This is a genomic window from Clostridium hominis (genome assembly GCF_014287825.1).
Taxonomy (GTDB): Bacteria; Bacillota; Clostridia; order Clostridiales; family Clostridiaceae; genus Clostridium; species Clostridium hominis.
Map to the genome: position 1 here is coordinate 115,343 of NZ_JACOOO010000004.1, position 57,671 is coordinate 173,013.

Here is a 57,671-nt window from a genome sequence, read left to right on the forward strand (position 1 = left end):
TTCATTATAGATTGTTGAACTGCTGTTAAAACAGAATACTTTATTACTAGTTTTAAAGTTGTTGAGCTTATCCTTATATCTTTAGCCTTAAACTTTATAAAAGACACATTTTTAACTACATATATAAAAGCTAAAAGTGCTGATACCCCTTGAGCTATTATCGTTGCATAAGCAGCTCCTCTTACCCCTAATCCAAAATTAATTACAAAAACTAAATCTAGTACTACATTTATAATTGAAGATATTATAAGAAAATATAAAGGTCTTTTTGAATCTCCAATAGCTCTAAGCAATGCTGTTGCTAGATTGTATATAAATATAAAAGCTAGTCCAAATAAAATTATTATCAAATAATCTTTAGATGAACTAAATAACTCCTTTGGCATATTAAACATATTTAATATTACATCTATCCCTAATATAGATATAACCATTAACATAACTGTTATTCCACCTATGAAAACAACTGAAACTACTATGCTCTCCTTAAACCTTTCTAATTCTTTAGCTCCATAAAACTGTGCAAATAGTATCCCTACACCCATAGCTAGCCCTATTATTATAGAAGTTATAAATGTAATAATTGCAAAAGATGATCCCACCGCAGCTAATGCATCTGCTCCTACAAATCTACCTACTATAATAGTATCAACTAAGTTATATATTTGTTGGAATATATTTCCCAAAATCATAGGTAACGCAAATCGCATAATTAGCTTACTTGGATTACCCTTTGTCATATCAAGCACTTGTATACACTCCCTTAACTGTAAATATTAACCTATTTTTTTATTATATCTTCTTCTATAATAAAATGATACCCCCACTCAATATTAAAATAATACTCTTCCAATTTTACCTTACATTAAATATACTATTTACATATATCCATAAAATCTTTTGCACTATTAGTTAAAAACTTATTTTTGTGATAAATAATACTAAAACTTCTCTTAAGAGACACATCTTTTATTTTAATAACTTTTACTTCTCCTCTTTCAATACTATCTTTAACCAAAAGATAAGGTAATATAGATAATCCTAATCCTGATATTACAGCTCTAACAATAGCTTGAGTGCTTGTACTTTCCCATAAAATATTTATCTCTATACCATTAGTAGCAAATAATCCATCACAAATTTCTCTTCCTGCGCTTCCTTTTTCTCTTAATAATAAGTCTTCATTTTTAATATCCTCTAACTCTATTTCATCCCTTACTGCTAAAGGATGTGATAATCCACATATAAGAACTAATTCATCTTCCTTAAAATGTATACTTTTTAAATATGGACTATGTATAATACCTTCTATTAATGCTAAATCAATATTATTTTTCATAAGATTTTCTTCTATAGTATCTGAATTAGCTATTATAGCTTGTACCTCCATATTGGGATGTAATCTCTTAAACTTTTCAACATACTTAGGTAATAAATAATTTCCTATCGTTATGCTTGCACCTATTCTTATTATCCCTTGTGTATCAAAATTTCTAATTTCAGTCTCCATCTCTTCAAATATCTTTACAATATGGCTAGCATACTCTAAAAAATGCTTTCCAGCTTCAGTTATATATAACCTTTTGGAAAGTCTATCAAACAACTTTACTCCGTAATAATCTTCAAGCTCTGATATAGCTAAACTTATAGATGGTTGTGCTATAAAAAGCTTCTCTCCTGCAGCTGTAGCACTCCCTGTCTCACATACAGCAACAAATATTTTAATATGCCTTAAAGTCATAGTTACCTCCATATATAAGAAATTTATTATGAACTATATATAATTATACTATTTCCCATATAATTCCTCAAACCATATACTTATTAATGAGAGGGGGAGTTAGAAAATGAAAAATAAAAAACAAGTATATCTTAAGCTTTTCACATCAACATTTTATCTAAGTACTTTTACTTTTGGAGGAGGATTTGTAATAATACCTCTTATGAAGAAAAAGTTCGTTGATGATCTAAAATGGATAGAGGAAGAAGAAATGCTTAATCTTACAGCTATAGCTCAATCTTCACCTGGAGCTGTTGCCGTTAATGCTTCTATATTGCTAGGTTATCAAGTAGCCGGGATTACAGGGGCTTTAGTTTCAATTTTAGGAACGGTTCTGCCACCATTAATAATCTTATCTATAATTTCAACATTCTACACAGCTTTTCGTGACAACATAGTTGTAAATGCTGTTTTAAAAGCTATGCAAGCAGGGGTAGCTGCTGTTATTTGTGATGTTGTACTCACAATGGGAGGCAGTATTTCTAAAACTAAAGATACTATATCTATCTTTGTCATGATTTTAGCTTTTATAGCAACTTATGTATTAAAAATAAATGTTATGTATATTATATTAGTTTGTGGTGTTATAGGTGCATTAAGAGTTGTCTTGATCGATAGTAAAAAGAAAGTTGGTGATCGAAGATGACTTTACTACAGCTTTTCATAAGCTTCTTTCAGGTTGGGCTATTTAGTATTGGTGGGGGACTAGCATCAATGCCATTAATACAAAATCAAGTTGTTGACCTTCATCATTGGCTTACATTAACTGAATTCACAGACCTTATAACAATTGCAGAGATGACACCTGGTCCAATAGCAATAAATTCAGCTACCTTCGTTGGCATAAGAATAGCAGGTTTACAAGGTGCTATTATCGCTACCATAGGATGTATTTTACCATCTTGTATAATTGTTTCCACTCTAGCTTGGATATATATGAAATATAAAGATTTGAATGTAATACAAGGCACTTTATCAGGACTTCGTCCAGCCGTTGTAGCTCTTATTGCTTCTGCTGGATTATCAATATTAACTCTTACAATCTTTGGCGAACATGGAATTACATTTAATTTAGAATCTATTAATTTTATATCAGTGTTCTTATTTTCTATATCATTGTTTATTTTGAGAAAATGGAAACCAAATCCCATTGTAGTAATGATGGGTTCAGGAGTTATTGGAGGAATTATATATTTATTAGTATAGGAGGGTTTTTAATGAAATTAAAATTTAATAAAACATTATTTGGATGGTCTATTGCTGATGAGCAAGGTATTATTGTAGCTAAAATTAAAAATAAAGAACTCTTAGGTCCAGCCAAAAATATCATAGATAAAGATGGTAATATAGTTTTTACAACAGATATAATAAATCTTCCTTCAAAAAATGAAGATTGGAACTGCGCAAATTCAATAAAATATATTATTTATCAAAAAGAAGATGAAATTGCAACTGCAACTTTTTCTTACGCTAAAACTCCTGAAAGAACTACTTTACAAAAGTTTGCCTTAAGACCACCTCAAATAGATATTATGGAAGTTGAAACTCCATACGGTCTTCTTAAAATTAAACGACAAAAAGATAATAGCATTTTAATTTATAAAGATGAAAAAAACTTAGGCATGGTCACTTCATTCTTTTCATTTAAAGCTAAATATCTTGAATTTATAGAAGAATACGAACCAACATTTTTAGCAAGTCTTTATATGTTAATAGACTATATGATGCATGAGGATGATTTAATTATTGTTTGATAAATAAAGGCTAAGCGAAGCTCACAGGTGAAAAGTCAAACTTTTCCCCAAAGTTCTTCGCACTTTATTTCAAAAGTTTCTATAAATTATTCATCTTAATTCTTTCTGCCAAGTCATTAACCTTAGCTTCAATAGTTTTTGCTATCTTAACAAGCTCTTCATCTGACTTTCCTGTTGGTAAGGGTTAATTAGTAATAAATTTATCATCTTATATATAGTACCATATATCAACATTGGAAATGTTGAAAATTCTTCTATTTAAAGTGAATAAACAATTTATTCTATGTCTATAATTTTAGATGATTGATGTTATTTTTCTTCGTTAATCCCCCCTAAGCTATTATAGCTTAGAATTATTATATTTCAATATTACCTTAAAGCTCCGCTGTGCTACGGAGCTTTTTGAATTGCAAAAAATACCGCATATTCATTTTGAATAATACGGTATATTAATACATCTTTAAATTATTGTTTAACTTAAAACATTACCTTTTAATATTAAATTCTTGATATTAGATTCATTTATTATCCTTGAGAAACTTGTTGCTTAACTGTAGCAATCTCAGTACTTGTTGCTTGTTGAGCTGGTATGTAGTATCCCTTTTCTTTAGCCACTTTGAAAAGAGCATATTGACGTATCTCATCTTGATCTCTCATAAGTTTAATTGTAGAACGTAACTCTTCATTTTCACATTGAGCAATTATTCCTCCATATCCTGCTAAGCTTGCATTTAATCCAGCAAGATAATCACTTATCATTTCTTTTTCTTGCATATTATTATCCTCCTAACTCAAAAAAGATATTAACTTTTCTTTACTTGCTTTTGCATCTTGCGCATCTTTAGCCAACATATTCTTTAATGTTGGATCAGTGCATTGTTGAGAATAAAACTCTAGCTTTTTCTCAATTGTACAATGAGCTCCAATTAAATGACGTAAGTTTTGTAATTCTAATTGATTTAAGTTTGCCATTATGTTTCCTCCAATCTAATAATTTCACTATTACTATTTTCTAAAACGAATAAATTTATTCACCTAAAGTTGAGATAGTAAGATAATATTCATATGAAATAATCTAATTTATCTTCTAGGATTTCCAAATGAAGGTGGAGTAGGGTTTGGAGCTTACTGTTTTGGCCCAGGTGTTGATAAATCAAAGTATAATTTTGAATCTTCTGTAACTCCAAAATCTTTATTTGATCCACTCTTTTGAACTTTATTTAGTGCTTCTCTAAATAAGTCATTATGAGCCTCTTCTCTATTTAACAGAAAATCTATAGTAGCTCTCACTTATTTATCTTCTATTTGTCTATATAAATATTCATATACTACCTTTGCTCTTTGTTCAGATGCAATATTAGATAGTAAGTCAGCTACTAAATCACCTGTTACAGTTACATAATCTGAAGTCCAAGGAGCCCCTGATGAATTAATAAGAACTAGTGATAGTCCACATTGTACATGCTTTTGTATTTCTCCATTACAAACCTCATTATTATTAACATCATGGCCATTTAATAGGTTAATAGTTTGAGCAACCATTTCCATATGACTTAACTCTTCTGCTCCAATATCTAAAAATAAGTCTTTAATTTCAAGGTCTTTTATTCTAAAACTTTAAGAAATATATTGCATTGCTGCTTTAAGCTCACCATTTCCTCCCTCTAATTGTTCTTGCATTAATACAGCATATTGTGGATTGGGTCTTTCAACTTTAACCTCATGTAATAACTGTTTTTTTGTGTTCAAACCTTAACATTACCTTCAAATATATTTTATCAATTTTATTATTTGAAATTTTAATTATTAATATTCAATCTATAACCATTCAATTTTAAAGTAAAAAATCTTATTAATTACTATCGAAATAAATTCCTTTAATTTTATTAAAAGTACCTTCTATTTATTATTTTTTACTTAATAAACAGAAGGTACTTATTATTTAATCATATTAACTTTTTTATTGTTTAATTAGATTATATAATTGAAGAATTATTATAATATACTGTATCTCTATTAGGAATATATAAACCTTCTTCATAATAAGCCTTGTCAGAAGTTTTATTACACTTATCTTGTACATCCATTAATGCCTCTCCAAATCTTTGGAAGTGTACAACTTCTCTTTGCCTTAAGAAACGTAAAATTTCTTTTATATCCTGATCATCAGTAAGATTAATTAACCATTCGTAAGTTGCCCTTGCTTTTTGTTCAGCAGCCATATCTTCATGAAGATCAGCAACAACATCATCTTTAGCTTGAATATAGGTTGCAGTCCATGGATTTCCTTGTGCATCAGCGTAATATAAAGCTCTACCGTGATCTGTATAATGACCACCTAAATCAGCTGCAACTAATTCTTCTTTAGTAGCGTTAGACATTAATTGATATATCATAGTAGCAATCATCTCAACATGAGCCATCTCTTCTGTAGCAATATCTGTTAATAATGCTTTTGATTTTCCAGTTGGCATTGTATAACGTTGATTTTGATATCTAAGAGCTGCACTTAATTCACCATCTGGTCCCCCGTACTGAGACATCAAAAACTTTGCCATTTTCAAGTCTTTAGATTTTAAATTTATTGGATATTCTAGTGTTTTAATATAATACCACATTAAGTTACACCCCCTTATTTATTTTCCCAAGGCCATGGATTAGATGTCCACTTTTCAGGATTTTCAATTGAAGCAGTACCAAAGTTAGTTAATGGTCCATAGCATTTTTCATATTTACAAACTAAAAAGCCTATCTTTCTAGAAAGTTCATTGTAATCATCTATAGCTTTTTGATTTGTTGGAAAGTTATCTAAATATAAATTTAGTTCAACTGCAGAAAAAATATATTTCATAATTTTATATAACAATTCATTTTCATTCATAATATCACCCCTATAATAATTTATTTTTCACTTTCTACATAAGGTCTATAAAGATCTCTAAAAATTGTTCCTATTTTTAAAGCAGTATGAGCTGGAAGTAAATTTTCATACCTTTGGGGTACTATATATGCCTTAGCATATTTATTATTTCTTATTAAATTATCCTTAGTACTCAATTTTTTAATCCTCCTCTAAAGTTTATTTATTATATACTATGTAGAATTTAATAAATAGGTTACATATTTTTTTGTAATATTTTTAATAAATTCCTTTCTTGATATATAAATAAAATTTAAATGCATATTTTTATCAAAAACGTAAACACTAAATGTGAATTAATCTCAAAAATTGATTATTCACCCTTAAAAGTTATTGATAAATTTATTGACTTATTAAAATCTAATAATGTGGAAGTTAAAGCTCTTGGGAGAGACGAGTATGTGATTAAGCTTTAATTTCTGCAAAAAAGAAAGCTAGATACTTTAATTAGTATCTAGTTTTTTATTTCTTACAATCAACTTTAATTAAATACATATATAATACATAATATAAATATCTATGGTAATAAAGATACATAATTTGAAACTAAAAGATATAAACAATCCTTTCAAGATGAGGCCAGGTGAAAAAATAATAAATCTAGATAGGTCTGTAGAAGTTTTAAAGGAAAATCATATTACTTTTACTCAAGAGCAGTATGAAGAAGCTAAAAGAAACTTGGATAAATAGTTGTAAGTTTATTTTATTTATAATGAATAAACCTTTTATTTAGTGTCTATAATCTAAATAGTATTTTTTATTTACTTTCTTCGTTAATAGTCCCTAAGCTATTTTAGCTTAAAGTTATCAAGCTTCAATACTCTCGAAAAGCTCTGTGTTACAACAGAGCTTTTTAAGTTTTAAAATAAAAACTACCGCATATTCATTTGAATAATACGGTAGTTTCATTAATTTAATATCTAATTTTTCAACACAATAACTTACATACTTATAATTTATTAATTTAAGTTATCTATAGCATATTGTGCTTCTTCTTCTGTAAATTTTTCACCATATTCTGAAATTAGTTGGTCGTATATTGCGCTTGGAGACATCGCCATAGTCTCTTGATATGATTTTGCCTTTTTCAAAGCGTTCTCGTTCCAATTGGCTTGTACATTATCTACAGCATATTGTGCTTCTTCAGCCGTAAACTTTTCTCCATATTCTGATATTAATTGATCATATACACCTGCTTTAGACATATCCATAGTCTTACTGTATGACTCTGCTTTCTTTAATGCATTTTCATTCCAATCTACTTCTAAATTATCTATAGCATATTGAGCAGCTTCAACATTAAACTTCTCTCCATAATCTGATGTCAACTGGTCATATATCCCCGCTTTAGACATGTTCATAGTGCTGGAATATGACTTAGCTTTCTTTAAAGCAGACTTGTATTCACTTGGAACGTTATCATCTACCTTGTCTTCTACCTTTTGGTTTTGATTTAATTCTACACTAGAATTACTAGTTCCACTACTAGTTGCGATAGAATCATTACCACCTGCTCCTCCTATTGCTCCAACTAGTATAAAAAATATTACTATCCAAAACCAAACTCTTTTGTATATTGGTTTTTTATTTTTTGCTCCACAACCTGGACAAAATTTAGCCTTAGCCGCTATTTCTTTCGAGCAACTTTTACATTGTGTCATCTTTGCCATTCGCTAACCCCTCCTCCTTTAAATATTTGCACTACTATATTAGACGATATATGTTCTACTATCAACATTTTCGACAAACCATCTGATATTATTTTATTTTTCGACAATAATTAATGATTTACTTTTAGGGGAGCATTGAGGATATGAACAGAAATACTAACGGTGAATTAATCATAAATGTAGATTCTTCTTCTTTAGAAACTATTGATAAGTTTATTGACTTATTAAAATCTAATGGTGTAGAAGTTAAAGTTCTTGGGAGAGATGAGTATGTAGTTAAACTTTAATTCTCTGCAAAAGAAAGCACCTAGAGTAATCTAGGTGCTTTTTTACATCCTTATCAAAAAAAATTATATTATTTTCTTACAAACCATTTCGTTACTTATAATATTAATATCATTAATAAGTTTTTTAGCTATACTACTCTTTGTTCTTCGAGGTAAGAATATCATTTTTTTAAATAAATATATTTGTATTCTTGTAACAAAAATCCTTATTCTTAATATAGTCATAACTCTCACCTCTTTCTATGTTAATTTGTTTCTAATTCCTCAATAGGCTCTCTATTAAGCTCTGTTGCTCTCAATAATTTTATTGGGATTACTTTATCTTTCATTTCCTTTATTCCTAGTTCTCTATCATCAACTGTTATAAATGGATTCAAGCTAAATAGCTTGCTTACATCATTCTCTAAATTTCCTAAAACATTTAACACTTTTTCATTGTTCGCTTCATTTAACCTCTTTATTTCTTTACTTTCTTCCGCTTCTTTAATTAATTTTAAATATTCACCTCTTACCTTTATCTGCTTCTCTACTTTCTCTAATTCTTTGATTTCTACTTCTAATCTAGCTTTTCTACTAAATTGCTCTGCATATATTTTGTAAGCAAATTCCAGTATAGGTTTAATCGTTAAAATAGTGGTAATACATCCTGCAACATATATTTCCAATGATCCTGATTCAACCCTTGTAAATTTTAATTTCTTCTCATTTTCCCCTATCAACATATTTATATTTGTATATATAGAGTTTATTAATGAAATATTTTCTATTAGTGATGTAACATTGTCATTCTCATTCATTAATCTAATTTTCAAACTACCATCATCTGATCTATCTTTTATTAAACTATTTTGTATTAATTCAACTTGATTTATATTACTAAGTACTAAATTATATTGATTTATTGTTCTTATTATAGTATTGTATGTATCTATCAATAACTGTGAAGTTCTTTCTTCTTCTGTACAAGATGTTAATTCATGAATAAAATCAGTACATAATAAGAAATCATCTATAAATATATTTAATCCAAAGAATATATATTGATCTTTTAACTCCGCTATTATAAAATAAGATTTTCTAAAATTTATTTTTCTTAAACTATTTATATACTCTTTGTACGAATTAGTAGTACTGTTTTTTAACTCTTTAGACTTAGTTAATGCTGGCTCATATCCTCCACTTATATCATTTCTCAAAATAATATCCGTACTACTCCTAATCCATTTACTTATAATATTGGTACTTCTCTTTAGCTCTTCTACTATATCTTTTATTTCTTTTAACTTTTCTTTAACTTCAATACCTTGTTTTTTTACATCTGATAAATTCATAATTACTCCTATTCTCTTTGTATTTCATCAAATATATGCTATAATAGAAGTATGTTTAATAGATATATTTGACGTTTGAACTCGTATTGATTAGCAGTCATATTTCGAGTTCTTTTTCTTTTATTTTACAATAAAATTGGTAAATTTGTCTATAAAATAAAAAAAGCTAGAGCTCCAATTACGGAACCCTAGCCTTTTAACTATTTCACTTTATAATTATCTAATTTACCTTTTCCTAGACAAATATCTAAGACCTTTTGAGCTGTTGTATATCTAGTATCTCCCTTAATTCTATGAGTAGTATAACCACTAAAGCCCATTGGAGTAGAATCTCCTCCTACTGCTATTAGATTTTCTGCAAAGCCTTTCCAGTTCATTTTTATTCTAGCATCAAATATTTGTGCTTGTTCTCCTAAGTAGTCTCTTAAATACTTTGCTGCTCTTTCATCAACGTCGTTTGTATAACAAATTGCATATTTCATTTTACATCTCTCCTCTTTATTTATATTTACATTATTATTTGTATTTGAACTATTTGAAGATAACTTCTCCTTAAAACTATTCCACCTGCTCCAATTATTCATGTTCCAATTAGGGCAAACCTTTGTTTTTCCACTAACCTCATAGTGTGTTCTTACATTTCTGATTGGAATGTTATATTTATCCATTAGATACTTAACTAATTCGACTGTATTACTTTCAGTTTTTTCACTTATTAATAACTGTGGATTAGGACAACACATTTCTATATTTATTGAGTTCTTATTATTAACTTCTGTTCTTGTATTTCCAACAGCCCAGCTTCCGTTATAATCTTCAACACTTTGCCAAATTGATATATCGTCTACAAAGTAGTGTGCCGAAGCCTGTCTGTCTCCATTGTAAAAGTAATCTACGTTATTTTTAGCAGTTCCTTTAGCTCCAACATAATGTAAAACTATATACCTTATATTATTTCCTTTGTAATGATTGTACGAACTTATTTTTCTTTGTATTGGTAGCATATTACCATCTCCTTCTAATTATTTTATTTAATATAAAAAGAGCCTTTCGGCTCTTTGTTAATCTACATATTCTGTTATATTATTTTCATCAAATCTTTGTAATGAATCTTTATTGGTATTAAATATCTCTAATCTTTCCTTTATTGCTTTTGGTAGTGGAACTCCACACTCTGTTAAGTTCTCACAAATTGATCCAGTTTCTTTATATATAAATAAACTCAATGTTAATCCACATAAAACAAATTGTAATCCTAATATCATGTCTAATCCTGTTACGAATACTATTCCTAATAGCTCTGCAATCCATCTAATTAGACCATCAGCCATTATCCTACTCTTATATTTTCTCTTATTTTTCCATGTTTTTAATAGTCCAGTTCCAAAATCTATGAACTTACATAAAAAATAAAATAATAATAATCCTACTACCGAAACTGGTAAAATACTTAACAAATTTCCATTTAACATACTTAATTCTCCTTTGAATATATTTTTGATTTTTTCATAAAATACTTATGAGGTTATTTAAATTCCTCTTTTTATATACGATAGGTTGCTGCTTCTTGTATTAGGCATCAATATAGCAACCTATCAGAGGCTTATTTGCACACCTAATATTATTATAAGATGTAGATTATATACTCCTTTCTACATCTTTTTTTTTTGAATAAATTTATAGAAACAGTACATAACATTACTGTATACTTTTTTATTAATATCTAAGTCTCTGTACAATATTCTTCATTAGCTTTATTTAAAAATTGTAATTTTTTTAATAAAGCTAGGCTATTACAACTTAATAAGTAATGAAAAGAGAGCCTACTTAATAGACTCTCTTTTTTATTTAATTTAATGTATATTACTATTTTTATTTGATAATAATATTATTGTAATTTAAAATTTAATACTATAACTTTAGATGTAGTTTTCAATCTACTTACTACATCTTAATCATCAAATAATAGATACAGGTTTAACTTATACATACTGCTTTAGATTCTGTGTCTATTATTTTTTATACTATTAATTTCTTTATTCTTTGTATTTCATTTTGTTGATATTGACACACTTGCCATAATAGAGAAACCATTGCATAAACATCAATGCCATCTGTTCTGCTGGGTTGTAATATATCCAAAGCTTCATCAGTTAGATCATCAAGTATCAATCCAATATGATTATCTATCGATACAATATTATCATCTAATACATACCCTCTATCTCTTGCTTCTAAATTTAATTTCTCTATGTCTTTCCTTTCATTAATTAAATTATAATGCTTTATCTTATTATTCATTAATATATCAATAACTTTATTATCTTCTAAGCTCTTTATATTTTCTTTAACCTTCTTTTGAGAGTTTACCACAAATACGCTGGCACATATTCTGCTATAAGCACTATCATTGTAATTTCTACATTGTATATCAGAATGTGTTCTTAACCACTTAAGATATCCAGCAGAACCACCGCCTATAGATATTCCTCCATGAGTATTCTTATCAGTCCATACTTTCATACTTCCTGCTCCATAGGCATATATTAACTCTCTCTTAACCTCAAATCTTGAAGTGTATGAAGTTGCCCCATTTGCCCAATACTCTATTACTGGGAATGCATAAGAGCTACTATCTGCCCCTATACCATACATAGCTTGGTGATTATATCTAAATAACTTAAGAGCCTTCCAATTACTATTATTCTCTATTGTTACAATGTCATTAGACATAGATACATTTCCCGCTTTCACTGTGTTAGGAGTATAAATACTTTTACTATTATATGCTCTAATCCAAGTGGTATCTGTCATATACCAACCGCCACCAAAATCTTGGAAGTATATTCCCCTTTGTCCATAAGCTCTAAACCACCCATTGGCATAAATATCCCTAGTATTAAGTCTATCATTTAATGTAGTAGTTCCTGTAACACTTAACTCTCTAGTTACATTTATACTACCTTTCGCATATAGATTACTTTCACAAGTAACTCTACCTATACTACCATTTTCACTTGCACTTAACACAAGTCCATTACTTCCAACAGCATCGAAATATATCTTTGCCCATTTAGGACTTCCTAGTAGATCATTTTTAAATAATATGTTGTCATTTCCAATTACAGTATAGATAGCATTTTTATTAAAGTTACTATCTGTGATAGCTATTTTACTTCCTACAATACTTAATCCATCTGTAGCCGATAACTTAGCTACATTACCAACATTAAGAAGTTTTCTAAGGTATAAGTTACCACTGGTATCCCCCTCTAACATCATATTCCCACTAGCATCCCTTATTCTTATAGCTCCATTATTTACAGTGAATCCATTTTTATCTGTTATTGTTGATACAGTATTAAGTACAGCTCCATTAGCAAATAATGAACTAAGCTCTCCTGTTAAATCTCCTACATCACTAAGGTCATATACTGTTGCACTAGCTAAGTACCAAGTTATAGGTGCTGTTCCTCCATTCAGATAAAAGAATCCTGTACTTGAAAAACTTCCACTTGTTCCACACTGTACCTTATAAACATACTCCTTATAACTTCCAGTCCCTTTATTGTCAGTTATCCATCCTTGCTTATTTCCATCACCTAATGAGTTTGTTGCAAATGCTATTGGTAATCCCTTTGGTACTTTAGCTGTAAACTTATATATAAATATAGCATTAGCTCTAGTTTGATTACCGAAATAAAATCCTCCATGACCAGGATTAGCTCCTGTTCCTGTAGTTTTTATTTCTAATATATGAGTTGAAGTTGTAGGACAATCAGAAGGTTTTGAAATTCTATTAATTGTTACTACCCCATTATTGCTGTTATTATATACTCTTACTCCATTTAATCCATATTTGAAAGTAGGATCTATATAAAGCATCTTCCCTGTACTTGTTATACTAGAAGTTGTAACTGTGTTTATAATAGCTTCTGCTGTTATTTTCTGCTCTGCTGATGTAACTCTATTTTGCAAACTTGTTATATTTCCATTTATAGTAGCAACTGAACTTTCAACCTTTGAAACTTTTGAACTAATCCCATTTACTGTAGTTTCTATACTGGCCACTTTATTGTTAGTGTTTCTAATTTGAGTATTTAAAGATGATATATTATTTTTATTTGTTGTATTATCTGTCTTTAATGAGCTAATATCATTCTTTGATGTATTTAAACTTGCATTTATATTAGTAACATTGGTCTCGGTGGAACTTACCTTTTGTGTTATTCCATCTAAATTAGTATTTAATTCTGCTACCTTATTTTTTGTAGTAGTAATCTCTGCTGTAACTGTATTTAATTTAGTATCTACAGTTGTTATATCCGATTCTATATCTTCAATAGGTACAGAATATCCTGTTTGCTTATCCCCTTCTTCTACTTGTATATCCCAAACATTAACTGTATATTGTGTAGTGGTAGCTCCTCTATTGGGCTGAATATATACATTTCTATTTCCGCTTTGATTAGTTGCAGTAAACTCAACTCTAATTTCGTGTATTTCTTCATCTTGTGGATACAACATACCTCCAGGATAATTGTTGGTATTATACGTTCCATCTAAGTAAACCTTAATATACCCGTGAGTATTATGTCCACCTATTCTATTTATAGTCCCTGATACCTTTCTCATTTTAAAAGATAAAACATATTTCCTGTTTGACTTGAACATATCGGCATTTAATTGCAATCCAGCACTGTTATTATTAGAACTCCAAGTATATTTATTTCTATCTATAATGGGAGTTGTACCGTGTCCTGTTATATATCCTTTTTTAGCTAAGTTTCTACCACCAATTTGTAAGTTATCAAGATTGTTTGTTACTGCAGTTATATTATTATTTGCTGTATTCATTTGTCCTTTCAGAGTAATAATATTACTTTCTGATGATGCTACCTTTTGAGATATCCCATTTAAATTTTGTTCAAAAGTAACTTGTTTACTTTCTACTAGTTGGACCTTCCCACTAAGGCTTGAAATATTACTGTTTGCTGCAGTTATTTGACCTTGTAAGTTAGTAATATTAGTTGTATGACTTCCAACAGTTGAATTTAATCCATTTACAGTTAGTTTTAAACTTGCATATGTATCCTTAAGCTTTTTAGTAGTTCCATCTTCAACTATACTTGTATCACTAATTAATGCTTCTATTTTCCCTTGTTGAGCTGTTATTTGAGTTGTATTAGTTTCAATTCTGTTTTCTACATCTTCTGGAGCTTCTGTAAAAGCTGTATCCTTACTACCTTCTTCTAATTTCAAACTATGAAATGTAATATCAAAATTTGTCTCTCCATAAAAAACAAATTGAGAGTCAGCACCGAGGAACAAGCTCTACGCGGTGATTCTATAGAAGCGCAAAAACAAGCACTTAGTGACTATGCTGAAAAGAATCAATATAGAATAATTGATTACTATATTGATGATGGATTTACTGCTACATCTTTAAATAGACCCAATTTACAAAGATTACTTAATGATATAAAAGAAGGCAAAATAGATTTAGTTATATTTACAAAAATAGATAGATGGTCAAGAGGAGTTAGGAATTATTATAAAATTCAAGATGTACTTGATACTCATAAAGTTCACTGGAAAACCATCTTTGAAAATTATGACACTTCCACTGCTGCTGGTCAACTGCATATAAATATAATGCTTTCTGTAGCTGAAAATGAAGCAGCAGTTACCAGTGAGCGAATTAAGGCTGTATTTAACAATAAAGTTAAAAATAAAGAAGTTATAACAGGTAAAGTTCCTAAAGGATATAAGATAGAAAATAAAAAATTAGTTATTGATAAAGAAACAGTACACATAGTTGAAAATATTTTTTCACATTTTGAAACTCATCAATCTAAAAGAGCTACTATGAATTTTTTAAGAGATGAAATTGGAGTTAATTTATCCTATAAAACTATCTCAAATATGTTAAGCAATTCTTTATACAATGGTGAATATAGAGGCATTGTCTATTACTATCCTTCAATTATAGATAAAAAAAGATTCGATAAAGTACAACTACTTTTAAAAAGAAATATCTCTAGTAATACAGCTAATAGGGTCTATTTATTTTCAAGTTTACTTGTATGTAGCTATTGTAATCATAATATTGGTGGATTTAATACAAAGCATAATGATAAATTTTTCTTTAATTATAGATGTAACTTTAATTACTATAGAAAATTATGCGATAATAATCGTTGTATAAGTGAAAAAAAACTTGAAAAAAGGTTATTGAACAATTTAAATTACAACTAAATGATTATATAGTAGATAATGACTTTAAAAAGAAAAATAAGCCTAAAAAAAGTAATAAGGTTGAAATAGAAAATAAAATAAAGAAACTTAATGACTTATATATAAATGATTTTATAACATTAGAAGAATATAAAGAAAAATATAAATTTTATAAATCTAAAATAATTGAAGATGAAAGTTTAAAAGATGAATTTGATATAGAAGCTTATAAGAAAATGCTTGATATTGATTTTGAAGAAAAGTATATGAAACTAGAGCGAGAAGATAAACGAGCTTTTTGAAGAAGTTTTATAGAAGAAATTAAAATAGACCATGAAGGCAATGTAAAATTAAAATTCCACTAATCATGGCCTTGTATTCTTATATCTCTTTGTTCTTTATCCTTCTCGCTAAATCCTTAACCTTTCTTTCTATTTCTAAAGCACAACTTATTATTTTTTCTTCGTTACCTGTTGGGTCTTCTAACCCCCAATCTTCAGTATGCTTTGCTGCTAGGTATGGACAAACTACGTTACACCCCATTTTTATAGCTATATCAACTTCTGGAATATCACTTAATAATTTTGATTTTTGAGTTTGGTTCATATTAACATTATATAAATCTTGTATTATTCTCACAGCATCTTGATTTATTTGAGGCTTTGTTTCAGTTCCTGCAGAGTAACTTTCAAAAACTTCATTTCCAAATAGCTTACCTAAAGCCTCTGCCATCTGCGATCTACAAGAATTATGTACACATATAAATGCTACCTTTGGTTTATTCATATCTTATCTCCCCTAAACTATATTAGACTGTCTTAAAGTTAATTTTATCATACAAAAAGCTTTAAGACAGTCTAAAAATTTATAATAAATCTATTAATTTATTTCCCTTTAGCTCTTCTAGCTTCCACTCTACTACTGCAAAACACCCCTTAGAAATCTCATTGACTTTATTTATCCATTCGATTTCATGACTTGCCTTAGCTTTTAAAATTATATTAGTTGTATTTGCCGCATAAAGACTAGAATTTATAACCCACCACTTTGAGTTAATCTTTGCTCTATCTAAATCTTCCTTAAGCCTCATAGACTCATAAACTGGAGTAGTTTCAGGTAAAGTTACTATTATTACTTCTGTTTTATCTTTATCTCTTAACTTAGGCAATAACTCTCTCACTGAATCAGGTATATCTCCATTTGAACGAGCAATTTCTTTGTTATAGCTTTGAGTGGAATCTAATAGCAAAAGTGTATGGCCTGTTGGAGCTGTATCTATTACCACAACTTCATCTTCACATTTCTTTACTATTTCTGCAAAAGCTCTAAATACTGCAATCTCTTGAGTACAAGGTGATCTTAAATCCTCTTCTATATATTCAATATCCTCTTCACTCATATTTTCCCTTGCTTTACTTAAAACTTCTTCTTGGTATTTTTTCAATTCTTCTTTTTCATCAATGTGGCTTAAAGTTATTCCACAGCTCTGATCTAAAACAAGTTTTAAATGGGCCGCTGGATCAGTAGTAGTTAGATGAACCTTCTTACCTTTTTTAGATAAACCTAAAGCTATTGTAGCTGCAATTGTTGTCTTTCCAACTCCACCTTTACCCATTGTAAATATTACTTTTTTATTTTCTTTATATAAATCTTCAATTACATCATTTAATTTCCCTAAACTTTTAACCTTTAGAATATCAGAACTAATATTAACAATATCACTATTAAAAAATAATCTTAAATTCTTTATACCAGTGACATTATAAGGTCTTAAGCTAATTGTGAATATATCTAAGTCATTTAATCCTTTAGGAATATTTTTTAAAGCTCCTTCTTGTTTAATAAATATACCTTCTGATAATTTATCGTCCTCTCCTTTTAACACACCATTTATTATTAATAATTGATTTTTTATTTGTAAATCCTTTAATTCATTTGATGCTCTTTCAGCTTCTACTAATGGTGATTTATCAGGACGTGCTACTAATATTAATGTTGTTTTTTCGTTATCAGCTAAAGTCCGAACAGCTTTTTTATACATTTCCTTTTTATCTTCTAAGCCAGCTAACTGGCCCAAACATGATGCACCATGAGTATTGTCCTTTATAAAATTACTCCATGCTGAAGGTAATTGTAACATTCTTATAGTATGGCCTGTTGGTGCTGTATCAAAAATAATATTATCAAATTTATCACTCACGGTTTTATCTGTGATAAAATTAGTAAACTCATTAAATGCAGCAATCTCAACGGTACATGAACCAGAAAGTTGTTCCTCCATATTGTCTATAATAGCTTGTGGTAACTTGCCTCTATAAGGAGCTATTACATTTTCTCTATATTCTTCTGCTGCTTTTAATGGATCAAAGTTCGCTACTACCAAATTAGGGATATCTTTTATCCTAACACCTTTATTATCTAATTCAGTATCAAATACATCTTGAAGATTTGATGCCGGATCTGTGCTTACTAACATAACACTCTTTCCTTTATCAGCAAGATATACTGCTGTAGCACAAGCCACTGATGTTTTTCCCACTCCTCCTTTTCCTGTAAAAAATAAATACTTAGTAAAGTTAAAATTATTTATATCAAATTCTTTAAACATTTATTATCTCCTAACCCTTATTTAATTCTTTTAGCTTTACTTGAAGATACTTTATGGTTAACAGTTTTTTCTATACCTTTGAAAAAGTCACTTGGCAAATTAAAAAAGCTAGCTATCTCTTTATTAGACAAATAAGAACCCATCTTAACTATCTTATTATCTATAACAGTTATAGGTAATACTTCTATCCCTCTTGTATTAACTATCTGATTTATTGTTTGATTAAATAAAAATGCTTGTGGCGCACTATTAGGGTTATACCTTTCTACCATAATTCCATTTTCTTTTAATTTATTTATAACTGTAGCTATCCTTAAAAGCTCTGGATCTATACTTACTCCACAAAGTCCTGTTGAGCAACACATAGCTGGATCATAAATAACCATTTTACTCATAAAATCCCCTCTCCTTTTAATACCTTTTTATTATTTTTCAACATACAATAAATTTTCCTTTTCACATAAACAACTCTTCTCTTTACATGAACATTCTTCTCTTTTGCAGATGCAATCTTCAGTTTCCGTAACTATATTCATCAAAAACAATATAAGCCTATTTGTATTAGTTATATTTAACCTATAGTGGTTCCACGTTCCCTCTTTTCTACTCTCCACTAATCCACACTCACTTAAAACTTTCATATGGTGGGATAATGTTGGCTGAGTAAAATCAAAATACTCTAAAATCTCGCAAGCACATCTTTCACCACAAGATAAAATATCAATTATTTTAAGTCTGCTAGGATCACTTAAAGCCTTTAATATCTTACAGTTTTCTTCATAACATCTTTCCATATAATCCTCCTTATATAGATATTAATCTATACAATATATAAAGGGTTTGAAGAATATATTCTTTTAAGCCATATGAAAACTTTATTATATAGATATATATTTATATATTACTCACTGCTTTAATTTTGTTTCCTACATTTTTTATATATTAATACTTCTTCATAATTTCCACACATTTTAGATTTAGAATAATATCTATAATCAAAAAATTTATGAGGTGATTAAATTATGAAAATTTCTAAAAAAGTAATAGGTTTAACTCTTGGGGCAACATTAATGTTTGGTGCTGGTACAATGGTTGCTAACGCTAAAGTTAATAATATGTCTTATAATAGAGCTGCTCTAGGATATACTCAATTAAGCAGTCAAAACGATAATTATAACGATAATTCTAACTACAATTATGATGATGAAGAGTTCTTTAGAGATATGTATAACCATTGTCATGGAAATAGAAGTGAAAATACAGGCTATAGAAATGGAATGATGAATAATTCTTATAATATGATGAATTATTAAAATAAATTAGGCTATATCAAAACCAAGTATATAAAATATACTTGGTTTTAATATAGCCTTAAAATATTGTTTAATTAATTTTAGTGACAATTTGTTGAGCTTCTTATTAATGTATTTACATCTGATGATGTTTCAATATAAGTAACTAGATCTTCTTCTGAAACATATGCCGAAATAAACTCTTCATTATACTTCCATATATAAATTCTATCATTAGTAGGTATAAAATACTTCATAACTATAGTTCCTTCTCCAAGGATTTCCTTTAAAGTACTATAGCTTTTAATATCAGAAATGTCATTTATATAATTAGTATCTAAAGACTTTGAACTAATATCAACGATTTCTGAAGTTAAAACTATTCTGCTTTCTATATTGACTAACTTGTCCATAAAAAATGTTGTATCTAGAAAATACTCAATACCATCCTCTTCGTATATCCAATACATAACCTTTAATGTATCGTCACCTTCTTCTGGATAAACTACTTCACCTTTACTTCCAATTAAATCTATTACCTCATCAAAGGAAAGAAAATTAGCTTTACTATCTTTTTCAAACTTCAAATTTTTAAGATTTTCTATTTTGGACAGGTCCTCTATAACTGGTGTTTTTTGAGTATTTGATACAGAAGATATTTCTTCTTCTGTACCACTTTCTTTACCTATTGTGTCATCCTTTGTGCTACATCCTGCAAAAATAAAAATTGTAGAAGCTACTAAAGATATTCCTATTAGTTTTTTATATTTTTTTCTTATAATCATTTATTTTCTCCTTTTAACTTAAAAATACTTTTTTCTTAAAACTTCTTTATCAATACTTTTGAAGTCTGATTCTGATAGAACTTCAATAATCGTAAATATCCTATTTCCTCTTATTAATCCATATTCTCCGGATTCTAATCCTTCTAATGTTAATGTTCCCTTTCCGTCCTCAATGCTAATTTTTGAAATAACTTTACTAAGTGTACTATCTAATAAATAATACATTCCATCAATCTCTGATAAGTTTCCTACATCAAAATTAATTGTTAATGGAACATCCTCCTGTGCAACTATAACAAGTGGTTCAAAATCTGTTTTGTCAGCTGTTACATTTATCACTTGCTCATTATCCAAAATTTCCATTTCTTTTATTAATTTAGAAGTGGGAACTTTAGATAAAGGCATCCCATAAAATTCAACCTCCTCAGTTCCAGCTACTGAATCACTAGGAGATTCATCTTCCTGTGTAATTGAATTTATATCATCAACAACTTTTATCTTCCCACGCTTCATTCCCATCCAACAACTAAAGTTAATATCTCCTTCAGTAGGTGTAAATTCTATTACATTTTCACCTCTAGATAATTTTTTTCTAATATCTAAGCTTGGAAAAATCACTTCATTATTACAAGAGGTTAAAGTATCTCCATCTATTATTAATTTAGTTTTTATTCCTTTTTGAACATATATAGTTTTAGGAGAATATCCAGATGCTATTGCAGATATTCTTATTGTTTGCTCGTCTCCATTAATTACTGCCACATTTTCAACGCTAGTACTTATCGTTGTTTCTTTATTATCAGAAGCCAATGTAAAATCTACACCTAAAATTGCTAATCCTCTATTTGTCATGGATATACCTAATACTAAAACAATAGCACCACTTATCTTTAATAAATTCTTAGTCCCCCTTTTAGTTAATAAGCTTGATATAACTCCAAATAGTAACATCAGTGGGATTGTCCCTAAAGCAAAGAAGAACATAGATAAAGCTCCTGAAACTATGCTTCCAGTAGATAATGCATATAGTTGCATAGCCTGAAGTGGTCCGCAAGGCATAAATCCATTTAATAAACCAACAATAAAAGGTGTATTCTTTTTACTTGACACCTTACAGCTTGACCACGGTAACTTTATGTTAAATCGTCTAAGGGCTTTAAAGCCATAAATGTTTAATCCCATTATCACCATAAATATACCTGCTATTATAGATATAAAACCTTGTGATAATGAAGATAATGAAAATACACTACCTAATCCTCCGACTATTCCACCAAGTATTGTATAAGAAATAACTCTTCCTGAATTATAAAGTAATGAAGGCTTTAACCTTTCAAATTTTGAACTCTCTTTTATAGTTATACTTTGAGAAATCATAATTCCACCACACATACCTATACAGTGAAGCGAAGAAAAAATTCCTATTGTAAATAATACTCCATAGCTTACTTTCGATGAAAGTGATTCTGAAATATTAAATGAACCTGAGTTATTTCCTAATATAACTATAAAAATTGCTATTGCTACCATAATTAACATCGGAAATGCCTCTGACGATTTTTTATTATTATCCCCAACTGTATATCCTGCCTTCTTAATAGCATCAGTTATTTTATAAGTACTACAATTAAAATCATCAAATTTTATGTATACTTTACTAGTTTTATAGTCCGCCTTTACTGATTTAACTCCATTTAACTTTTTAATTTCTTTTTCTATTCTGTTTTCACAAGATGTGCACACCATATCATTTATAGTTAATGATATATTTTTAATTGACAAATCTATCACCTCATATTTAAATATAGAATAAATATAAAATAAAAATATGTAGAAATTATGGAGTAATCTTCATAATTCCTACATAAAAATAAAGAATAATTTATATGTAATTTGAATCTCACTTAAGGAGTAATACTTATGAATAACAATATAAATATTTTAGTAGTAGATGATGAAGAAACTATTGTGGATGTAATAGAAGCTTATTTAAAAAACGCTGGATACAATGTTTTCACAGCATATGACGGAAAAGAGGCCATTAGTATATTTAATAATGAAAATATAAATTTGATTATTTTAGACTTGATGTTACCAGACATAAGTGGTGAAGAAGTTTGTAAAATAATAAAAAATGAAAAAGATGTACCTATAATAATGTTAACAGCTAAAATTAATGAGGATGATATACTAAATGGATTTAACTTAGGTGCTGATGACTATGTTGTTAAACCTTTTAGTGTAAAACAGCTTATAGCAAGGGTTTCTGCCGTCCTTAGAAGAGTAAAAGATCTTTCTTCTAGTCCTATACTATCCTTTAATAATGGTGACTTAATTATAAACTTAGAAAGTCATGAAGTTAAAAAAAATAATAAGTTAATTACACTAACTCGTTCTGAGTATAATATTTTATTAACACTTTCTGAGAATATAAAAAGAGTTTTTACTAGAAATGAGCTTATAGATAGAGTTATGGGGGAGGATGTAGATGTTTTTGATAGAATAATTGATTCCCATATAAAAAATTTACGCTCTAAAATTGAAGATGATAGTAAATCACCTAAATATATTTTAACTATCTACGGTGTAGGCTATAAGTTTGGTGGTAATAAAGATGATTAAGTTAAAAAATAAAGTAATATTATTATTTGCTCTTTTTTCATTAGCTATAATCTTACTTACAAATATAATCTCAAATATATTAATAAAAAATAACTTTAATCAATATATCAAAGGTACAATCGAAGAAAGAAAGGCCTCCATTATAGAAGATGTATCTTCTACTTATAATTATGGTAGATGGAATCTGAAAAATCTAGATAAGATTGGATTATCAGCTCTTGATAATGGTTTAATAATAAAAGTTTCTGATACAGATGGAAAAGTTATATGGGATGCACATAAAAACTATGGCTCTATGTGTCAGATGATGTTAGATGAAATGAATTCAAATATGGGGAAAATAAATCCTAACAATAAAGATGAATACGTTGAAGAGTCTTATAAGATTAATAAAGGTCTTGTTGATATAGGTACTATATCAATAGGTTATTCCGGTCCGATATACTATAATAATTCAGATATTATGTTTTTTAAAGCATTGAATACTACTTTAATAATAGTCTCTGTATTAGCAATAATATTATCAATTGTTATTGGAATACTACTATCCTCTAATATAAGTAAGCCTATTTTAGACATGGCATCTTCAACTAAAGAAATTTCAAAAGGAAATTATAATAAGAAGCTTAAATGTAACAATAATATTAAAGAACTAAATGAAATGATATGTTCCATAAATGAACTTTCTAATAGCTTACAAAAAGATGAAGAGATGAGAAAAATGTTAACAAGAGATATTTCTCATGAGCTTAGAACTCCCTTAACTACTATAGGGCTCCAGATAGAATCTTTAATTGATAAAGTATGGGAACCTACGGAAGAAAGATTGATTAGTATTCAAAGTGAAATTCTTAGATTAACTAGATTGGTTAAATCCCTAGAAGAGCTATCTTACTATGATAGTGATTCACTTATTTTAGAAAAAGAAGAAGTAGATATACAAGAAATTATTAAAAGTTTAGTCATCAACTTCGAAAAGCAAGCTCTTGATAAAAATATTCAAATAACGAAACACCTTACATCAGTTATTGCAAACATTGATAAAGATAAGATTAGTCAATGTATTATAAATCTACTCTCTAATAGTATTAAATATACTGAACCTGGTGGAGCAATAGAAATAAGCTTACTAAATGATGATAAAAATGCATATATATCTATTAAAGATAATGGAATAGGCATGGAATCTCATCATTTAAAAAATATTTTTAAGAGGTTCTATAGAGTTGATTCATCTAGAGCTAGAAAAACTGGTGGCGTAGGAGTTGGCTTAACTATATCAAAATCTATAATCGAAGCACACGGTGGAAACCTACATGTTAAAAGTAAACTTCATGAGGGAAGCGAGTTTATAATAGTAATTCCTTTAAATTCATTATAATAAATACCATATAAAAATAGCGATAAGTATTCAATTCTAAGTATACTTACCGCTATTTTTATTTTTCAAGTATATCAATTTTATATGCCCTAACTCTTATTATTCTTATTAATATTAATATGATTAAGGAATGCATTAACAAAACAAAGTATAGCTGTAACTCCTTGTAATAATAGTAGTGATAATGATTTATTATCACCTATACTAAATGTGAAAGCTATTAAGAAACAAATCCCTGCCAGTATCCACAAATTTCTGCTTAACTTTAGCTTCTCCATAATTCCCCCGCCTACTTAACCTTATTCTTACTTTTCTTAGAATCAATATAAGTAAGGTAAGTAGCAATAAAAATACCAAATGCAACCCAAGGAAAAGCAGCGTTTATAAAATTACCCATAACAATTACTCCTCTAAATTTATTATTTACATATAATTCTATTAAATATTTTTCTTTTATATTCACTTAATGGAAGCCTATTATGATTTTCAAAATACATTCCCATAAAAATTAAAGTAAGTCCTAACCCTGCACATATACCTTTTGTAAATTCTGGAAAAATACCACTTCCATTTATCAATAAAAAAATGCAATTAATTAACAATCCATATTTTAAATATACATTAAATTTCTTCATATCATAACCTCCTACATAAATTTATTATCCCTCTTGAAACCACAACTTTACTCCCTGCACTTAGAATCAATCACCTTTAACACAGTCAAACCATGACCCTTCACTTGCTTTAAGCACTCTTGGACATTTGCACAGCAAATCTTTTCCCCACACCACGGTTGTCTTTTCACCTCAGGTCTGCTGATTCCATTATTCCTTTACAAAATCTCTTAACCTGAAACTTCCTGCTGTAAAGAATACTGCTGACATTAAAAGTATTATAATTACTGGTACTAAAACCTCTCCAGTGTTAATTATTCTTAGCAACCAAGTAAATGGTGAAATCACACTTATTTTATTTATTATTTCTGGGATATTTTCAAAAGAATTAAGTTCTCCACTAAACATAGCTATTCCATAAGACATAAGTCCAAATAATACTATGAATAAACTTGCTAAGCTTTGATTTTTAATCCATCTTGTTGATGCCACTATCACTGCAGTCGTAAACATACTTCCTAAGAATATTATTAGTATTCCTTGTGCAATATTACAATTTGGCATTTTTAAGATAGCTTGTAATATTACAAATGCTAGACTACTTAATACTCCTTGAATTATAAATGTTGATAAAAATAAGCTACCTAAGATTTCAATATCTGAATTAGCTGTTGCTATAGTTCTTCTCAATACCTTTTGAGCTTTAAGCTTCATTATATCCTCTGTAATAATAGACCCACCTATCATCATTAGATAGCATATCATTATAATAGTCATTGTATAATCACCTTTATCTACTACATCTGATGTTTGTATTGTAGTAACTATAGAATTAGTACTTAGTACTGTACTAATATCCTCTTGCAATTTATCATTAATATAAGTTGTTATTATATCTTCAGCCATTATAGAACCTGTAGTAACTTGGCTTTTATAAGCTTTAACCTTTGGGGCTTCGCCTTTATCTAGAAGCTCTTTAAAGCTACTATCTATAGAATAAATTACTCCAACTTTGTTTTCTCTTAGTAAATTCATATTATCTTCAATAGTTCCATTTACTATTTGAACACTGTATTTCTCATTCAATTTATCAATAATTTCAGTAGAATATTGTGACATACTATTATCTATAATACCAATTGTGCCTATTCCTTCGCTTCCACCACCATTACTTAAAAATACAATCATTCCAATAGGTAGTAGTAATGTTACTATCAGCATAAAAGGATTTTTTAAATGTCTTTTTATATTAATTAACGTTAATCTTATTAAGCCCATAATTTCCTCCTACTAACTAAACTCTCTTTTATCATTGCTATTAAGAATGAGACCACTGAAACTGCTAGTACTATTAGTATCCATTTTCCTGCTCCTTCTAAATTCCCATTCAAATTATAAAGTGTAAAAGCATTATTTAAATAATGTGTTGGTGTAAGTAAAGCTACAGTATTTCCTTTCCCCATAAATATCTCTCCTCCTATTATAGGTAAAATAAATACTAACCCGCCTAAAATTCGTCCATACTTAGCACCAAAAAGTGTTGCTATTAACTTAACTGTTCCAACTACTAAAATAGAAGCTGTTAATACTAATATAATAAGGCTTATAATATTACCTTCAAAGCCTAATCCTGCAATTCTAAAAAACATTACATATCCTGCAATTATTATAAAAGTATAAACTAATAGTGCGGCAGATTCATATAAAAGATACTGTAATTTTGTTAATGGTGTAGAATTAACTCTCTTATCTAAATTCATACTTATATCAGTATACCCACTTTGAATATTTGAGAATATAAGCATTGAGATTACAAATCCAAGCATAGATGCTACTGTTGTTTCAAAAGTATTAGCAGTCTTAGGTATATCAACTATTTCCTCTTCTATAATTGACATTCCTGTAATTTTATTTAACTCTTCAGGGCTTCCCCCTGATAATGATACATAAAGACTTTGATGGTATTTATCTAAAATTATCTTTATCGTATTTGTAATGGCAGTATACCCTTCTTCTTTTTTGTTTATTATAACTTTTCCCTTATTTAATGATAAAAGATCTTTCTCATAGCCTTCTGGTATTATTATTTCTGCTTCCGGCTTACTATCAACTACTTGAACTATATCCTTCATATCATCGCTTTTTAAAAGTTCTACTAAATTATTTGACATTTCAGAATTATCTTCATCAACTATCTGAATGTTTAGTGATTTAAGCTTTAAAGGGGCGTCATGAACTGTATTTTGTACAAAGCCCATAAATCCTGCTAATATTATTGGAAAGCCTATAAAATACACTAAAGTTATAGCTCCACTTGATACCATACTTTTAAGAGTAGTTTTTATATAATATAAAAGTTTCATGTTCCTTCCCCCTAATCTCTTAAAGTTTTTCCTGTTAATGATAAAAATACATCTTCAAGCTTAGGTTCTTCATAACTTATTTTCTTTATATTAACTTCATTTTTTTCTAATAAAGAAAGCGTATTTGCAAGCTTAAATTTAGAGTTTATTGTAAGAGAAATACTATTCTCCTTATCTCCTATCTTAATTATTCCTTCATCATCTTTTAAAGCCATAATAGTCTCACCAGTTATATCTTGAGCTTCTATAATAACCTTATTATTAGGAAATACAGAAGCTTTAATATCTTCCCTATCTCCATAAGATATTTCTTTTCCTAAATCAATAATAAATACTCTCTTACATAACTCCTCTATTTCTTCCATGTAGTGAGATGTATAAATTACAGTAGTTCCCCACTCTTTACATATATTTTTTACAAAAGAGAATATATGATTTCTTGATTGGGGATCAACCCCTACTGTAGGCTCATCTAAAATTAATACCTTTGGGTGATGAAGTATTGCAACAGCTAAATTAAGTCTTCTCTTCATACCACCTGAAAATTTCTTTACCTTTTGCTTTCTACTATCTTCCAATCCAGTAACTTTAAGAGCTTCACTTATCCTTTCCTTTAAAACCTTACCTTTTAATCCATATAAAGCTCCAAAGAACTCTAAGTTATCATAAGCATTCATTTCTTCCATTAATGCTAAATCTTGTGGGACATAGCCTATACATTCCTTAGCCTTAATTGGCTCCTTTAAAATATCATAGCCACAAATTTTAATTGTTCCACTATCAGGAGTTAAAAGGCTTGTCATTATATTAATTAAAGTGGATTTCCCAGCCCCATTAGGTCCAATAAACCCAAAAATCTCCCCTTGCTCAACTTCATAACTAACATTATCCAGTACTAATTTATCATTAAACCTTTTTGTTACATTCTTAACTTCAATAATTGCCATAAAATAGCCTCCTATAATTATTCTTATATACTATATTAATATAATAAGATAATCCTAGGAGGCTCACCACACCTTAAAGTCACTAGATAAATGACTTAAGTCACTATTAACTTTTTAAATTTATACGGATTCTAAATTTTCTATACCTTCTCCACTTAAAACTAGTATATCTCCTTCTTCTATAATACTAGCTCCCTTTGGAATTATAATTTCATCTTTCCTTTTAATCATTACTATAAGTATTTCATTAGGTATATCAGCATCCATAATGCTTTTATTAACCCAATCGCTATCTTTATATATAGTTAACTCTATTAGCTTACTACTCATCTCTCCTGTATAATCATTAAATGTCTTAAAAACAGTAGTGCTATTATCTACTAAATCAAGTTTTTTTGCTAATATAGGTATTAGTGTCCCTTGAATTGCTACTGAAAATAATGCAACGAAAAATATTATATGAAATATATCATTTTCTATTTTTACACCGTAAGTCATAGCATATATAGCAAAAACTAATGATGCAGCTCCTCTTAATCCTACCCATGAAACAAATAGTTTTTCATTTCTTGAATATCCAAAAGGCTTTAATATTAAAAATGTAGCTACTGGCCTTGCAATAAATACCAAGAACATTGATATGGTCATAGAAATTCCTATTACAGTATTAAATTTTGATGGAAATGATAAAAGTCCTAATAGGAAAAATAATGCTATTTGCATTATCCAAGATACTCCATCAAAGTAATAAAACAAATTCTTTTTATGTGGAATCTTGCTATTACCAATTATTACTCCTGCTAAATAAACACTTAAATAACCATTTCCCCCTAGCCATTCACTTAATGCATATGCAAATATAGCTATAGCTGTTAAAAAGATTGTATCAAATCCCTTTATTTCAAAATCAACATTCCTAAGTATATAAACTGAAATCTTAGCTAGTATAGCACCAACTAAAATTCCAAATATTACTTGCTTAAGTATTATAACAATTAATCCACTTGCTGATCCACTACTCATTAAAGTTAAAATTGCTATAGTAAGCATATATGCTGTAGGGTCATTACTTCCACTTTCTACTTCTAATAATGATGCTAAAGAACCTTTTAGATTCAACTTTTGTGACCTTAATATAGCAAAAACTGATGCTGCATCTGTAGACGCTACTACTGCGCCAGTAAGAAGCCCCTCCAATATACTAACCTTTAAAATAAGTGAAACAAATATCCCTGTAAGTAATGTTGTTATTATTACTCCTACAGTAGACATCAAAAGAGCAGGTTTTAAAGATGGTTTAGCAACCTTCCAATTTGTTCCGAAACCTCCATAAAACATTATAAGTACTAAAGCTATAGAACACAGCTCATTTGTTAAACTATAATTTGCAAAATATATTCCTACAATACCATCAGACCCAAAAAGCATACCTAATACTATGAAAACTAATAATATAGGCACTCCAAATTTATATAAAACCTTACTAGCAGTTATAGAGATGAGCAAAACTAGTCCACATATCATCATAGTGTTCATCATACGCATTCCCCCTTAATTTTATTTTTTTGCTTTATATATGTATAATTTAGTGTAATACATAATATGTGTTAAAGCTTTTTTAGGTTACTTTTTAAATCACCTAATATTTTCTATATAATAAAAATAACCTCCTAGAATTTTTAAATATTATATAAGATAATCCTAGTAGGCTAATTAGAATTTAAATAATTTAAGTTACTATTCCATTTTTAAATGCAAAAATTGCAATTTGCGTTCTATCTCTAAGCTCTAACTTAGAAAGTATATTAGTAATGTTATTCTTTATAGTTCCTTCTGAAAGAAACATGTCTTCTGAAATTTCTTTATTAGAAAGACCTTTTGCTATCCCCTCTATTATTTTAATTTCTTTTTGAAGTAAGCCATACTTTTCTAAATCAGCTTTAACTGTAGCATTACTTCCCATCATTTCAGTTGCTACATCTGGATGAACTACCATATTACCTTTATATGCTGTCTTTATTCCTTCATATATTACATCATGAGCGCTATCTTTTAACATGTATCCAAAAGCTCCATATTTCATAGCTTCTTGAATATACTCTTTATCCTTAAAGGTTGTAAGTATAATTACCTTAATTTTTGTAAATTGTTCTTTAATAAGTCTTGTCCCCATAACTCCATCGCAATCCTTCATTCTTATATCCATAAGAACTACATCTACATTGCTGCTTTTACATACTTCTAAAGCCTTATACCCATTTTCCGCTAATCCTACAACTTCTATATCTTCAAATAGAGATAGCATTATCTTTAAGCCTTCTCTTATTAACATCTCATCATCTACAATTAGCAGCTTAATCTTCTCCATATTATACCTCCACCTCTTTAGGTACTATGACCTTAATAAAGAATCCCTTTCCTTTACTTGATTTCATATCAACTATTCCATTAATCTCTTCAGTTCTTTCTCTTATGCTCTTAAGTCCTACCCCTATCTCCTTAATTTCATCTGTTCCTATACCATTATCATTAAAGGATATTACAAATTCATCATCGGTAAAATTCATAATAACCTTAATCAAAGTTGCTTTACCATGTCTTAAGGAGTTAGATAAAACTTCTTGTGTTATTCTATAAATATGATTTATTTGTTTAGAAGATAAGCTCCACTCACCTTTAGATATTATACTTTTAACTTCTATTCCAGACATTTTCTCAAAGTTCTTACATACTTCTTGAATTCTTAAAAGACCTTGATAATTATCGTATTCATCTGGTTTAAGCTCCCTGACAGCTTTTTTTACATCTTGAAAACTCTCATTTATAAAATTTCTTAAATTATTTGCCATAGGTCTTATCGAACTACCTTCTTTAGCAGCAATAGCTTCCATAGCTGATAGTTGAATCATAGCAGTAGACAAAGCATGTCCTACACTATCATGAATCTCTCTTGATATTCTATTTCTTTCCTTTAATAAAGTAACTTCTTCAATAGAATGTAAATATCCTTCTAATTCATTATTAGCATAGATGAGCTTTTCTTCTGAAACCTTAAGCTTATCATAAAGCTTCTGAGCCTCTTTCTTGGTTATATAAAGCTTAGATATATAATTAAGCAACATAAAGAAAATACTCATTAAAACAAAATAAATAAAGCTTTCCTCAATACCAGAGCTAAAACTCTTAGAAGTACTAATTCCTAAAATAAATCCAGCAAAAATATATTTAAGGTTTTTATTTTTTAATGTAAATATATCTATAGATACTCCTATTAGATAAAATATTATACTCCCACCAAAATTAATTTGAATTAATGGTATTGCTATAATTTCCAATATTAAAGATAGGATGTATGTCCAATCTTTTTTAAAATAAAACATTCTTAAATGATTATTTATAATTAACAATAATATAGATACTACACTTAATACACTCTTATTTTGACCTATTACAAATAACTGAAATACAAGAATAAAAATAGCAATGTATCTTATTAATAATAGTTCTTTACTTCTTCTCATAAAATTCTCCATTACCTTTATTTAATTTCCAATATATTAATATTGTATCCTAAAGTCTTTCTTTCAAGCAACCTTTGTTATAATAATCCAACTTTATATCGCTAATAATATTCATATTGTGTGATATAATCACAAAACTCAATCACAATTACATATATAATTTTATTTGTACTTAAAATAAATAAGTAGGAGGAAATCATCATGAAAAAAAATACTTGGATGAAAGGTGCTTTAATATTAGGCTTTTCATTTTTTATAGCAATCTTTTTAGTTAAACCTATCGGTGTATCAACTCAATTCTCAGTTCTATCTGGAATTATTCATAGTTCAATAGATAAAAATGTTATAGTTGCAGATCCATCAAGGGAATCTGGTTACAGCAGTACAAATGCTTATTATGATAAAAATGAAGGTAAATTAGCAGAAGAAATAAAGAAACCTTTAAATTATAGTAATGTATTTGTTTTATCAATACCAGTTGGAAGTTTGTTAGGCTATGCATTACTTAGAAAAAAAACAGCAAATAGAAAAATTGATGAAGAAGTTGAAAATTGTGAAATAGGCAAAAATAAGCCTATATTAAGTACCTATGTAATACCTTTTGTAGGAGGTTTTATATTATTATTTGGTGCTAGAATGGCTGATGGTTGCACTAGTGGTCATATGATGAGCGGAATGATGCAAGGTAGTGTAAGCGGATATGTATTTGCCGGAGCAGTTTTTGCGACTGCAATCCCCACAGCTATTATAGTTAAGAAATTTAAGGATAGGAGGGCTTAATATACTATGGATATAAAGATTTTACTTGCGATATTATTAGGTGGATTTTTTGGTTTTGCTTTATATTATGTAGGGGCAACAGGTTTTAGCCACATATCAAAAATGCTTAGATTAGAGGATTTATCATTAGCCAAAATCATTCTTTTTGCAATAGGTTTTTCAAGTGTTCTATTATCAATAAGTGCTTTATTAGGAATATTTGATATGTCTCATTTAAGTATTAAAACTATGAACCTTGGAGTAATCATTGGAGGTCTTATATTTGGAATTGGATTTGGGGGAGCAGGAACATGCCCCGGTACCTGTGTAGGCTCCGTTGGTGGAATATTCGGATTTAAAAAAGCGATAAGTGCAGTTATAGGTGGATTATTTGGCGCATTTGCATTCTCAATGCTTTATGGTAGCTTTAAGGATATGGGCTTATTTAACACCTTAAATTATGGAAAAATAACTTTATTTAATATTTCTGATAAATATCCTTCAGTTTTTAATACAGGATATCTTGGATTATTAGTAGTTGGTATCTTATTTATGATAGGGGCATATTTTCTTCCAAAAAAAATCTTAAAATAAATAGCAATAAAAAAAGAAAAGCATCTTTAATTATACATTTGTATATTTAATCATGCTTTTTCTTTAATATATTATATATTAATTTATTTTATTTTATCTTTTCTAATATCTCTTTACATACTCTCTCCCCACTTTCAACTGCACCATTCATACACCCTTGAAAATCTATAGATGTTTGGTCGCCTGCGAAAAAACAATTTCCTTCACTTTGTCCTTCAATACCTGCGAATTTAGTATACTGACCAACCTTATAATATGGATATGAACCTAATGTCCATGGGTTACCAGTCCAGTAATCTAATGTTGCTTTTCCATTCCATTTAGAATTACGTCTTGGTATAACTCTATCTAATCTATTAATAAATGTTTCTACATATTGCCTTATATACTCTTCATTATTATACGAAGCCCCAACCTTTCCCCCTGTACAATTTACTAATATCCCTTTAGAACCTAATTGTCCACGACTTCCATCCCATGAACATTGATAGCCAATATTATTATAAGTGACGCCATTATTATTAACTTTTTTCCAATACCTATTCGTAAACTGAACATTTAGTTTTGAGTTATTTCCCATAGCGAGCTCATCTATTGCTATTTTTTTTAGTTTGCTAAAATTAGCCTTATCATAATTAACACTAAGATTAATAATACTAAAAGGGATTGCTAAAACTACTATATCTGCAAGTACACTTGCTACTTTGCAAGAGCTTTGGAATACTAATTTATACTTATCATATTTAACCTTAGATATAGATAAAAGCTGAGTTTTAAACTTTACTGTCCCTTTAGGAAGAGATCTATACAATCTCCATGTTAATCCATCATTTCCACCTTTAATTCTGTACATTTTATCAGCTTCTCCAAATATGTTGAAAACCTCTTTTTCTCCAGAACCAAGAGCATAAACTATATTAAGAGCACTTTGCTTATTAGTTTCTTCTCCATATTCAGTTGTATATGCTACATCTAACAATCTTCCAAAGTTAGAATTAATACCTTCTGGTACAGTTTCGTTAATCCAATCTCTAACTGATATATGATCTAGCTCATATCCTCTTTTAGTATATTTATTATAAAGTGTTGGGTAACCTGCCTCTTTATAGTCCCTTTTAACTTTTTCATATATACTTACCCAATCTTTATTTGCCTCTTCGTAAGAATAGCCTTGCCCATTAAAAAAATAAAAAGGATCATTTTCCTTCTTAGCTATCTCTCCAATGTTCTCTAACTTCAGACCCATTTCCTTAGTTAATTCTTTAATTTCTTTATGACTTGAATCTATTAGTTCTCCCCCATGCTCAGCAATTTGATTATCTAAAAAATAATCTCTTATGCTAAAACACCTTCCTCCAACTCTTTCAGAAGCTTCAAAAACCTTACACTTTATTCCTGCTTTAGATAACCTATAAGCACAAGTTAGCCCAGCAAGTCCCGCCCCTACAATCACTATCTTAGGTTTCTCTTTCTTATAATCCTCCTCCATCTATTCACCGCCAAAAAAATCCTTATCCTAATATAATATGAAATAAAATTTATTTTGTTTATCTTTATTCCAAATAAAAGACGCAAGTTTACATAACTTGCGTCTTTTTTTAATTACTATAAGCACATACTAAAAATCTTATATACATCTTCTTTGTTTAAAGAAACATAAGCATATTGTAAATTTCCATGGTTAACTGCTGCTTCTGCCATTTCTTTAAATTTAGAATCATCAATTCCTACTTCTCTTAAAGTCATTGGAATACCACATTCCTTAAAGAAATTTTCAGTTGCATCTATTGCTTCATTGGCAAGGGCAAATTTATCTTCATTATAAGGTAAATTCCATACATTCATTGCATAATCTACAAATTTATCAACTGTTTCATCTTTTAATATATATCTCATCCAACTTGGTGTTAATATTGCAAGGCCTACACCGTGAGTTATATCATAATGTGCACTTAATTCATGCTCCATTGGATGACAACTCCAAGCTCCAACCTTACCACTTCCAGTAAGTCCATTTAAAGCCATAGAACTAGCCCACATTAAATTTGCTCTAGCTTCGTAATTTGCTGGGTCTTTTAATGCTATTGGGCAATATTTTATACAAGTTTGGAGTAATCCTTCTGCTATCTTATCTTGAACAAAAGCATCTTTATCCTTCTTAAAGTAATTTTCAAATACATGAGACATAATATCTGCTGTACCTGCTGCTGTTTGAATAGCAGGTAATGTATAAAGGTATTCTGGATCTAATATTGAAGTTTTAGGAGACATGCAATTTGCTCTTGTTCCTAGCTTTTCATTAGTATCCATTTTTGAAATAACAGCTCCACTATTCATTTCTGAACCAGTAGCTGCTAATGTTAGAACTGTTACTATAGGTAATGCATTGGTTATCTTTGATGAGTCAATAACTATATCCCAAGTATCTCCCTCATAATAATATCCAGCAGCTACGACCTTTGAACAATCTATAGTGCTACCTCCTCCTACAGCTAAAATAACCTCTATATCATTCTCTCTACAAAGCTCTACTCCTCGTCTTACAGTTTCTATTCTTGGATTTGGTTCTATTCCATTTAACTCTACTATATTATAATCCTTCAGTAATTCTTGTATCTTACCATATATGCCATTTTTCTTTATACTTCCTCCACCATAAGCAAGTAACACATTCTTACCATATTTACTTAAAACCTCTGGTAGATTAGATATTTGACCTTTTCCAAATAACATTTCTGTTGGAGCATTAAATCTAAAATTATCCATTTTCCTTCCTCCCTTTAATCTCACTTAAACTTATTGTTTTTATTTGCTTAAGTTTTTACTCATATTTTATTAAGCTCTTATTTATATCCTCATTTAAACAATATCTTAATGTCTAATTCTACAATTTTAATTATAAAACTTAGAGTTAACTCCAAGTCAATACTTATATATATTTATTAGCTCGAATAATAAAGTAATTTCTTCTTTCTACTACTTAATTCATTCTTAATATTTTTAGTACTTTACTATTCTTAGTAACAGAAAAAAGCTAACAATTTCTTGTTAGCTTTATATTCTATATAACTTCCTTATTACCTTTTCCATAGGATAATGATAATTTATCACTTGATTTTCTCATATAATTAAATGCTACAACCACTGTAACTGCCTCACTAAATGGTACTGTTAGCCATATACCAGTTTCTTCAAAAATCATAGGCAGTAGTATTATAAATACTATTATTAAAATAACTCCTCTTAAAGCTGATATGATAGCAGAAGTCTTTGCATCTTCTATAGCCGTAAAATATGCTGATGCTAATATATTTAACCCATTTACTATAAAGGCTATAGCATAAATTCTAGTTGCTTCTACAGTTAAGCTAACTAAAGCTTCATCGCCTTCTGTAAACATTGAAATAAGAATTTCTCCACCAAACATCATAAGTATTGTACTTAATACGCCTATTACAGAAATAGTTATTATTGCAATCTTCATTAACTTTTGTATACGCTCTTTATTTTTAGCTCCATGATTAAAGCTTATTATAGGACTTATCCCATTACATATTCCTGCGAAAACTGCTGTTACTAATGATGCTATATAAAGTATTATTGAAAATGCTGAAACTCCCATCTCTCCTATTTTTATCATAAGTACTATATTAAAAATATAAGTCGAAAATGCTACCGCAAACTGAGTTATACCTTCTGATGAACCATTATAAAATATCTTTATTACCTTTTTTGCATCAAAGTTAGTTTTAACAAACTTAAGTATGGAATCTTTTTTCAAATATTGAACTAATGCAAATAAAAATCCTATTGTAAAAGCAAGTCCTGATGCAACTCCAGCTCCTGCTAATCCCCATCCGAATTTAACTACAAATATATAATCCAATACTATATTAAGGGCAGCTCCAATTATGTCCGCAACCATAGCATGATTTGGTTTCCCCATTACCCTTAAATTTGCACTTAAATAAGAACTTCCTACAAATGTTGCTAAAAATAAGCACAGAGCTCTTAAATACTCCACTACTAATGGCATAAGTTCTTTGCTAGATCCTAAAATCTTAGCAATAGTAGGTGTAAATAATAAAGTAAATACAGATAACAATAAAGTTATTGTCGTAAGTATATAAAAAGCTAAACTAAAGCTTCTTCTTGCTTCTTCTTTATCTCCTCTTCCTAAATCTATACTTGTTATAGTTCCTCCCCCAATTGCAACCATAGTTCCAAGGGCCATTGCAATGCCAAAGAAAGGCATAGCTAAATTAACTGCTGAAAGTCCAGCCGCCCCAACTACATTTCCTACAAATATCCCATCTACCACTACATAAAGCGAAAATACTATCATCGCAATTACTGAAGGAATTGAATATTTAACAAATAATTTTCCTATGTCCTCTTTTCCTAAAGTCAAATCCATACAATCACTCCTCCAAAAAAGATAATAAGGTATAGCGTAACACTATAGTCAATCTATTTTTTACTCTAATATATAAAATACTCCTTCATACTACTCAAGTATGAATATTATAATTTCACACTTATTGATATTTTTATTAAATATCCATCATAACCAGCAACAGATAATTCATCTAAAAGAACATCTTCATAAAAATACCCCTCAAACTTTAAGTTATTGTCTTGACCGAATTTTATTATTCTTTCATAACATTTATCTATAGTATAAAAACCTCCATTATGATAAGCAATTAAATATAATCCTGCTTCTTTTTTATATAGCTTTATATTTTCATTTTCTTCATAAACTCTAGTATAAAAATAATCATAATTATCATATTTTCCTTTTTTTATATTATCTGAATTTATCATTTCTCCCATACTATGCGGACTATATATTTCATTTTCATCGCAATATTTAACATGATTAGCTATTGCTTTTGCAAGGCTCCTTTCATTTGTCACATTGCTACACTCTGTTAATACTAATAATTCTTCTTCACATCTTTCAATAGAAATCTTATCTGTATCTATGTTAAATACCTCTTTTGTTATAGAAAGCTTTCCTTCTATTACCTTTTTCATTCTAATCAACATATTAATTTTTTCATCTATTATTTTATTCTCCTCTTCAAGAAGAGAAATAAGTTCCTTAGGACTTCTCTTATCTAAATATGCTTTTATATCTTTTAAAGGCATATCTAATTCTTTTAAAGCAGATATTACATAAAATACTTCAATCTGAAAGACTGAATAATATCTATAATCATTATCTTCTTTTATTTCCGGCGAAAATATTCCTATTTTATCATAATGAAACAATGTATGCTTCGTAACCCCTACAAGCTTTGCAAACTCACCAGTAGTAAAGTAATTTTGTTTATTTTTATTCATATCTAAAGCACCTCAATAAATCAATTATAACTTCGTATATTTACTTATACAACAAAGTTAGATTTATACATATTATATATTAATGAAAACTCTATTTATATCTAATTAAAATACAAAAGAGGGGATATTAAAATGATAGAAAATAATTCTACTGAATCTGATTATGTTTTATTGTTTGGAAAAATATATACATTAGATAAATATAATCATATATATAGTAGCATCGCTATTAAGAAAAATAAGATAATTTTTATAGGTAACAACATTAATGCCCGAAATTATATCGGTCCTAAAACTAAAGTAATTAATCTTAAAGGGAAAATGGTTTTACCATCCTTTTCATATTGCCATATGTATCCACTAGGAAGTAGTTTTATAGAATCCTTAGGTGTAAATTTAAGTAAAGTTTATAATCCTAATAAAGGTAGTAAAGAGATGATAGATGAATATTTAAATGAAACTCTACAGTTTTCAATTAATAACCCAGACGTAAAAATAATATATGGTTATGGCTGGCATCCTTATGCCTTCACAGAGCTTGAAAGTATAAATGGCCCCAAAAAGGAAAGATTAGATAACTTAAATATAGATAAGCCTATTGTACTATTTTCTTACGATAATCATACCGCGTGGCTAAACTCAAAATCTTTTGAAGCATTCAATATAACTATCCATACTAAATTTATAGATGAAGATACTCCTTGTAAAAATGTAATTAAGAATAATAATATTCTCTGGGGTACTTTAAAGGAGGATGCCTTATTATTTATTGAGCCTCCTAAATATACAGATGAGCAATATATTAATAACTTTTTAAAATTTCAATCTAAAATGCACTCTTATGGAATTACAAGTATAGCTTCAATATATACAGATTGTTTTTTTTGCTCTATACCACTTCATATTTATAAAAAACTAATTCATGATAACAAATTACAATTAAGAATAGCTTACTCAGAAAGTATTCATCCTCATATAACAAAAAACGGACAGCATATAACTGTACAAGAACAAATTTTAAATCTATTAAACAAAAAAAATGAAACTGCTTCGCTCAGTCCTTATTTCAAAGTAGTTGGAGGAAAAATTTTTATAGATGGAGTTGTAAATACTCGAACAGCTTATTTACGTAGCCCATATAGAAAACAAAATTTAATAGATAACTATAATAATATAGTAAACTCAAAAGATACTTATGGTTGCAACTTATGGGAAAATAATATCGATAATTTAAAATTTGCAATTAACGAGTTAAATAATCATGGATTTCAAATCTACTTTCATTCAATAGGTAATGGTGCCACAAACTTTCTACTAGATATTCTTGAAAGTTTATCTCGCTATAATCAATGTAATTGTAGAGATATTTTGACATGCTTGCAAGTTATTAATCCTAGCGATATTAAACGTATTAAACATTGTAAAATAATTATTTCATTGCAACCATTTTATAATATAAATTCTCCTATCACTGAGCATAAAACTCTTGAAGATATCTCTAGTTATGAATACCCTTTAAATTCATTATTAGAGGAAAAAGTAATAATATCAGGATCTTCTGATTATCCTATTTCACCTTTAGTAAATCCTCTTATAGAAATTCAAGAAAGTGTAACAAGAAACTTTTTCAATGAAGATGAACTTATCTTTGATAAAATACATCCAATTGATAATATAAGATATTTATCAAATCAAAATAAAAAAGTATCTATCATGGATATGATTAGAATCTTTACAAAGAATTCAGCTTATGCAAACTTTATGGATGAAGAAATAGGTAGCTTAGAGGTAAATAAAAATGCAGATTTAATAGTGCTAGATAAAAACCTCCTTGATACAGATCCTATTGATTTTGATAAAGTAAAAATTTTAATGACTTTCTTTGATGGTAAAATTGTATATTCAGAAAATAATTCTATTCTTTAGCTAAAAAGAGTAATCTCTTTGCCGTTTTATACAACTCAGAGATTACTCTTTACATTTATTCTATATTATTTAGCAGCTTTTGCAGCTTCAATTACAGCAGTAACATATCCTGTTGTATCAGCTAAAGTACATCCGCTTACAGCATCTATAACTTCTTCTGCAGTCTTTCCAGTTAGCTCTTCTAATTCAGAGATTTTCTTTCCTTGAACAAATTCTTGAATTGCATCAAAGTTTGCATCTATTGCAACAGTTGAACCGGCCTTTTCAGTCATATTCTTTGAATATGATTCAGCATTGTCACGTTTTGACCCTAACATTTTACCTTCAACATAGTTTGCAGCTAAATCAGCATCACTGTTTGCTACTCCTGTTGTAGTATCAGCAGCCATATATTGTAACTCATCAATGTAAGCTAAAACTACTTCATCTTTATTAACTAAAGTAGAAGTTATAGCAAAGCTCTTTGTTCCATGAGCAGCCGCATAGTTTTGTGCTAAAGTTAAATCTTCAACATTTCCAGAGAACTCTACACCTGTAGTTGCTTCGGCTTTTTTAGCAGCTTCTAAAACAGCTTTAATATATCCTTGAGTATCAACTAAAGTAGCTCCTGTTACAGCATCTACAGCTTCTTCTGGAGTCTTTCCTACTAATTCTTCTAATTCAGAAATTTTCTTACCTTTTACAAAGTCTTCTACAGCATCAAAGTTTGTAGCGATTTCTACAGTTGCCCCTGACTTTTCTGCCATATTCTTTGAATATGTTTCATTATTATCTCTCTTAGATCCTAATACCTTACCTTCAACTATATTTTCAGCCATTCCTTCACTGTTTGGAACACCTGTTGTAGTAGCGGAATCCATATATTGGAATTCATCGATATATGCTAAAACTATCTCCCCATCTTTAACTACAGAAGTTACAACAGCAAAAGCTTTTGTACCATGTGCAGCAAAGTTAGCTTGACCAATTTTTAAAGTCACTTTCTCAGCTGGTGCTTTTTCTTTATCAGCTGGTGCCTCAGTTTGAGTGTCATTTCCTCCTTGAGCAGAATCCTTTTCTGTACTTCCGCAACCAACCATACCTATAATTACAGCTGCAGCTAAGCATAAACTCATAATTTTTCTTGCTTTCATTTTTTCTCCCCCTAAAATACATTTTATCTTTACTGAAATTCACTTATATTTCTATTTAATTATATTTACCATTTTATAGCAAGTCAAGTTTTGGGTTATATTTTTAACTATAATTTTCCCTTTTATTTTACCCTTATCCCTCTGTAAACATTTTATTTAACTTTTAAAATAGATATGATAGAATTTCATCTTTATCTTTGACAAATTTCTATCATTTTCTACTTATCTTAACTTAATGGTATCTTTGCTATCTAATAAATATTATTACTTCCTCCTTAATACATAATAAAGGCTATGTAGAAATCAACTACATAGCCTTTATATCTAATATAAATTACTTATATAAATCAATAAATATATCTACTACTTTAGGATCAAATTGTGTTCCTGCACATCTTTTTAATTCTTCTAAAGCAGACTTCTTACTCATAGCACTTTTATAAACTCTTCCACTTATCATTACATCAAAAGTATCACATACACTTATAATTCTAGCCAACAAAGGAATTTCTTCACCTTTTAATCCCATAGGATATCCATTCCCATCCCATCTTTCATGATGATATAAAACACTTTTAGCTACACTCTTCAATTCGCTTGATGCCTTTATAATTCTATAACCTTTTTCTGTATGAGTTTTAATTATTTCATATTCCTCATCTGTTAGTGAAGTTGACTTTGAAAGTATATCATCACTAATACCAATCTTTCCTATATCATGTAAGCCCGAGGCAATCTTTAACTCATCTAGTTCAGACATACTTAATCCTAGTTTTTCCCCGACTTTAATAGCCCTAATTACTACTCTCTCATTATGTTGCTCAGTCTCACCACTATTAACCCCAAGTCCTATTTTAAGTGATGTAAGAATAGAACCTTTTATACTACTCTTTTGTAATAGTTTGTTTCTATATACCTTATCTTCAGCCTCTTTTATAACCTCATATATATCTTTTTTAGCATCATATTTCACTGCTGCTCCTAATGATATACTTATATTAAATAAATCATTTTTATATTGGTTACATTTCTCTTCAATTTCTAATATTAATTCCTCACATTGTTTTAAAGATGCCTCTGGAACTAATATAACAAATTCATCTCCACCAATTCTAAATACTTCTCCCACATTTTTACTTACATTCTTAAGAACTTCAGTTATATCTATTAATAGCTTATCACCTTGTCTATGACCAAAAGTATCATTTACTAACTTTAAGCCATTGGCATCTCCCATTATTACTCCTAATGGAAGCTTTCCTTCTTCAGAATACCTCTTTTCTACTTCTTCAAAATATGTTCTATTTTTAGCACCTGTAAGTATATCAGTATAACTTAAGTACTCTAGCTTATCTTGGTACTTCTTTCTTTCAGTAATATCCAAAGACCTACCTACTACCCCCTTTACATTACCATACTTATCTAAAAGCGGTATTTTAATAACTTCTCTATATGTAAATTCTCCATCTTTATCCTTATATACTATTTCATTATGAATTGGAGTTTTATTTTCTATTATATGTTTATCATCTTCCATAAACTTTTTACCTTGCTCTTTGTTTTGGCATATATCCAATTCACTCTTACCAATTATATCTGGTATGCCTCTTTGGGAATAAAAATCTCTACACGCTTTATTTGCATAAACATATTTACTATTTAAATCTTTATAAAATATAACTCCTGGTAAAATATCTATTATTTTATTAGTTAAAACTTTCTGTAGCTCTATTTCATATTCTTTTTCTTTAATTCTACTTATATCACTTGTAACAGATATTATACCTGCTAAAGCTACCAACTCTCCATTATTATCCAAAAGGGGAATTATTACACACTGCCTATATCCTGCTTCTGTATATACCTCTTTGATATTTACTGCTTTCTTTTCTACTACTTCATCACAATATTCATTAAACTTATTGCTAAGATCTTTATCATATAAATCCTCATTCTTTAACCCAATTATTTCTTCTGGGATTCTATGCTGTAAATCAGCATAACTTTTATTTACAAATATAAACTTATAATCTAAATCTTTTATCCACATTGGTAAAATACTATTCTCAGCTAGCATCTTAAATACGTTCTTCATTTGCTATCACCTATCTGCATTAAATAAAATATCACTACTTCAACATTTTTCTACAAAATAAACTATTGTAAATTATACTTCATTATAATACCGAATTCAAATAGCTTCCTAGAAATTAATGCGATTATTGACACCTTAACAAAAATTCTTCCTCATTTAAAATCCTTATTAGTTGTCCTTTATTTTTTAGGTCTATAGCCTTTCTAAGCTTTGTGCTCATCTCGTCTCTCTTTAAATCCCATATATCTTTAGTATTAGTTATTAAAATAGTTGTTTTCCTTGTTACTGAACTTCCAACACTTCCCCCTAATCTTCTCACTAATCTACTTGCTTCTTCTCTCCTCATAGTACTTAATCCACCAGTAAATACAACTACTTCATTCTTAAAAGCCTCAAAATTATAATTTTCACTTCTTATTTCTCTTGAAAATATCTTTCCTGAGGTTCTTAATCCCCTACCCTTTGTTGATGATGGAATATAACCTTCTTTATATAGTGAACCTAAAGTAACACCTGTTAACCTAGATATTTCACTTACTTCTTTTACTCCCAACTCCTTTGATATATTAAGCAATATATTACCACAAGCTATAGCATCAGCTAAAGCATCATGGTGATTAAATTCATACCCTAAAAATTTATTTACTGTATTTAACTTAGCGTTATCTAATTGCTTATAGAAATTCCTTGAAAGCTTCATAGTACAGATATAATTTAGATTTGGTATATCAATATTATAAAGTTCTAGTGTATTCCTTAATACAGAAATATCAAATGCAGCATTATGAGCCACAATCAAACTATCATTAAAATGATGTTTTATTTCATTCCAAATCACATCAAATTCTGGTTCATTTTCTACCATCGCTGGTCTTATTCCATGAATACCTATATTTATAGGCATAAATCTCATTTCTTTAGGTTTAATAAGATAATGTATCTTTTCAACTATTTTCCCTTCTTTTATAACAACAAGCCCTATAGAGCAAGGACTATTTCTTTTTTCATTAGCAGTTTCAAAATCTATAGCAATAAAATCCATTAATTTTCTCCTATTTTAATTTAATAATTCATCCTATTATTATAACTGCTTCTCTTAAATAATAGAAACGTATATTTTTTCTTTATACACTAAACAATGTAAGTATTATATTTAAATGTAACACTTAATTAATATAGATTTTATTGTTAATTTTTCATTAATAGGTTATAATTTCTATATATGTTGTGAAAATACGAATATTTTTTTGAAAGGAGTGATTTATCTGAGATTGAGATATTTAGCATTTATACTTTTATTTGTTAATCTCTTTTGCTCAACCGTCTCTGGACTCGATAAAAGAATTGACGAACCAATAAAAGTTGGTATATATGAAGACACTCCTTATATCACTATAAATTCTAATAATGAAATAACTGGTTATTATATTGAGTTTTTAGAATTAATTAAAAAAGAAGGTAACGTTGATTATGAATTAGTAGTATCAGATTTTTCTGACCTCTTAACTCAACTCGAAAACGGCAACATCGACATATTAATGGGACTAGATTCTACAGGAGATAGACAAGAAAATTTTTTATTTAATAATTATAAGGTTTCCTTCGAAACTCACACTATTAATACAAATAAAAATATAAATTATGGCGATTTCAGTAAGCTTGAAGGAATGACTATAGGTCTAATAGAGGATTGTGCAAGCTCCAATTGTGTCCTAAGCTTTCTAGAAAATAAAGAAATACGAAATTTAACTCCTATATACGCTAAAAGCTTTCATGAGCTTGAAAATTTATTAAAAAATGGTTCTATCGATATAATGGTTGGCTCTTCTGCAAGGCCAACAAAATATAAATCTATTTATAATTTTGAATCTCATCCTGTATACATAGGCGCTAATAAAAATAATTTACATATTATTAATTACATAGACAACCAGATAGAAAAAATGTCCTTAAGAGAAAATAACTTGATAGTATCATTATATGATAAATATTTTCATCCTGAACATAGAATTCAAAAAGTAAAAAGTAATATTTTATTTTTTCTATTAACAATATTGATAATTCTATTTTATTTTCTATTTATAAAATCTAAGATAAAGAAATTTAAAACTCAAAAAAAAATAAGATATGGACTTGATACCGATAAGTATCTTGTTTATTATCAACCAATACTAAATCCACATACTAATAAAATTATAGGATTTGAAGGTCTTTTAAGATTATTAGTAGACGATAATAAAGTTTTATCACCATATCACTTTATTAAAGAAATAGAAGATAATGATATGTTATTTGAAGTATCTTTATGGATATTGCAGAAAATCATTAAAGCATACCCTCTTATTTCCAACCATATTAATAACGAAAATAATCTTTATATTTCAATGAATCTATCATTAAACGAGATACGAGATGAAAATTTCGTTAATTCAGCTATAGAAATACTTTCAAAATCTAATATCGGACCTAATAAAATATGTTTAGAAATAGTTGAAAATGTAAAAATAGATAAATTGGATGTGTTAAATACTTCTATAAAAAAATTAAAAGATGCTGGTTTTAAAATAGCTATAGATGACTTTGGAATAGAATATTCTAATCTTGACGTTTTGAAAAAACTTGATTTTGACATAGTTAAACTTGATAAATACTTTGTAGACGACTTATATTCTTGTGAAATAAAACAAGAAGTAATTAGGTTTGTCTCAAAAATCGCTACAGTTACAAATAGATCGCTTATTATTGAAGGTGTTGAAGAAGAATATCAATTAGACTTAATAAAATCAATCGAGAATAGCAAACTATATATTCAAGGATATTTTTATAGTAAACCATTGCCTTTAGAAGAAATATTGAATACTTAAAATAAAAAAACTGCCAAATCGGCAGTTTTTTATTTTACTCTTAACTTTTAATTATCTTAAGCTTCCACCATTAGTAGCTATAACTTCCTTGTACCAATCAAAGCTCTTTTTCTTATATCTTTCTAATGTTCCTGTTCCGTCATCATTTCTATCAACATAGATAAATCCGTATCTCTTTCTTAATTCAGCAGTTGATGCAGATACTAGGTCAATACACCCCCAAGTAGTATATCCCATTAAGTCTACACCATCTTCAATAGCCTCTGCTACTTGAACTAAGTGGTCATTTAAGTAGTTAATTCTGTAATCATCATTTACTGTCTTATTTCCATTTTCATCAGTTATTAATTGATCCACAGCTCCAAGTCCATTTTCAACTATGAATAATGGTTTTTGATATCTATCATAATAGAAGTTTAATATATATCTTAACCCTTGTGGATCAATTTGCCATCCCCAATCTGATGCCTTTAAGTATGGGTTTGGTACACCTGCAATAAGGTTTCCTGCACCCTTCTTATTTAATTCTGGATCTGCTGTAGCACATGAACTCATATAATAGCTGAATGAAATAAAGTCTACTGTGTTCTTAAGGATTTCTGCATCGCCTTCTGCAAACTTAATTTCTATATTGTTTTCCTTGAAATATCTGTTCATATACTTTGGATATTCTCCTCTAGCGTGGATATCTCCAAAGAATAATGTTCCTCTATCTTCTTGCATCGCTTTTATTATATCACTTGGATTTGGAGTTAATGGATAATTTGGTATTCCAAGAATCATACATCCAATCTTAAATTCAGGATTTATTTCATGCCCTATCTTAACAGCTAATGCGCTTGCAACTAGCTCATGGTGCATTGCTTGATATAAATCTTGCTTACTTAACTCTTCCTTTGGAGTTAATATGCCAGCACTCATAACTGGGAAATGTAACGCTGAGTTTATTTCATTAAATGTTAACCAGTATTTTACCTTGTCCTTATATCTTGTAAATACTGTTCTTACATATCTTTCAAAGAATCCAATAAGTCTTCTATCTGTCCATCCATCATACTCTCTCGCAAGATGTAATGGTGTTTCATAGTGAGATAAAGTAACAAGTGGTTCAATACCATACTTAGCTAATTCATCAAATACATTATCATAGAATTCTAATCCCTTTTCATTCGGTTCTAAATCATCACCATTTGGGAATATTCTTGACCAAGCTATAGACATTCTAAATGTCTTAAATCCCATCTCTGCAAATAACTTTATATCTTCTTTATATCTATGATAGAAATCTATACCTATAAGCTTCATATTATCTTCTGTTGGTTCTTCTGTCATCGGTCCTGTTATACCTTTTGGCATTAAATCTTGAATTGATAATCCTTTACCATCTTCATTATATGCTCCTTCAAATTGGTTAGCAGCAGTAGCTCCACCCCATAAAAACCCTTCTGGAAATCTATACATTTTAATTCCTCCATTCATCACTACTTAAATCATTACAGTAAGTAACTCTTCTTCTCTATTAATCTCTTTTTTTTCTGTCCCTATAATATCTAAATAATTATCTGAGTTAGAAATTATTACTGGTGTAGTTACAGGATATCCAGCTTCTTTTATTCCATCTATATCAAACTCTAATAATACTTGACCTGCCTTTATTTTATCTCCTTGCTTTGCTTTAGGAGTAAAGCATTTTCCTTCTAATTGAACCGTATCCATACCAACATGTATTAATATTTCTGCTCCATTATCACTTGTAATACCTAAAGCGTGATGTGTTGGGAATAATGTTGTTAATGTACCATCTACTGGTGAAACAACCTTACCTTCTTTAGGTTCTATAGCAACACCTTTGCCTAAAAGTCCAGCTGAAAATACTTCATCTTTAACTTGGTTTAAAGGTAAAACATCACCTTTAATTGGACTACTTATAACTTCTTGTTTAACTAGTGCATCTTTTTCTAAATTGTTTTCTACTTTTTCAACTTTTCCATCTGTCATATCTTCATGGTCTAGTTTTGTAAAGTACATTAATATAAATCCTACAATTAAACCTACTATGCTAGCTACAATAATACCTAAGAATGACTTATCTATACCTGCTGGTCCTATAAATGTTGGTATTGCAAATATTCCCATTCCACCAACCATGAAAATTCTTGAACCAAATACACCTAATATTCCGCCTGTTAATGCTCCAACTACGCAGCTTAGTATAAATGGTTTCTTTCTAGGTAATGTAATACCATATATAGCTGGTTCTGTAACCCCAAAGAATCCTGAAATGATTGATGGTATACATAATGATCTTAATTTTTTATTCTTAGTTTTTGCCGCAATAGCCATAACTACACCTGTTTGTGCAAAACAAACTGCAATTGAAGATGCTACTATTGGGTCATATCCTAATACAGCTAAATTATTCATAGCTAGTGGTATTAATCCCCAATGTAAGCCAAACATAACAAATACTTGCCAGAATCCACCGATAAATAAACCTGCTAATATTGGGCTAAAGTTATACACTGCTAAAGTTATATCTCCTAACTTATTTGCTGCTATTGTAGCTACTGGTCCGATTGCCATAAATGTTACCGGAACTACTAGTAATAAAGTAAGGAATGGTACTATAAACGTTTTAACAACATCTGGAACAATCTTCTTTAATAATCTCTCTACCTTTGATGCAAGGAATATAGCTAAAACTATTGGAATAACTGTTGATTGATAGCTGCTTGAAGGCATCACTACAGGAATTCCAAGGAAAGTTACAGTAGTACCTGCAAGTGCAGTGATTGCTGGATATACCATAGCTGCACCAATTGCCATACCTGTAAATTGATTTAGCTTAAATTTCTTAGCTGCTGTATACCCTAAGAATATTGGGAAGAAGTTAAATAAACAATCTCCTATAGCATTTAAAATTATATAAGTTGAATCTGTATCTGCTAATAATCCTGTTGCAATTAATATAGCATTTAATCCTTTAATCATACCTGTTGCGCATAGTACCCCAAGTACAGGTTGGAATACTCCTGAAATTATATCTATAAATCTATCAAATGGATTCATTTTTTCTTCTAAGCTATCTTCTGCTCCTTCTGTAGCAAGTCCTGCAACTTTACATACATCTGCATAAACATCTGGAACATGATTACCGATGACTACTTGGTACTGTCCACCACTTTTAACTACAGTAACAACACCATCCATAGCTTTTAATACTTCTGTATTTGCTTTACTTTCATCTTTTAATTTAAATCTTAATCTTGTAACACAATGTGTTAGACTATTAATATTGCCTTTTCCGCCAACATTTTCAATTATGTCTTTAGCTAATTTTTCATACTTCATTATTTACATCCCCTTTTCAAATTTAACTTTTTATTAATTTATTTATTAAATTTACATTCAACTTCTAGTAAACGATAACATATATGTCATTATACATTCTCTTTATCTTTTACTTAGCTTGATTTTATATATAAAAAGGCAAGACCAAATGAATAGAATAAATTGATATAAAATCTAACTATCCTACTAACTTTGGTCTCGCCTGCTTTACCAGTAACAATCCTTATTCAATTAAGTTTACATTTAAATATAAAAAACCTCAATTAATCAAAATAGACATATAAAAATCTATTCTCATTAATTAAGGTCTCGCCTGGTCGAACCAGTAACAATCACATATTTATTTGTAAACATTTAACTTGTCTTTATTTTATATTATTCTGTAAATCTTGTCAATACTTTTTTGTATTTTATATTTTTAAAATGATACAAAACATAGAAATATTTTGTATCATTTCAAACCTATTAATTAATAGTTACCTTCTGTATATGTAATGTTAAATATAATTTTTCTTCATTACTTAACTCTATTTCAAGATATTTTTCAACCTTAAGCATACAACTATATGCATTTTTATATTTTTTCTTAACCTGATTTAATAAGAAATCCTCACTATCTTCCTCATTCTCTTCATCACAATAAAATTCTTTTTTATTTAATCTCTGGAAGAAGAATCTTAAATGCGTAATAAATCTTTCATAACTAAGAGAGTTCTCATCAAGATTTATATTGTAAGTATACCTAACTATATTTAAGATATCATTTATCATCTTAGTTTGCTTAGAAACATCTTTTTTTATATTACACCTTTTATTGACTTGAGCATTTATTAAATGAAGCGCTATATTTCCAGCCTCATCTTCCGGCAACTCAACTCCAAGCTCCTCTTGTATAAACTCTAATGCCTTAATGCCTATTGCATACTCTTTAGAATAAAATTTTCTTATCTCCCAAATAATAACGTTTGATGTATTAAAACCATCTTTTTGAAGCTTTATAGCATTGTTTATATGATCTGTTAACGTAACATATACATAATCATTTAACTCTACATCTAAAAGATTTTTTGCATATTCAATAATATCATAACAAAGTGAAACTATTTCAGAGTCAACATCTTCTAATAATAACTTAAATCTTTCAGATGCCTCTTTTTCTTTTAAAATAAAAGTTTTTTCAATTTTAGATTCATCTAAAACTTCTCCAATATTCATCTTAAAAGCAATTCCACATCCCATCGCAACTATCTCACGATTAGCGCAATCTTTAGCTACTACAGCGTTGTTATTAAATATCTTTTTTATTATCATGCTAATCCTCTCCATATTACTTGCTAAATTTTAATTACTTTTAACTTACTCTTCTGTTAGATATAATATTAACATCTGTTAAACTTATATTTCAATCTAACTTCTCTTAAATAAAGATATATGCTATTGTAAGATTTAAAAAAGACCTCAACTAATCAATAGAGAAAGAGCGTTCTCTACTCATTAACTAAGGTCTCGCCTGGTCGAGCCAGTAACAATCACATATCCATCTGTAAACATTTAACTCGTTTACATTGTAATATTTTTTAATATAAGTTGTCAACATAATTTTATAATTTTCTTATACAATAATTGCTAATAGTAAATAAACTCTGCTATTAACCATAAAATTAAATACTAATTTAAAAGTCAAAATGGACAATAGATACTGGTATCTATTGTCCATAATAACTCTTTGCCATTTACTGAGGGGTAAATTATTTTCCTAGCTCTAGTCAGTTTTGACTTTTACCTTAAAGCAAGTTTTCCATCTCACATCTGATGATTTTTCATCTTTCCACCAGAAAACTTTTCCCCTCTACATAGTGGATTCCTAGTGTCCGTTTACCATTAAATCCATAACTACTGGATCTTTGCTTTCAACACCTTGCTCTTTTAATTCAGCAATCTTTTCTACGAATTGTGGTAAATACTTAGCATGAGCTACTAACATTTCGTCTAAAACTGTTTTAGCAATTGCTCCACCCTTAACTTGTGGATTTAGTAAGAATGCTTGTAAAGCTAGTCCATAATCACCAGTTATAGCTGCTTTTATTACACACTCTTCCATAGCTTTCATAACTTGAATCCATCCCTTTTCTGCTGAGTCTAATTTACCCCATGCAACTGGCATAGCCCCTTTACCTGTTATATATGAAGTAACTTCAACTATACTATCTGGTGCTAAATCAGGAATTGCTCCATTATTTTGTGTACTTACAACCATAGGTATTTTCTTATCGTTGTAAATAGCATTTATACATTCACAAGCAGCATCACTATAGTGAGTTCCACCTCTCTTTGTTAATTGCTCTGGTTTGTAGTTAAGGTTTGGATCCTTATATAATTCAAATAATTCTGCTTCAGTTTTCTTAACTTGTTGGCCTCTTGTACCTTCTCCATTAAACTCTTCAAGACCATGTTTTAACATCTCATCTTGTAAGTAATAATATCTATGGTATCCACAAGGTATAATATTCATTTGCTCTAATTGTTCTCTTAGGAATTTAATATTATGGATGTTAGCTGGTGTACCATCATCTTCTTTTCTATCATACATATTCTTAATTATTTCAGCAGTTACATCATTTCCTTGTTTGTCAAAAACCTTATGCCAGTGGAAGTGGTTTAATCCTGCAAATTGGAATATTAACTCATCTTCCTTTTTATCTATTAATTTAGGCTCTCCCATCATTGCACCTACTGGTACATTACAAAGTCCTATACACTTCTTCCATCCACCATGCTTAATAACAGCTTCTGTAACCATTCCTGATGGATTAGTAAAGTTTATTAACCATGCATTTGGACATAATTCTTTCATATCTTCTACTATATCTAATATTACTGGAATAGTTCTGAAAGCTTTAAACATTCCTCCAGCACCATTTGTTTCTTGTCCTAACATACCATGGCTAAATGGTATTCTTTCATCTTTTATTCTTGCATCTAAAAGTCCAACTCTAAATTGAGTAGTAACGAAATCAGCATCCTTTAACGCTTCTCTTCTATCTAATGTTAAATGTACTTTTACATCATAACCTGAAGCATCCCACATACGTTGTGCCATTGCTCCAACTATTTCTAACTTTTCTCTTCCATCCTCAACATCAACTAACCAAAACTCTCTTATTGGAAGTTCTTTATATCTATTAATGAACCCTTCCATTAATTCTGGAGTATAACTACTTCCTCCACCTATTGTAACTATCTTTATTGGTTTCTTTTCCATTATAATTCTCCTCTCAAATTTAGTTTAACTGTTGTACAATTTAATTATAATTCTTTATCAAATCCCATAATTTTCATTTCTTGAAAATTTCAATTATTGAAAATTATGAGATGTATTATTTTAGGAGAAAAGAATTTAATTACTTATGAACCATTCATATTTTATATAAAAAAATGAAGCACCAATTTGATGCTTCATTTTAATTTTTAGCTAAATAACTTTCTTATTCTTGTAAAAACAGTATCCTTTTGAGTATCTATCTTTGATACATCTTCTACCTTACTATTAGTTTTATCTGCTTCAGTCTTTACTTCTTTCTTATCACTTTGTACTGAATTACTCCTCATAACAAACTTTACCACACCATCCATCTCATCAGATAAACCTGAATATACTCCGTAATCTTTTGACATTTGGACTAATTCATCTTTAACTTCTACAAAGCCATCTATAGAATCTAGCGCTGTATTTCCTTTGTCACTTATTTGATCTAACCCTTCTTTTTTAAGCTTTAAAACACCATCATATAATTCACTAGTACCATTTTCTAATTTTTCTGTTCCTTCTAATATTTGTGATGATGCTGTTTTCAAAGAATTTGAACCTTCTACTAATGAGTTTCCACCACTAGCTAACTCTAAAACACCTTGACTTAAAGCTCTTCCACCTTGAGTTAATATAGTAGTTCCATTGTATAAAGCACCTACTGCATCATTTATCTTTTCAGAATTATAACTTAACTCTTTAGCTCCATTAGCTACTTGACTACTTCCAGCTTGTAACTGTGTTGTTCCTACTTGCAACTGAGTTGTTCCTGATGATAATTGTGTACTTCCTGTATATAATTGGTCTACAGCTTCACTTATCTTACCTGAATTTGAGTTTAGCTCATTAGCTCCAGCTAATAAATCTCCACTACCTTTTGTTAATTTTGAAATACCAGTTTCTAAAATTCCAGTAGCGTTAGCTAACTGTTGACTTCCTGCATAAGCTGCTCCTAAACCTTCTGATATAGCTGTTGCTCCTGATTTTAATTTTTCTCCATTACTAACTAAAGTCTCAAATTGTTCATTTAAATATTGAGATTTTTGTGAAACCGTACTTAATCCTTCTGATAATTCATTAGCAGAAGCCGCTGCTTCCCCTAAACTACTACCTAAAGTAGCCAGTCCACTTTTTTGCCCTTCTGATACTTGCGCTATTCCACCACTTATTTGTTGAAGTGATTTTGTTAATTCTGGATTTATATCTCCTAGTCCTTCTATGATTTGATTTAAACTAGCAGCAAGTTCATCTAGAGTTTCTGTACTACTAACTAAACTTCCTATGCCTTCGCTACCACTTGAAATCCCATCACTTAAAGCTTTCGCTCCTGCAGATGCTGTGCTTATTCCCTCATTTAACTGAGCATATCCACCTTGAATTTTAATTGAATTATCAACATACTCACGTACACCTGTAGCCATTACTTCTCTATTTTGATCTAACTTTTCAAGTCCACCATTTAAATCTGTTATTCCTTGAATCAATGTTGGGGCTTGTTTACCTAAACTACTTATTCCATCATTTAAATCACTAGCGCCATTTGCTATACTAGAAACTCCAGCATTAAATGTTTCATAATTATTTTTTACTTGTCCTAAACCAGCTTCTAATTGTTTGGATCCATCTACTAACTCCGGAACACTATTAGTTAATTTATTTACTCCACTATCTAAAGCAGTTGCTCCATTTGTTAACGTTGATACACCTTCATTAAATAATGAATAATTATCTTTTATTTGTCCTGCCCCACTCATTAATGCATTTGCTCCTGTAACTAATTCTGGAACTTTACCATTTAACTGCCCTATTCCATTATTTAATTTATTAGCTCCATCTGCTAAAGTATTTACACCACTATCAAAGTTTTTATAATTACTAGCTAGTTCTTTTTGTCCATCTAACAACCTTTTACTTCCTGATAAAAGCTCTTCTCCACCATCTTTAAGGTCATTTAAAGAATTTCTTAAGTCATTTATAGTCTCTGAACCTTTAATTTCCTCTAACTCTTCACTTGAAGTAGTTACTAACATCATAACTGCTGGAATTTCAAAATTTGTTGTCTCACCAGTTATTTCTATTGAATCTTTTAAATCTAAATCCATATTTATATCTTTTGTATTATCCAATAAACTATCTAAATTTAAAGATTCCTTAAGTCCTGGAAGAGAAATAAATGTTATTAATGAATTATTGCCATCATTTAATATCTTTCCAGTATTAACTTTAACATTTGAAAAATTATCATTAGATAAAGTTAATTCTGTTGCACTTAAAAATGGAGTATATAAAGTTCTACTCTTCCCATTTATAACTTTAGTTTTACTTTCATTATTAGTAAGAGTTAATGTTATTTTAAAATTACCAGCCTCGCCTAAAACCTCTTTAGGGTTTACTTCTTTTCCATTCAACTCATATTTAACTGCTAATGATACTGGCAATTTACTATTTGTTTTTCCTTGGTAATAAAGATCTGTTGAGTCAATATTCCACTTTAAAGTATCTCCACTTAATACAGGTTCTTCATCACCTTTAACATTTTTAATATTTTCTAAGTTTGATTTATCATTAAAACTTCCTAAAGCTTTATCACTACTTATCCAATCACTAACTATTTGCTCTGTTGGATTTCCTTTTTCATCTAATAAAACATAAACTGTTTCATCTTTATTAATATCTTGTGCAAATGCCATTGTTGATGTTGTAGTTGTTATCAAAGCTACTAAACATATAATTTTTTTTGATAATCCTTTATTCATTACTATTTTCCTCCTTCAACACATTCAACAAAGTTTTTACTTGTTTTAACTATTATTTTTTCACAAAGTAATAAGATACCTGGAAGTATAAATAATATAACAAACATACTGATTATAGCTCCCCTTGCCATTAATGTGCATAATGAGCTAATCATCTCCATATCTGAAATAATTCCAACTCCTGCTGTTGCTCCAAAGAATGTTAAAGCACTTGTTACAATTGATCTTGTTGAACCTTGAAGTGATATTCTCATTGCTTCATTCTTATCTTTATTCTTAGCAAGTTCTTCTTTAAATCTTGAAGTTAACAGTATTGCATAGTCAACAGTTGCACCTAACTGGATAGTTCCAATTACTATAGATGCTATAAACGGAATGCTTGTACCCATATAATATGGAACTCCTAGGTTTATATATATTGCAAGCTCTATAGCTAAAACTAAAACTATAGGTATTACTGGTGATTTAAATATGATTAATATAATTAGGAATATTGCTATTATTGATGCAAAGCTAACCATCTTAAAGTCTGTATCTGCTATATTTATTAAGTCATTAGTTAACGGTGCTTCTCCTCCTACTAACCCCTCCGGATCGTACTTTTTAACAATATTGTTTATTTCTTTAAGTTGGGTAGTAACATCTTCTGATGCTGCTTTATATTTTGAGTTAAGCATTATTTCTTCATAGCCACCATTTTTTATCTTTGATAATAAATCCTCTGGAATAAAGCTTTCTGGTATTCTTGCACCTAGTATATCTTCAAGTCCAACTACAGAAGTAACTCCATCAACACCTTTTAACTCCTTAATCATCTCATTAACCTTATAAGCATCTAAATCTTCATTTACAAGAATGATGTTAGTAGACATCATGTTATACTCTGCCTTTAGCTTATTATTAGCTACTATTGATGGTAAATCTTTTGGAAGTGATTCATCTAAGTTATAATATACATCTGTTTTCTTATATCCTATTAATGCAGGTATTAATATTAATGCTCCTATCAACACAAGTACCTTATGATGTTTTATAACCCAAGCTGATGATTTTTCAAACTTAGGCAACACTGTTTTGTGTTTAAACCTATGAATACCTTTATCAAATACTAATATAAGTGCTGGCAATACTGTAACAGTACATATTAATCCAAATACAACTCCTTTAGCCATTACAAAACCAATATCTTTACCTAATGCTAACTTCATAATACATAACGCTAAGAATCCAGCTATAGTAGTAAGTGAGCTTCCTGCTATTGAACCAATTGTTTTTTCTATAGCCACAGCCATAGCACTTGTATTATCTTTTTGAATTTCCCTTTCTTCATCGTATCTGTGTAATAAGAATATGGAATAATCCATTGTAACACCTAATTGTAATACAGCTGATAAAGCTTTTGTAATATAAGAAATATCTCCAAAC

52 protein-coding genes and 2 pseudogenes (2 of these 54 running past the window's edge) are annotated in these 57,671 nt (G+C 29.1%); 13 read left to right on the plus strand and 41 right to left on the minus strand.

Annotated features, from left to right (window positions below; all coding sequences use genetic code 11):
- Together H8S20_RS02375 and H8S20_RS02380 are read right to left on the minus strand one after the other, a co-directional pair.
- Positions 1 to 740: the 5' portion of an MATE family efflux transporter gene (locus tag H8S20_RS02375; RefSeq protein ID WP_186859412.1), read on the minus strand. Its footprint begins 607 nt before the window's first position; only the first 740 of its 1,347 coding nucleotides appear in the window; it begins with the start codon at positions 738 to 740; its stop codon lies off the left edge, out of view.
- A 134-nt stretch (positions 741 to 874) separates the two neighbouring features.
- Entirely contained in the window at positions 875 to 1,741 is an 867-nt protein-coding gene (locus H8S20_RS02380) for a LysR family transcriptional regulator (protein WP_032119713.1), read from the minus strand.
- A 106-nt stretch (positions 1,742 to 1,847) separates the two neighbouring features.
- Here H8S20_RS02380 and H8S20_RS02385 point away from each other — a divergent pair, with 106 nt between their 5' ends.
- The 3 genes from H8S20_RS02385 to H8S20_RS02395 are packed head-to-tail and all read left to right on the plus strand — an operon-like array spanning position 1,848 to position 3,534.
- On the plus strand, positions 1,848 to 2,426 hold the full coding sequence (locus H8S20_RS02385) for a chromate transporter (RefSeq protein WP_186859215.1): 579 nt from the start codon (positions 1,848 to 1,850) through the stop codon (positions 2,424 to 2,426).
- Positions 2,423 to 2,986, plus strand: coding sequence for a chromate transporter (locus H8S20_RS02390; protein WP_186859216.1), 564 nt, complete (start codon positions 2,423 to 2,425; stop codon positions 2,984 to 2,986). Before H8S20_RS02385 ends, H8S20_RS02390 begins: the two co-directional genes overlap by 4 nt.
- A gap of 11 nt (positions 2,987 to 2,997) precedes the next feature.
- Positions 2,998 to 3,534, plus strand: coding sequence for a hypothetical protein (locus tag H8S20_RS02395; RefSeq protein ID WP_186859217.1), 537 nt, complete (start codon positions 2,998 to 3,000; stop codon positions 3,532 to 3,534).
- A 525-nt stretch (positions 3,535 to 4,059) separates the two neighbouring features.
- Here the strand turns inward: H8S20_RS02395 and H8S20_RS02400 are convergent.
- The 6 genes and pseudogenes from H8S20_RS02400 to H8S20_RS02425 all read right to left on the minus strand — a co-directional run bounded on the left by H8S20_RS02400 (position 4,060) and on the right by H8S20_RS02425 (position 6,591).
- Positions 4,060 to 4,308 (minus strand): spore coat protein, encoded by a 249-nt coding sequence (locus H8S20_RS02400; RefSeq protein ID WP_032119717.1) that lies wholly within the window; start codon positions 4,306 to 4,308, stop codon positions 4,060 to 4,062.
- Positions 4,309 to 4,320: 12 nt separating this feature from the next.
- Positions 4,321 to 4,506, minus strand: a complete 186-nt coding sequence (locus tag H8S20_RS02405) for a hypothetical protein (protein WP_032119718.1) — start codon at positions 4,504 to 4,506, stop codon at positions 4,321 to 4,323.
- Between the two features lie 153 nt (positions 4,507 to 4,659).
- A pseudogene (locus H8S20_RS02410) lies at positions 4,660 to 5,283 on the minus strand (manganese catalase family protein).
- A gap of 311 nt (positions 5,284 to 5,594) precedes the next feature.
- Positions 5,595 to 6,152, minus strand: a pseudogene (locus H8S20_RS02415) (manganese catalase family protein); the annotation flags it as partial.
- A gap of 14 nt (positions 6,153 to 6,166) precedes the next feature.
- A complete protein-coding gene (locus H8S20_RS02420; protein WP_032119719.1) occupies positions 6,167 to 6,415 on the minus strand; it encodes a spore coat protein CotJB in 249 nt (82 codons plus the stop codon).
- A gap of 20 nt (positions 6,416 to 6,435) precedes the next feature.
- Positions 6,436 to 6,591 (minus strand): spore coat associated protein CotJA, encoded by a 156-nt coding sequence (locus H8S20_RS02425; protein ID WP_096902926.1) that lies wholly within the window; start codon positions 6,589 to 6,591, stop codon positions 6,436 to 6,438.
- Positions 6,592 to 6,994: 403 nt separating this feature from the next.
- Here H8S20_RS02425 and H8S20_RS02430 point away from each other — a divergent pair, with 403 nt between their 5' ends.
- Entirely contained in the window at positions 6,995 to 7,144 is a 150-nt protein-coding gene (locus H8S20_RS02430; RefSeq protein WP_186859218.1) for a hypothetical protein, read from the plus strand.
- Positions 7,145 to 7,413: 269 nt separating this feature from the next.
- Here H8S20_RS02430 and H8S20_RS02435 read toward each other — a convergent pair whose 3' ends face one another.
- Positions 7,414 to 8,124, minus strand: coding sequence for an Ltp family lipoprotein (locus H8S20_RS02435; protein WP_032119720.1), 711 nt, complete (start codon positions 8,122 to 8,124; stop codon positions 7,414 to 7,416).
- Positions 8,125 to 8,267: 143 nt separating this feature from the next.
- On the opposite strand from H8S20_RS02435, the gene H8S20_RS02440 reads away from it, so the two are divergent.
- The gene (locus H8S20_RS02440) at positions 8,268 to 8,411 is read left to right on the plus strand and encodes a hypothetical protein (RefSeq protein WP_186859219.1); all 144 of its coding nucleotides are present in this window, start codon (positions 8,268 to 8,270) and stop codon (positions 8,409 to 8,411) included.
- A 63-nt stretch (positions 8,412 to 8,474) separates the two neighbouring features.
- On the opposite strand, the gene H8S20_RS02445 is transcribed toward H8S20_RS02440, so the two are convergent.
- The 5 genes from H8S20_RS02445 to pilV all read right to left on the minus strand — a co-directional run bounded on the left by H8S20_RS02445 (position 8,475) and on the right by pilV (position 15,004).
- Entirely contained in the window at positions 8,475 to 8,636 is a 162-nt protein-coding gene (locus H8S20_RS02445; RefSeq protein WP_186859220.1) for a hypothetical protein, read from the minus strand.
- Between the two features lie 20 nt (positions 8,637 to 8,656).
- Complete coding sequence (locus H8S20_RS02450; RefSeq protein ID WP_032119721.1) at positions 8,657 to 9,742, minus strand: hypothetical protein; 1,086 nt, start codon at positions 9,740 to 9,742, stop codon at positions 8,657 to 8,659.
- A 200-nt stretch (positions 9,743 to 9,942) separates the two neighbouring features.
- Complete coding sequence (locus H8S20_RS02455) at positions 9,943 to 10,746, minus strand: peptidoglycan recognition protein family protein (protein ID WP_051986961.1); 804 nt, start codon at positions 10,744 to 10,746, stop codon at positions 9,943 to 9,945.
- Between the two features lie 57 nt (positions 10,747 to 10,803).
- Positions 10,804 to 11,214, minus strand: a complete 411-nt coding sequence (locus H8S20_RS02460) for a phage holin family protein (protein ID WP_032119722.1) — start codon at positions 11,212 to 11,214, stop codon at positions 10,804 to 10,806.
- 547 nt (positions 11,215 to 11,761) lie between these two features.
- Positions 11,762 to 15,004, minus strand: a complete 3,243-nt coding sequence (gene pilV, locus H8S20_RS02465; protein WP_186859221.1) for a shufflon system plasmid conjugative transfer pilus tip adhesin PilV — start codon at positions 15,002 to 15,004, stop codon at positions 11,762 to 11,764.
- 45 nt (positions 15,005 to 15,049) lie between these two features.
- Here pilV and H8S20_RS02470 point away from each other — a divergent pair, with 45 nt between their 5' ends.
- Positions 15,050 to 16,000, plus strand: a complete 951-nt coding sequence (locus tag H8S20_RS02470) for a recombinase family protein (protein WP_186859222.1) — start codon at positions 15,050 to 15,052, stop codon at positions 15,998 to 16,000.
- 360 nt (positions 16,001 to 16,360) lie between these two features.
- Here the strand turns inward: H8S20_RS02470 and H8S20_RS02475 are convergent, their stop codons facing one another.
- The 4 genes from H8S20_RS02475 to H8S20_RS02490 all read right to left on the minus strand — a co-directional run bounded on the left by H8S20_RS02475 (position 16,361) and on the right by H8S20_RS02490 (position 19,381).
- A complete protein-coding gene (locus tag H8S20_RS02475; protein WP_032119724.1) occupies positions 16,361 to 16,765 on the minus strand; it encodes an arsenate reductase/protein-tyrosine-phosphatase family protein in 405 nt (134 codons plus the stop codon).
- 79 nt (positions 16,766 to 16,844) lie between these two features.
- On the minus strand, positions 16,845 to 18,587 hold the full coding sequence (arsA, locus tag H8S20_RS02480) for an arsenical pump-driving ATPase (protein WP_032119725.1): 1,743 nt from the start codon (positions 18,585 to 18,587) through the stop codon (positions 16,845 to 16,847).
- Positions 18,588 to 18,604: 17 nt separating this feature from the next.
- Positions 18,605 to 18,982, minus strand: a complete 378-nt coding sequence (arsD, locus tag H8S20_RS02485) for an arsenite efflux transporter metallochaperone ArsD (RefSeq protein ID WP_032119726.1) — start codon at positions 18,980 to 18,982, stop codon at positions 18,605 to 18,607.
- Positions 18,983 to 19,012: 30 nt separating this feature from the next.
- Positions 19,013 to 19,381: an ArsR/SmtB family transcription factor gene (locus H8S20_RS02490; protein WP_042282094.1), complete on the minus strand. Its 369-nt coding sequence runs from the start codon at positions 19,379 to 19,381 to the stop codon at positions 19,013 to 19,015.
- Between the two features lie 228 nt (positions 19,382 to 19,609).
- On the opposite strand from H8S20_RS02490, the gene H8S20_RS02495 reads away from it, so the two are divergent.
- The gene (locus tag H8S20_RS02495) at positions 19,610 to 19,900 is read left to right on the plus strand and encodes a hypothetical protein (RefSeq protein WP_032119727.1); all 291 of its coding nucleotides are present in this window, start codon (positions 19,610 to 19,612) and stop codon (positions 19,898 to 19,900) included.
- Between the two features lie 80 nt (positions 19,901 to 19,980).
- Here H8S20_RS02495 and H8S20_RS02500 read toward each other — a convergent pair whose 3' ends face one another.
- Both H8S20_RS02500 and H8S20_RS02505 read right to left on the minus strand, forming a co-directional pair.
- Positions 19,981 to 20,664 (minus strand): hypothetical protein, encoded by a 684-nt coding sequence (locus H8S20_RS02500; protein ID WP_032119728.1) that lies wholly within the window; start codon positions 20,662 to 20,664, stop codon positions 19,981 to 19,983.
- A gap of 18 nt (positions 20,665 to 20,682) precedes the next feature.
- A complete protein-coding gene (locus H8S20_RS02505) occupies positions 20,683 to 22,446 on the minus strand; it encodes an urease accessory protein UreH domain-containing protein (protein ID WP_032119729.1) in 1,764 nt (587 codons plus the stop codon).
- Positions 22,447 to 22,584: 138 nt separating this feature from the next.
- Between H8S20_RS02505 and H8S20_RS02510 the strand changes: the two genes are divergently transcribed.
- Together H8S20_RS02510 and H8S20_RS02515 are read left to right on the plus strand one after the other, a co-directional pair.
- Positions 22,585 to 23,286 (plus strand): response regulator transcription factor, encoded by a 702-nt coding sequence (locus tag H8S20_RS02510; RefSeq protein ID WP_032119730.1) that lies wholly within the window; start codon positions 22,585 to 22,587, stop codon positions 23,284 to 23,286.
- The gene (locus H8S20_RS02515; RefSeq protein WP_032119731.1) at positions 23,279 to 24,667 is read left to right on the plus strand and encodes a sensor histidine kinase; all 1,389 of its coding nucleotides are present in this window, start codon (positions 23,279 to 23,281) and stop codon (positions 24,665 to 24,667) included. The genes H8S20_RS02510 and H8S20_RS02515 overlap by 8 nt, the downstream gene beginning before the upstream one ends.
- Before the next feature lie 89 nt (positions 24,668 to 24,756).
- On the opposite strand, the gene H8S20_RS02520 is transcribed toward H8S20_RS02515, so the two are convergent.
- The 8 genes from H8S20_RS02520 to H8S20_RS02555 all read right to left on the minus strand — a co-directional run bounded on the left by H8S20_RS02520 (position 24,757) and on the right by H8S20_RS02555 (position 32,112).
- Complete coding sequence (locus H8S20_RS02520; RefSeq protein WP_032119732.1) at positions 24,757 to 24,945, minus strand: hypothetical protein; 189 nt, start codon at positions 24,943 to 24,945, stop codon at positions 24,757 to 24,759.
- 141 nt (positions 24,946 to 25,086) lie between these two features.
- The gene (locus H8S20_RS02525; RefSeq protein ID WP_032119733.1) at positions 25,087 to 25,302 is read right to left on the minus strand and encodes a hypothetical protein; all 216 of its coding nucleotides are present in this window, start codon (positions 25,300 to 25,302) and stop codon (positions 25,087 to 25,089) included.
- Positions 25,303 to 25,491: 189 nt separating this feature from the next.
- A complete protein-coding gene (locus H8S20_RS02530) occupies positions 25,492 to 26,559 on the minus strand; it encodes an ABC transporter permease (RefSeq protein WP_032119734.1) in 1,068 nt (355 codons plus the stop codon).
- Complete coding sequence (locus H8S20_RS02535) at positions 26,550 to 27,644, minus strand: ABC transporter permease (RefSeq protein ID WP_032119735.1); 1,095 nt, start codon at positions 27,642 to 27,644, stop codon at positions 26,550 to 26,552. The genes H8S20_RS02530 and H8S20_RS02535 overlap by 10 nt, the downstream gene beginning before the upstream one ends.
- 11 nt (positions 27,645 to 27,655) lie before the next feature.
- Positions 27,656 to 28,591 carry an ABC transporter ATP-binding protein gene (locus H8S20_RS02540; RefSeq protein ID WP_032119736.1) on the minus strand — a complete coding sequence of 312 codons (936 nt, stop codon included), beginning with the start codon at positions 28,589 to 28,591 and terminating at the stop codon, positions 27,656 to 27,658.
- 120 nt (positions 28,592 to 28,711) lie between these two features.
- On the minus strand, positions 28,712 to 30,130 hold the full coding sequence (locus H8S20_RS02545) for a potassium/proton antiporter (RefSeq protein WP_032119737.1): 1,419 nt from the start codon (positions 30,128 to 30,130) through the stop codon (positions 28,712 to 28,714).
- A gap of 190 nt (positions 30,131 to 30,320) precedes the next feature.
- Positions 30,321 to 30,959, minus strand: a complete 639-nt coding sequence (locus H8S20_RS02550) for a response regulator transcription factor (RefSeq protein ID WP_032119738.1) — start codon at positions 30,957 to 30,959, stop codon at positions 30,321 to 30,323.
- Position 30,960: 1 nt separating this feature from the next.
- Positions 30,961 to 32,112 (minus strand): sensor histidine kinase, encoded by a 1,152-nt coding sequence (locus H8S20_RS02555; protein ID WP_032119739.1) that lies wholly within the window; start codon positions 32,110 to 32,112, stop codon positions 30,961 to 30,963.
- 201 nt (positions 32,113 to 32,313) lie between these two features.
- Between H8S20_RS02555 and H8S20_RS02560 the strand changes: the two genes are divergently transcribed.
- Complete coding sequence (locus H8S20_RS02560) at positions 32,314 to 32,892, plus strand: YeeE/YedE thiosulfate transporter family protein (protein WP_032119740.1); 579 nt, start codon at positions 32,314 to 32,316, stop codon at positions 32,890 to 32,892.
- Positions 32,893 to 32,898: 6 nt separating this feature from the next.
- A complete protein-coding gene (locus H8S20_RS02565) occupies positions 32,899 to 33,465 on the plus strand; it encodes a YeeE/YedE thiosulfate transporter family protein (protein WP_186859223.1) in 567 nt (188 codons plus the stop codon).
- A gap of 88 nt (positions 33,466 to 33,553) precedes the next feature.
- Here the strand turns inward: H8S20_RS02565 and H8S20_RS02570 are convergent, their stop codons facing one another.
- The 4 genes from H8S20_RS02570 to H8S20_RS02585 form a co-directional block, all read right to left on the minus strand.
- Positions 33,554 to 34,954, minus strand: a complete 1,401-nt coding sequence (locus H8S20_RS02570) for a flavin monoamine oxidase family protein (protein WP_051986962.1) — start codon at positions 34,952 to 34,954, stop codon at positions 33,554 to 33,556.
- Positions 34,955 to 35,070: 116 nt separating this feature from the next.
- The gene (locus H8S20_RS02575) at positions 35,071 to 36,231 is read right to left on the minus strand and encodes an iron-containing alcohol dehydrogenase (RefSeq protein WP_032119741.1); all 1,161 of its coding nucleotides are present in this window, start codon (positions 36,229 to 36,231) and stop codon (positions 35,071 to 35,073) included.
- Between the two features lie 295 nt (positions 36,232 to 36,526).
- On the minus strand, positions 36,527 to 37,882 hold the full coding sequence (locus tag H8S20_RS02580) for an MATE family efflux transporter (protein WP_032119742.1): 1,356 nt from the start codon (positions 37,880 to 37,882) through the stop codon (positions 36,527 to 36,529).
- Positions 37,883 to 37,989: 107 nt separating this feature from the next.
- A complete protein-coding gene (locus tag H8S20_RS02585; protein WP_032119743.1) occupies positions 37,990 to 38,814 on the minus strand; it encodes a MerR family transcriptional regulator in 825 nt (274 codons plus the stop codon).
- Between the two features lie 132 nt (positions 38,815 to 38,946).
- Between H8S20_RS02585 and H8S20_RS02590 the strand changes: the two genes are divergently transcribed.
- A complete protein-coding gene (locus tag H8S20_RS02590; RefSeq protein WP_032119744.1) occupies positions 38,947 to 40,740 on the plus strand; it encodes an amidohydrolase in 1,794 nt (597 codons plus the stop codon).
- A 65-nt stretch (positions 40,741 to 40,805) separates the two neighbouring features.
- Here the strand turns inward: H8S20_RS02590 and H8S20_RS02595 are convergent, their stop codons facing one another.
- From H8S20_RS02595 to H8S20_RS02605, 3 genes are all read right to left on the minus strand, one after another.
- The gene (locus H8S20_RS02595; protein ID WP_186859224.1) at positions 40,806 to 41,873 is read right to left on the minus strand and encodes an FMN-binding protein; all 1,068 of its coding nucleotides are present in this window, start codon (positions 41,871 to 41,873) and stop codon (positions 40,806 to 40,808) included.
- 334 nt (positions 41,874 to 42,207) lie between these two features.
- On the minus strand, positions 42,208 to 43,968 hold the full coding sequence (locus tag H8S20_RS02600; protein ID WP_032119745.1) for a sensor domain-containing diguanylate cyclase/phosphohydrolase: 1,761 nt from the start codon (positions 43,966 to 43,968) through the stop codon (positions 42,208 to 42,210).
- Positions 43,969 to 44,092: 124 nt separating this feature from the next.
- Complete coding sequence (locus H8S20_RS02605; protein ID WP_032119746.1) at positions 44,093 to 45,010, minus strand: exonuclease domain-containing protein; 918 nt, start codon at positions 45,008 to 45,010, stop codon at positions 44,093 to 44,095.
- A 229-nt stretch (positions 45,011 to 45,239) separates the two neighbouring features.
- Here H8S20_RS02605 and H8S20_RS02610 point away from each other — a divergent pair, with 229 nt between their 5' ends.
- Positions 45,240 to 46,832: an EAL domain-containing protein gene (locus tag H8S20_RS02610; protein ID WP_051986963.1), complete on the plus strand. Its 1,593-nt coding sequence runs from the start codon at positions 45,240 to 45,242 to the stop codon at positions 46,830 to 46,832.
- Between the two features lie 51 nt (positions 46,833 to 46,883).
- Here the strand turns inward: H8S20_RS02610 and H8S20_RS02615 are convergent, their stop codons facing one another.
- From H8S20_RS02615 to H8S20_RS02640, 6 genes are all read right to left on the minus strand, one after another.
- Complete coding sequence (locus H8S20_RS02615) at positions 46,884 to 48,293, minus strand: glycoside hydrolase family 1 protein (RefSeq protein WP_186859225.1); 1,410 nt, start codon at positions 48,291 to 48,293, stop codon at positions 46,884 to 46,886.
- 24 nt (positions 48,294 to 48,317) lie between these two features.
- Complete coding sequence (locus tag H8S20_RS02620; protein WP_032119748.1) at positions 48,318 to 50,183, minus strand: beta-glucoside-specific PTS transporter subunit IIABC; 1,866 nt, start codon at positions 50,181 to 50,183, stop codon at positions 48,318 to 48,320.
- Between the two features lie 465 nt (positions 50,184 to 50,648).
- Positions 50,649 to 51,494 (minus strand): BglG family transcription antiterminator LicT, encoded by an 846-nt coding sequence (gene licT, locus H8S20_RS02625; protein WP_032119749.1) that lies wholly within the window; start codon positions 51,492 to 51,494, stop codon positions 50,649 to 50,651.
- Positions 51,495 to 52,047: 553 nt separating this feature from the next.
- Positions 52,048 to 53,445: a 6-phospho-beta-glucosidase gene (locus H8S20_RS02630; protein ID WP_186859226.1), complete on the minus strand. Its 1,398-nt coding sequence runs from the start codon at positions 53,443 to 53,445 to the stop codon at positions 52,048 to 52,050.
- A 206-nt stretch (positions 53,446 to 53,651) separates the two neighbouring features.
- Positions 53,652 to 56,246: a YhgE/Pip domain-containing protein gene (locus H8S20_RS02635; protein ID WP_032119751.1), complete on the minus strand. Its 2,595-nt coding sequence runs from the start codon at positions 56,244 to 56,246 to the stop codon at positions 53,652 to 53,654.
- 2 nt (positions 56,247 to 56,248) lie between these two features.
- Positions 56,249 to 57,671, minus strand: partial view of an efflux RND transporter permease subunit gene (locus H8S20_RS02640; RefSeq protein ID WP_032119752.1) — the 3' portion only. Its footprint extends 656 nt past the window's final position; 1,423 of the gene's 2,079 nt are visible here — the last part of the coding sequence; the start codon falls outside the window, past its right edge — the gene reads right to left on this strand; it ends in the stop codon at positions 56,249 to 56,251.

Coding starts and splice junctions, on each gene's coding strand:
- H8S20_RS02575 (WP_032119741.1), bottom strand. CDS start 36,231: ATGGATAATTTTAGATTTAATGCTCCAACAGAAATGTTATTTGGAAAA.
- licT (WP_032119749.1), bottom strand. CDS start 51,494: ATGATAATAAAAAAGATATTTAATAACAACGCTGTAGTAGCTAAAGAT.
- H8S20_RS02595 (WP_186859224.1), bottom strand. CDS start 41,873: ATGAAAGCAAGAAAAATTATGAGTTTATGCTTAGCTGCAGCTGTAATT.
- H8S20_RS02545 (WP_032119737.1), bottom strand. CDS start 30,130: ATGATGAACACTATGATGATATGTGGACTAGTTTTGCTCATCTCTATA.
- H8S20_RS02490 (WP_042282094.1), bottom strand. CDS start 19,381: ATGGAAAGATGTTATGAAGAAAACTGTAAGATATTAAAGGCTTTAAGT.
- H8S20_RS02450 (WP_032119721.1), bottom strand. CDS start 9,742: ATGAATTTATCAGATGTAAAAAAACAAGGTATTGAAGTTAAAGAAAAG.
- H8S20_RS02395 (WP_186859217.1), top strand. CDS start 2,998: ATGAAATTAAAATTTAATAAAACATTATTTGGATGGTCTATTGCTGAT.
- H8S20_RS02565 (WP_186859223.1), top strand. CDS start 32,899: ATGGATATAAAGATTTTACTTGCGATATTATTAGGTGGATTTTTTGGT.
- H8S20_RS02385 (WP_186859215.1), top strand. CDS start 1,848: ATGAAAAATAAAAAACAAGTATATCTTAAGCTTTTCACATCAACATTT.
- H8S20_RS02455 (WP_051986961.1), bottom strand. CDS start 10,746: ATGCTACCAATACAAAGAAAAATAAGTTCGTACAATCATTACAAAGGA.
- H8S20_RS02510 (WP_032119730.1), top strand. CDS start 22,585: ATGAATAACAATATAAATATTTTAGTAGTAGATGATGAAGAAACTATT.
- H8S20_RS02525 (WP_032119733.1), bottom strand. CDS start 25,302: ATGAAGAAATTTAATGTATATTTAAAATATGGATTGTTAATTAATTGC.
- H8S20_RS02390 (WP_186859216.1), top strand. CDS start 2,423: ATGACTTTACTACAGCTTTTCATAAGCTTCTTTCAGGTTGGGCTATTT.
- H8S20_RS02590 (WP_032119744.1), top strand. CDS start 38,947: ATGATAGAAAATAATTCTACTGAATCTGATTATGTTTTATTGTTTGGA.
- H8S20_RS02440 (WP_186859219.1), top strand. CDS start 8,268: ATGAACAGAAATACTAACGGTGAATTAATCATAAATGTAGATTCTTCT.
- arsD (WP_032119726.1), bottom strand. CDS start 18,982: ATGAGTAAAATGGTTATTTATGATCCAGCTATGTGTTGCTCAACAGGA.
- H8S20_RS02600 (WP_032119745.1), bottom strand. CDS start 43,968: ATGAAGAACGTATTTAAGATGCTAGCTGAGAATAGTATTTTACCAATG.
- H8S20_RS02420 (WP_032119719.1), bottom strand. CDS start 6,415: ATGAATGAAAATGAATTGTTATATAAAATTATGAAATATATTTTTTCT.
- H8S20_RS02515 (WP_032119731.1), top strand. CDS start 23,279: ATGATTAAGTTAAAAAATAAAGTAATATTATTATTTGCTCTTTTTTCA.
- H8S20_RS02405 (WP_032119718.1), bottom strand. CDS start 4,506: ATGGCAAACTTAAATCAATTAGAATTACAAAACTTACGTCATTTAATT.
- H8S20_RS02520 (WP_032119732.1), bottom strand. CDS start 24,945: ATGGAGAAGCTAAAGTTAAGCAGAAATTTGTGGATACTGGCAGGGATT.
- H8S20_RS02550 (WP_032119738.1), bottom strand. CDS start 30,959: ATGGAGAAGATTAAGCTGCTAATTGTAGATGATGAGATGTTAATAAGA.
- H8S20_RS02580 (WP_032119742.1), bottom strand. CDS start 37,882: ATGGATTTGACTTTAGGAAAAGAGGACATAGGAAAATTATTTGTTAAA.
- H8S20_RS02615 (WP_186859225.1), bottom strand. CDS start 48,293: ATGTATAGATTTCCAGAAGGGTTTTTATGGGGTGGAGCTACTGCTGCT.
- H8S20_RS02540 (WP_032119736.1), bottom strand. CDS start 28,591: ATGGCAATTATTGAAGTTAAGAATGTAACAAAAAGGTTTAATGATAAA.
- H8S20_RS02560 (WP_032119740.1), top strand. CDS start 32,314: ATGAAAAAAAATACTTGGATGAAAGGTGCTTTAATATTAGGCTTTTCA.
- H8S20_RS02570 (WP_051986962.1), bottom strand. CDS start 34,954: ATGGAGGAGGATTATAAGAAAGAGAAACCTAAGATAGTGATTGTAGGG.
- H8S20_RS02635 (WP_032119751.1), bottom strand. CDS start 56,246: ATGAATAAAGGATTATCAAAAAAAATTATATGTTTAGTAGCTTTGATA.
- H8S20_RS02585 (WP_032119743.1), bottom strand. CDS start 38,814: ATGAATAAAAATAAACAAAATTACTTTACTACTGGTGAGTTTGCAAAG.
- H8S20_RS02445 (WP_186859220.1), bottom strand. CDS start 8,636: ATGACTATATTAAGAATAAGGATTTTTGTTACAAGAATACAAATATAT.
- H8S20_RS02555 (WP_032119739.1), bottom strand. CDS start 32,112: ATGAGAAGAAGTAAAGAACTATTATTAATAAGATACATTGCTATTTTT.
- H8S20_RS02530 (WP_032119734.1), bottom strand. CDS start 26,559: ATGGGCTTAATAAGATTAACGTTAATTAATATAAAAAGACATTTAAAA.
- H8S20_RS02500 (WP_032119728.1), bottom strand. CDS start 20,664: ATGATTATAAGAAAAAAATATAAAAAACTAATAGGAATATCTTTAGTA.
- arsA (WP_032119725.1), bottom strand. CDS start 18,587: ATGTTTAAAGAATTTGATATAAATAATTTTAACTTTACTAAGTATTTA.
- H8S20_RS02535 (WP_032119735.1), bottom strand. CDS start 27,644: ATGAAACTTTTATATTATATAAAAACTACTCTTAAAAGTATGGTATCA.
- H8S20_RS02380 (WP_032119713.1), bottom strand. CDS start 1,741: ATGACTTTAAGGCATATTAAAATATTTGTTGCTGTATGTGAGACAGGG.
- H8S20_RS02630 (WP_186859226.1), bottom strand. CDS start 53,445: ATGGAAAAGAAACCAATAAAGATAGTTACAATAGGTGGAGGAAGTAGT.
- H8S20_RS02605 (WP_032119746.1), bottom strand. CDS start 45,010: ATGGATTTTATTGCTATAGATTTTGAAACTGCTAATGAAAAAAGAAAT.
- H8S20_RS02475 (WP_032119724.1), bottom strand. CDS start 16,765: ATGAATAAACCAAAGGTAGCATTTATATGTGTACATAATTCTTGTAGA.
- H8S20_RS02400 (WP_032119717.1), bottom strand. CDS start 4,308: ATGCAAGAAAAAGAAATGATAAGTGATTATCTTGCTGGATTAAATGCA.
- H8S20_RS02460 (WP_032119722.1), bottom strand. CDS start 11,214: ATGTTAAATGGAAATTTGTTAAGTATTTTACCAGTTTCGGTAGTAGGA.
- H8S20_RS02495 (WP_032119727.1), top strand. CDS start 19,610: ATGAAAATTTCTAAAAAAGTAATAGGTTTAACTCTTGGGGCAACATTA.
- H8S20_RS02620 (WP_032119748.1), bottom strand. CDS start 50,183: ATGAAGTATGAAAAATTAGCTAAAGACATAATTGAAAATGTTGGCGGA.
- H8S20_RS02435 (WP_032119720.1), bottom strand. CDS start 8,124: ATGGCAAAGATGACACAATGTAAAAGTTGCTCGAAAGAAATAGCGGCT.